The sequence below is a fragment of the Pseudomonas sp. SD17-1 genome (genome assembly GCF_029201585.1).
GTDB lineage: Bacteria > Pseudomonadota > Gammaproteobacteria > Pseudomonadales > Pseudomonadaceae > Aquipseudomonas > Aquipseudomonas palmensis.
The window spans coordinates 5,373,824-5,429,696 of record NZ_CP104044.1; the positions used below are offsets into that span (position 1 = coordinate 5,373,824).

Annotated in this window: 53 protein-coding genes and 2 pseudogenes (2 of these 55 cut by a window edge); 29 read left to right on the top strand and 26 right to left on the bottom strand. The window is 65.9% G+C overall.

What is annotated here, in order from left to right:
* The 7 genes from N0B28_RS24560 to pilM all read right to left on the bottom strand — a co-directional run.
* A protein-coding gene (locus tag N0B28_RS24560) for an AAA family ATPase (protein WP_043859937.1) crosses the window boundary here: on the bottom strand, positions 1-1,149 show its 5' portion. Its footprint begins 447 nt before the window's first position; the window shows 1,149 of its 1,596 coding nt (coding positions 1-1,149); the start codon lies at positions 1,147-1,149; its stop codon lies beyond the left edge, outside the window.
* 16 nt (positions 1,150-1,165) lie between these two features.
* A complete protein-coding gene (gene aroB / locus N0B28_RS24565; RefSeq protein ID WP_043859938.1) occupies positions 1,166-2,263 on the bottom strand; it encodes a 3-dehydroquinate synthase in 1,098 nt (365 codons plus the stop codon).
* Positions 2,264-2,363: 100 nt separating this feature from the next.
* The gene (aroK, locus tag N0B28_RS24570; RefSeq protein ID WP_043859939.1) at positions 2,364-2,882 is read right to left on the bottom strand and encodes a shikimate kinase AroK; all 519 of its coding nucleotides are present in this window, start codon (positions 2,880-2,882) and stop codon (positions 2,364-2,366) included.
* A 4-nt stretch (positions 2,883-2,886) separates the two neighbouring features.
* The gene (gene pilQ, locus N0B28_RS24575) at positions 2,887-4,134 is read right to left on the bottom strand and encodes a type IV pilus secretin PilQ (RefSeq protein WP_235593729.1); all 1,248 of its coding nucleotides are present in this window, start codon (positions 4,132-4,134) and stop codon (positions 2,887-2,889) included.
* A 48-nt stretch (positions 4,135-4,182) separates the two neighbouring features.
* The gene (locus tag N0B28_RS24580) at positions 4,183-5,088 is read right to left on the bottom strand and encodes a pilus assembly protein PilP (RefSeq protein WP_275729366.1); all 906 of its coding nucleotides are present in this window, start codon (positions 5,086-5,088) and stop codon (positions 4,183-4,185) included.
* Complete coding sequence (locus tag N0B28_RS24585) at positions 5,085-5,615, bottom strand: PilN domain-containing protein (protein WP_158255600.1); 531 nt, start codon at positions 5,613-5,615, stop codon at positions 5,085-5,087. Before N0B28_RS24585 ends, N0B28_RS24580 begins: the two co-directional genes overlap by 4 nt.
* The gene (gene pilM / locus N0B28_RS24590) at positions 5,612-6,463 is read right to left on the bottom strand and encodes a pilus assembly protein PilM (protein WP_275729369.1); all 852 of its coding nucleotides are present in this window, start codon (positions 6,461-6,463) and stop codon (positions 5,612-5,614) included. The genes N0B28_RS24585 and pilM overlap by 4 nt, the downstream gene beginning before the upstream one ends.
* Positions 6,464-6,637: 174 nt before the next feature.
* Between pilM and N0B28_RS24595 the strand changes: the two genes are divergently transcribed.
* On the top strand, positions 6,638-9,070 hold the full coding sequence (locus N0B28_RS24595; protein ID WP_173925097.1) for a penicillin-binding protein 1A: 2,433 nt from the start codon (positions 6,638-6,640) through the stop codon (positions 9,068-9,070).
* A 112-nt stretch (positions 9,071-9,182) separates the two neighbouring features.
* On the opposite strand, the gene N0B28_RS24600 is transcribed toward N0B28_RS24595, so the two are convergent.
* From N0B28_RS24600 to rpmE, 3 genes are all read right to left on the bottom strand, one after another.
* Entirely contained in the window at positions 9,183-10,451 is a 1,269-nt protein-coding gene (locus tag N0B28_RS24600) for a malic enzyme-like NAD(P)-binding protein (RefSeq protein WP_043860148.1), read from the bottom strand.
* Positions 10,452-10,634: 183 nt separating this feature from the next.
* Positions 10,635-11,432, bottom strand: a complete 798-nt coding sequence (locus tag N0B28_RS24605; protein ID WP_275729375.1) for a thermonuclease family protein — start codon at positions 11,430-11,432, stop codon at positions 10,635-10,637.
* Positions 11,433-11,464: 32 nt separating this feature from the next.
* Positions 11,465-11,680, bottom strand: coding sequence for a 50S ribosomal protein L31 (rpmE, locus tag N0B28_RS24610; protein WP_043860144.1), 216 nt, complete (start codon positions 11,678-11,680; stop codon positions 11,465-11,467).
* A gap of 166 nt (positions 11,681-11,846) precedes the next feature.
* Between rpmE and N0B28_RS24615 the strand changes: the two genes are divergently transcribed.
* The 3 genes from N0B28_RS24615 (at position 11,847) to N0B28_RS24625 (ending at position 16,674) form a co-directional block, all read left to right on the top strand.
* Positions 11,847-14,066: a primosomal protein N' gene (locus tag N0B28_RS24615; protein WP_078481693.1), complete on the top strand. Its 2,220-nt coding sequence runs from the start codon at positions 11,847-11,849 to the stop codon at positions 14,064-14,066.
* Positions 14,067-14,243: 177 nt separating this feature from the next.
* Complete coding sequence (argS, locus tag N0B28_RS24620) at positions 14,244-15,980, top strand: arginine--tRNA ligase (RefSeq protein ID WP_043860142.1); 1,737 nt, start codon at positions 14,244-14,246, stop codon at positions 15,978-15,980.
* Between the two features lies 1 nt (position 15,981).
* Entirely contained in the window at positions 15,982-16,674 is a 693-nt protein-coding gene (locus N0B28_RS24625) for an SPOR domain-containing protein (protein WP_043860141.1), read from the top strand.
* A gap of 40 nt (positions 16,675-16,714) precedes the next feature.
* On the opposite strand, the gene N0B28_RS24630 is transcribed toward N0B28_RS24625, so the two are convergent.
* The gene (locus N0B28_RS24630; protein WP_043860140.1) at positions 16,715-17,137 is read right to left on the bottom strand and encodes a TM2 domain-containing protein; all 423 of its coding nucleotides are present in this window, start codon (positions 17,135-17,137) and stop codon (positions 16,715-16,717) included.
* A 156-nt stretch (positions 17,138-17,293) separates the two neighbouring features.
* On the opposite strand from N0B28_RS24630, the gene N0B28_RS24635 reads away from it, so the two are divergent.
* Positions 17,294-17,932, top strand: coding sequence for a C40 family peptidase (locus N0B28_RS24635; protein ID WP_043860139.1), 639 nt, complete (start codon positions 17,294-17,296; stop codon positions 17,930-17,932).
* On the opposite strand, the gene N0B28_RS24640 is transcribed toward N0B28_RS24635, so the two are convergent.
* Entirely contained in the window at positions 17,929-18,963 is a 1,035-nt protein-coding gene (locus N0B28_RS24640; RefSeq protein WP_043860138.1) for a type IV pilus twitching motility protein PilT, read from the bottom strand. The genes N0B28_RS24635 and N0B28_RS24640 overlap by 4 nt on opposite strands.
* Before the next feature lie 66 nt (positions 18,964-19,029).
* Between N0B28_RS24640 and N0B28_RS24645 the strand changes: the two genes are divergently transcribed.
* The 9 genes from N0B28_RS24645 (at position 19,030) to N0B28_RS24685 (ending at position 25,635) form a co-directional block, all read left to right on the top strand.
* Positions 19,030-19,716: a YggS family pyridoxal phosphate-dependent enzyme gene (locus N0B28_RS24645; protein WP_054915543.1), complete on the top strand. Its 687-nt coding sequence runs from the start codon at positions 19,030-19,032 to the stop codon at positions 19,714-19,716.
* A 38-nt stretch (positions 19,717-19,754) separates the two neighbouring features.
* Entirely contained in the window at positions 19,755-20,573 is an 819-nt protein-coding gene (proC, locus tag N0B28_RS24650; protein ID WP_043860136.1) for a pyrroline-5-carboxylate reductase, read from the top strand.
* A gap of 10 nt (positions 20,574-20,583) precedes the next feature.
* Positions 20,584-21,174, top strand: coding sequence for a YggT family protein (locus N0B28_RS24655; RefSeq protein ID WP_054915542.1), 591 nt, complete (start codon positions 20,584-20,586; stop codon positions 21,172-21,174).
* 95 nt (positions 21,175-21,269) lie between these two features.
* On the top strand, positions 21,270-22,409 hold the full coding sequence (locus N0B28_RS24660; RefSeq protein ID WP_043860134.1) for a homoserine O-acetyltransferase: 1,140 nt from the start codon (positions 21,270-21,272) through the stop codon (positions 22,407-22,409).
* Positions 22,410-22,416: 7 nt separating this feature from the next.
* Complete coding sequence (metW, locus tag N0B28_RS24665; protein WP_043860133.1) at positions 22,417-23,037, top strand: methionine biosynthesis protein MetW; 621 nt, start codon at positions 22,417-22,419, stop codon at positions 23,035-23,037.
* A gap of 26 nt (positions 23,038-23,063) precedes the next feature.
* On the top strand, positions 23,064-23,498 hold the full coding sequence (locus N0B28_RS24670) for a DUF4426 domain-containing protein (RefSeq protein ID WP_275729379.1): 435 nt from the start codon (positions 23,064-23,066) through the stop codon (positions 23,496-23,498).
* Positions 23,495-24,091: an RdgB/HAM1 family non-canonical purine NTP pyrophosphatase gene (rdgB, locus tag N0B28_RS24675; protein ID WP_043860131.1), complete on the top strand. Its 597-nt coding sequence runs from the start codon at positions 23,495-23,497 to the stop codon at positions 24,089-24,091. Before N0B28_RS24670 ends, rdgB begins: the two co-directional genes overlap by 4 nt.
* Positions 24,088-25,302 (top strand): radical SAM family heme chaperone HemW, encoded by a 1,215-nt coding sequence (gene hemW / locus N0B28_RS24680; protein ID WP_275729383.1) that lies wholly within the window; start codon positions 24,088-24,090, stop codon positions 25,300-25,302. Before rdgB ends, hemW begins: the two co-directional genes overlap by 4 nt.
* A 9-nt stretch (positions 25,303-25,311) precedes the next feature.
* Positions 25,312-25,635, top strand: coding sequence for a DUF3392 family protein (locus N0B28_RS24685; protein ID WP_043860129.1), 324 nt, complete (start codon positions 25,312-25,314; stop codon positions 25,633-25,635).
* Between the two features lie 85 nt (positions 25,636-25,720).
* Here N0B28_RS24685 and trmB read toward each other — a convergent pair whose 3' ends face one another.
* From trmB to N0B28_RS24705, 4 genes are all read right to left on the bottom strand, one after another.
* Positions 25,721-26,443 carry a tRNA (guanosine(46)-N7)-methyltransferase TrmB gene (trmB, locus tag N0B28_RS24690; protein ID WP_043860128.1) on the bottom strand — a complete coding sequence of 241 codons (723 nt, stop codon included), beginning with the start codon at positions 26,441-26,443 and terminating at the stop codon, positions 25,721-25,723.
* A gap of 9 nt (positions 26,444-26,452) precedes the next feature.
* The gene (locus N0B28_RS24695) at positions 26,453-27,247 is read right to left on the bottom strand and encodes a thiazole synthase (RefSeq protein WP_043860127.1); all 795 of its coding nucleotides are present in this window, start codon (positions 27,245-27,247) and stop codon (positions 26,453-26,455) included.
* A 48-nt stretch (positions 27,248-27,295) separates the two neighbouring features.
* A complete protein-coding gene (gene thiS, locus N0B28_RS24700; RefSeq protein WP_043860147.1) occupies positions 27,296-27,496 on the bottom strand; it encodes a sulfur carrier protein ThiS in 201 nt (66 codons plus the stop codon).
* A gap of 101 nt (positions 27,497-27,597) precedes the next feature.
* A complete protein-coding gene (locus tag N0B28_RS24705) occupies positions 27,598-27,969 on the bottom strand; it encodes a DUF423 domain-containing protein (protein ID WP_043860126.1) in 372 nt (123 codons plus the stop codon).
* Positions 27,970-28,003: 34 nt separating this feature from the next.
* Between N0B28_RS24705 and mtgA the strand changes: the two are divergent.
* Positions 28,004-28,761 (top strand): annotated as a pseudogene (mtgA, locus tag N0B28_RS24710) (monofunctional biosynthetic peptidoglycan transglycosylase).
* Between the two features lie 95 nt (positions 28,762-28,856).
* Here mtgA and rpoH read toward each other — a convergent pair.
* From rpoH to ftsY, 4 genes are all read right to left on the bottom strand, one after another.
* Positions 28,857-29,711, bottom strand: coding sequence for an RNA polymerase sigma factor RpoH (rpoH, locus tag N0B28_RS24715; RefSeq protein WP_043860124.1), 855 nt, complete (start codon positions 29,709-29,711; stop codon positions 28,857-28,859).
* A 111-nt stretch (positions 29,712-29,822) separates the two neighbouring features.
* Entirely contained in the window at positions 29,823-30,854 is a 1,032-nt protein-coding gene (gene ftsX, locus N0B28_RS24720) for a permease-like cell division protein FtsX (RefSeq protein WP_043860123.1), read from the bottom strand.
* Positions 30,851-31,522, bottom strand: coding sequence for a cell division ATP-binding protein FtsE (ftsE, locus tag N0B28_RS24725; RefSeq protein ID WP_043860122.1), 672 nt, complete (start codon positions 31,520-31,522; stop codon positions 30,851-30,853). Before ftsE ends, ftsX begins: the two co-directional genes overlap by 4 nt.
* Positions 31,519-33,018 carry a signal recognition particle-docking protein FtsY gene (gene ftsY, locus N0B28_RS24730; protein ID WP_275729391.1) on the bottom strand — a complete coding sequence of 500 codons (1,500 nt, stop codon included), beginning with the start codon at positions 33,016-33,018 and terminating at the stop codon, positions 31,519-31,521. The genes ftsE and ftsY overlap by 4 nt, the downstream gene beginning before the upstream one ends.
* A gap of 229 nt (positions 33,019-33,247) precedes the next feature.
* On the opposite strand from ftsY, the gene N0B28_RS24735 reads away from it, so the two are divergent.
* The 4 genes and pseudogenes from N0B28_RS24735 (at position 33,248) to N0B28_RS24750 (ending at position 37,970) form a co-directional block, all read left to right on the top strand.
* Entirely contained in the window at positions 33,248-34,603 is a 1,356-nt protein-coding gene (locus tag N0B28_RS24735; protein ID WP_043859990.1) for a pitrilysin family protein, read from the top strand.
* A gap of 121 nt (positions 34,604-34,724) precedes the next feature.
* Positions 34,725-36,074 (top strand): annotated as a pseudogene (locus tag N0B28_RS24740) (pitrilysin family protein); the annotation flags it as partial.
* Positions 36,074-36,670: a 16S rRNA (guanine(966)-N(2))-methyltransferase RsmD gene (rsmD, locus tag N0B28_RS24745; protein ID WP_275729396.1), complete on the top strand. Its 597-nt coding sequence runs from the start codon at positions 36,074-36,076 to the stop codon at positions 36,668-36,670. The pseudogene N0B28_RS24740 and the gene rsmD, both read left to right, overlap by 1 nt.
* A 304-nt stretch (positions 36,671-36,974) precedes the next feature.
* Positions 36,975-37,970 (top strand): hydrolase, encoded by a 996-nt coding sequence (locus N0B28_RS24750; protein WP_043859993.1) that lies wholly within the window; start codon positions 36,975-36,977, stop codon positions 37,968-37,970.
* Here the strand turns inward: N0B28_RS24750 and N0B28_RS24755 are convergent, their stop codons facing one another.
* Both N0B28_RS24755 and N0B28_RS24760 read right to left on the bottom strand, forming a co-directional pair.
* Entirely contained in the window at positions 37,971-38,825 is an 855-nt protein-coding gene (locus N0B28_RS24755; RefSeq protein WP_054915562.1) for a sulfurtransferase, read from the bottom strand.
* A gap of 36 nt (positions 38,826-38,861) precedes the next feature.
* The gene (locus N0B28_RS24760; protein ID WP_043859994.1) at positions 38,862-39,527 is read right to left on the bottom strand and encodes a TetR/AcrR family transcriptional regulator; all 666 of its coding nucleotides are present in this window, start codon (positions 39,525-39,527) and stop codon (positions 38,862-38,864) included.
* Positions 39,528-39,651: 124 nt separating this feature from the next.
* Between N0B28_RS24760 and N0B28_RS24765 the strand changes: the two genes are divergently transcribed.
* The 3 genes from N0B28_RS24765 to N0B28_RS24775 all read left to right on the top strand — a co-directional run bounded on the left by N0B28_RS24765 (position 39,652) and on the right by N0B28_RS24775 (position 42,123).
* On the top strand, positions 39,652-41,043 hold the full coding sequence (locus N0B28_RS24765) for a coniferyl aldehyde dehydrogenase (protein ID WP_058541781.1): 1,392 nt from the start codon (positions 39,652-39,654) through the stop codon (positions 41,041-41,043).
* Between the two features lie 239 nt (positions 41,044-41,282).
* Positions 41,283-41,762, top strand: coding sequence for a pantetheine-phosphate adenylyltransferase (coaD, locus tag N0B28_RS24770; protein WP_043859996.1), 480 nt, complete (start codon positions 41,283-41,285; stop codon positions 41,760-41,762).
* Between the two features lie 109 nt (positions 41,763-41,871).
* A complete protein-coding gene (locus N0B28_RS24775) occupies positions 41,872-42,123 on the top strand; it encodes a YfhL family 4Fe-4S dicluster ferredoxin (protein ID WP_011531711.1) in 252 nt (83 codons plus the stop codon).
* A 9-nt stretch (positions 42,124-42,132) separates the two neighbouring features.
* On the opposite strand, the gene mutM is transcribed toward N0B28_RS24775, so the two are convergent.
* Positions 42,133-42,945 carry a bifunctional DNA-formamidopyrimidine glycosylase/DNA-(apurinic or apyrimidinic site) lyase gene (gene mutM, locus N0B28_RS24780; RefSeq protein ID WP_058541780.1) on the bottom strand — a complete coding sequence of 271 codons (813 nt, stop codon included), beginning with the start codon at positions 42,943-42,945 and terminating at the stop codon, positions 42,133-42,135.
* Between the two features lie 3 nt (positions 42,946-42,948).
* Positions 42,949-43,815 (bottom strand): HDOD domain-containing protein, encoded by an 867-nt coding sequence (locus N0B28_RS24785; protein ID WP_043859998.1) that lies wholly within the window; start codon positions 43,813-43,815, stop codon positions 42,949-42,951.
* 137 nt (positions 43,816-43,952) lie between these two features.
* Here N0B28_RS24785 and N0B28_RS24790 point away from each other — a divergent pair, with 137 nt between their 5' ends.
* Both N0B28_RS24790 and N0B28_RS24795 read left to right on the top strand, forming a co-directional pair.
* The gene (locus N0B28_RS24790; protein ID WP_043859999.1) at positions 43,953-44,492 is read left to right on the top strand and encodes a type 1 glutamine amidotransferase domain-containing protein; all 540 of its coding nucleotides are present in this window, start codon (positions 43,953-43,955) and stop codon (positions 44,490-44,492) included.
* Between the two features lie 76 nt (positions 44,493-44,568).
* Positions 44,569-45,765, top strand: a complete 1,197-nt coding sequence (locus N0B28_RS24795) for a class I SAM-dependent rRNA methyltransferase (RefSeq protein ID WP_043860000.1) — start codon at positions 44,569-44,571, stop codon at positions 45,763-45,765.
* A gap of 93 nt (positions 45,766-45,858) precedes the next feature.
* On the opposite strand, the gene N0B28_RS24800 is transcribed toward N0B28_RS24795, so the two are convergent.
* On the bottom strand, positions 45,859-47,532 hold the full coding sequence (locus N0B28_RS24800; protein ID WP_078480711.1) for a DUF4153 domain-containing protein: 1,674 nt from the start codon (positions 47,530-47,532) through the stop codon (positions 45,859-45,861).
* A gap of 235 nt (positions 47,533-47,767) precedes the next feature.
* Here N0B28_RS24800 and N0B28_RS24805 point away from each other — a divergent pair, with 235 nt between their 5' ends.
* The 3 genes from N0B28_RS24805 to N0B28_RS24815 all read left to right on the top strand — a co-directional run bounded on the left by N0B28_RS24805 (position 47,768) and on the right by N0B28_RS24815 (position 52,958).
* Positions 47,768-49,132: an APC family permease gene (locus N0B28_RS24805; protein WP_058541777.1), complete on the top strand. Its 1,365-nt coding sequence runs from the start codon at positions 47,768-47,770 to the stop codon at positions 49,130-49,132.
* Between the two features lie 259 nt (positions 49,133-49,391).
* The gene (gene ilvD / locus N0B28_RS24810; protein WP_043860003.1) at positions 49,392-51,233 is read left to right on the top strand and encodes a dihydroxy-acid dehydratase; all 1,842 of its coding nucleotides are present in this window, start codon (positions 49,392-49,394) and stop codon (positions 51,231-51,233) included.
* Between the two features lie 333 nt (positions 51,234-51,566).
* Positions 51,567-52,958: an L-cystine transporter gene (locus N0B28_RS24815; RefSeq protein WP_058541775.1), complete on the top strand. Its 1,392-nt coding sequence runs from the start codon at positions 51,567-51,569 to the stop codon at positions 52,956-52,958.
* Positions 52,959-53,026: 68 nt separating this feature from the next.
* Here N0B28_RS24815 and N0B28_RS24820 read toward each other — a convergent pair whose 3' ends face one another.
* Positions 53,027-53,545: a dihydrofolate reductase gene (locus N0B28_RS24820; RefSeq protein WP_078480709.1), complete on the bottom strand. Its 519-nt coding sequence runs from the start codon at positions 53,543-53,545 to the stop codon at positions 53,027-53,029.
* Between the two features lie 76 nt (positions 53,546-53,621).
* Here N0B28_RS24820 and N0B28_RS24825 point away from each other — a divergent pair, with 76 nt between their 5' ends.
* Complete coding sequence (locus tag N0B28_RS24825; protein ID WP_210015336.1) at positions 53,622-55,001, top strand: DUF2868 domain-containing protein; 1,380 nt, start codon at positions 53,622-53,624, stop codon at positions 54,999-55,001.
* Positions 54,994-55,873: the 5' portion of a DUF3482 domain-containing protein gene (locus N0B28_RS24830; protein WP_078480707.1), read on the top strand. Its footprint extends 485 nt past the window's final position; 880 of the gene's 1,365 nt are visible here — the first part of the coding sequence; its start codon is at positions 54,994-54,996; its stop codon lies off the right edge, out of view. The genes N0B28_RS24825 and N0B28_RS24830 overlap by 8 nt, the downstream gene beginning before the upstream one ends.

Here is a 55,873-nt window from a genome sequence, read left to right on the forward strand (position 1 = left end):
AGGCGCCGGGCCTGCAGTGACACCGGCGGGCGGTGCAGTGGTGGTAACGGTAGGCGGCTGCAGTGCAGTGTCGCCAGCCGGGCCGGATTCCTCGCCATCACCCATGCCGGCCGCCTCGGCCAGCGGGCCGCGCATCACCGGCTGGGACTGGCCCACCAGTGGCAGCGGCATCGGCTGCGAAGAACCGGCGAACTCGATGGCCGGGCCACCGTTGTTCGACTGGGCATTGCCCGGCTTGCCCTGGCCCAGGGGCAGTTGCGCCTGCTCGGCAGGCGCAGTGGCCGGCGCCTGGTCGCCCTTCTTGGGCATCAGCACGGCTGCCGCCACGGCAACCACTACCACGGCAGACAACGCCAGCACGTGTTTCTTCGGCATATTGAACCCCATTGATGGTCGCTTCACCGGCGAGCGGGTGGCGAGCATGGCTTCGATCATGGTATCGCGGGCCACCTGGTTGATTGCTCCAGGCCAGCCGTCCGAGTTTTCGTGAATCTCGGCGATCTGCTCGCTGGTGAACACCTCGATGCCACGCCCGGCACCTTCCAGACGCTGCTCCAGGTATTCCCGGGTTTCGTCCTCGGTGTAGGGCTGCAACTCGATGACGTGGAAACGCTCCTGCTCGGCATTGAGTTCATCCAGGGCTGCGATCAGTGACGGCTCGCCGAACAGGAACACGTGCGGGCGACCTTCCGGTGTGCCCGCCGCCAGTTCCAGCAAGGCTTGGAGTGCCGACTCGCCAAGTTGTTCCGCATCGTCCACCAGCAAGTAGACTTCCTGACCGGTCAGCGCCAGCTGCACGATCTGGGCGAGGATCTCGGTGACTTGCGCCTTGGCCACATTCAGCGACTGCGCTACCTGGGCCAGCAGGCCGGCTGCATCGCCGGCGCCACGCGCCGAAACCACCACGCTGAGCACCGACTGCTTGTTGGTGCTGGCCACAAGGGCCTGGCGCAGCAGGGTCTTGCCGCTGCCCAGAGGGCCTGTGACCACCAGCAGCAGCTGGCTGTAGCGGGCCAGGTGATGCAACTGGCCCAGCACCGGCTTGCGCTGGGCAGGGAAGAACTTGAAGCCAGGCACCCGCGCAGCGAAGGGGTCATGGTTCAACTGGTAATGGCCGAGAAAGGCCTCGTCGGCATGCAAACTAGTCATCGAACTCTCGTCAACCTCAAAGCTGGGCCACGATTGCGCGGTAATCCGCCGCCAGCGTGGCCTGAAGAATCTCTTGCGGATAGTCGTCGGTCACCACGGCTTCGCCCATATGGCGCAGCAGGACCAGGCGCAGACGACCGTCGAGCACCTTTTTATCGACCGCCATGTGTTCCATGAAGTGGGCCGGGGTCATTTCGGCCGGAGGCACCACCGGCAGGCCGGCGCGCTGGAACAGGCGAATGCCGCGGTCGCGCTGCGCCTGGCTGATCCAGCCCAGGCGCATGGACATTTCCAGGGCCATTACCGTGCCAGCCGCCACGGCTTCACCGTGCAGCCACACACCATAGCCCATGTGGGTTTCGATGGCGTGGCCAAAGGTGTGACCGAGATTGAGCGTGGCACGCACGCCCGACTCGCGCTCGTCAGCCCCCACCACGGCCGCCTTGGCCTCGCAGGAGCGCTGGATGGCGCGGGTCAGTGCAGCCTGGTCGAGCGCACGCAGCGCATCGACATTGTCTTCGAGCCAGCCCAGAAACGGCTCGTCGCAGATCAGGCCGTACTTGATCACCTCGGCCAGGCCCGCCGACAGCTCGCGCGGCGGCAGGCTCTTGAGGCTGGCGGTATCGATCAGCACCGCGTTGGGCTGATAGAAGGCACCGACCATGTTCTTGCCCAGCGGGTGGTTGATGCCGGTCTTGCCGCCCACCGACGAGTCCACCTGGGACAGCAGCGTGGTGGGCACCTGGATGAAGTCCACGCCGCGCTGGTAGCAGGCGGCGGCAAAGCCGGCCATGTCGCCGATCACCCCGCCGCCCAGGGCGATCACGGTGGTGCGACGGTCGTGACGTGCCGTCAGCAGGGCGTCGAAGATCAGTTGCAGGGTTTCCCAGTTCTTGAAGGCCTCGCCATCGGGCAGCACCACCGGCAGTACCGAATAGGCCCCCAGGCTGTGGGTGAGGCGTTGCAGGTAAAGGGGCGCGACAGTCTCGTTGGATACGATGGCGACCTGCTTGCCGGCAATGTGCGGCGCCAGCAGTTCAGGCTGATCCAGCAGGCCTTCGCCGATGTAGATCGGGTAGCTGCGTTCGCCCAGTTCGACCTTAAGTGTCTGCATGTGTCCCCACAAAGAACAAAGGCGCGGCATCGAAGACCCGACCCGCGCAATAACGAAGTGCCCTGCCAGGGCATGACTGGCCGCCGAGGATAGTCAAGCCTTAACGGGGCGGCAACTTCTGCAAGCGCTCCAGAATATCCAGAACCACCATGCGCGGCGGCCGCTCGTCGGTTTCCACCACCAGGTCGGCGATTTCCCGATAAAGCGGGTCGCGCAACTCGAGCAAGGCACGCAGCGTGGCCTCCGGGTTGGCCGTGCGCAGCAGCGGCCGGTTGCGGTCACGGGCCGTACGCCCCACCTGCTGCTCCACCGAGGCGTGCAGGTAGATCACGCGCCCCCCGGCATGCAGCGCCGCACGGTTGGCATCGCGCATCACCGCGCCGCCGCCGGTGGCCAGCACCACACCGTCGGCCTCGCACAGCTCGGCGATCATCGCCTGCTCGCGATCACGAAAGCCGGGCTCGCCTTCCTTGTCGAAGATCCACGGGATGTTGGCGCCCGTGCGCAGCTCAATTTCCTTGTCGGAATCCTTGAACGGCAGGCGCAGCTCTTTGGCCAGCAAGCGACCGATGGTGCTCTTACCGGCACCCATCGGCCCTACAAGTATCAAATTTCGCACAGAATCAACGACTCACAGCAATCGCCCGGTCACTCATGATACGCGGAGTCAGGAAGACCAGCAGCTCGGATTTTTTCTCTTGGATGACAGCGCGACGAAACAGCCGCCCAACATACGGCACATCGCCGAAAAATGGCACCTTGTCGACAACATTACTTTGCACGGTGGCATACACCCCGCCGATCACGATGGTCTCGCCATCCCCCACCTGAACCTTGGCATTCACCTCGTTCTTGCGGATCGGCGGCACGCTGTTGAGGGCATTGAGGTAGTCCGGCTCGTCCTTGGTGACCTTGACCGTCATGATCACCCGGTTGTCGGCCGTGATCTGCGGGGTCACCTCCAGCGACAGCGAGGCCTCGCGAAAGGTGGTGGACGTAGTGCCGTTGGCGCCCGACTCCTGATACGGCACCTCGGTACCCTTGAGAATGCGCGCGGTTTCCTTGTCGGCGGTGACCACCTTGGGCTGGGAGATGATTTCGCCATTGCCGGTCTTTTCCATCGCGCTGAGCTCCAGGTCGAGCAGCACACTGTCGCGCACCAACCCCAGGCCGATACCCGAGGTGGCCCGTTCCACCCCCAGGTCGACGAACGGCAGCCCGTCGGCGGCCAACCCGCCTGCGCGCAGGCCGCCGCCCAGTTGCACCGCCCCGCCCCAGCGCACCCCCAGGCTTTTTTCGTAATCGACATTGGCCTCGACGATGCGCGCCTCGATCATCACCTGGCGAACCGGTACATCAAGCTGCGCGAGCAGCCGCCGCAGGTCGGCCAGGCGTGCCGACGGCTGGCTGGCAATGATGGTGTTGGTGCGCTCGTCGACCGTGATCGCGCCGGGGTCGTCGTCCTCGACCATGGCCTGGAACAGCTGCACGATGTCCCCGGCCCGCGCATGGCTGACCGTGAGCAGTTCGCGCACCAGCGTTGGCGGGGCCTGCGCCGCACGGGCCTGGGTATCGTGCCCGGCCAGTTCGGCCAAAGGCGCCACCAGCAGCACGTTGCCCTCCTGACGCCGACCCAGGCCCTTGCTGCGCAGCACCAGGTCCAGTGCCTGTTCCCAGGGCACCTCGTGCAGGCGCAGGGTCACCTTGCCCTGCACTGCATCACTGGCCACCAGGTTGACCCCGGTGAAGTCGGCCAGCACCTTGAGCACCGAACGCACCTCGACATCCTGGAAACTCAACGACAGCGGCTCGCCGCCATACCCTGCCCCCTCGGCCCCAAGGCCTGCACCTGCTACCGGCAGCGCCACCATCAATACCGCACACAGGCTGAACATCCTGTTCATCCACGACCTCCCTGGTCAGTTGACGACGTGTCGAGCCACCCCATTGGCTTCGATCATCTGCGAGCGCTCCACCCAGCCGGCGCCCTCGACCCATACCTGCTCCTCGAGCTCGACCTGCTGCGCATCGATGCGCACCACCCGCCCCTTGTCCGGCCCCAGCCGGTCACCTTCGCGCAACGGGTACAACGCCCCCGCAACACGGATCAACGCCACCCCGCCTCGACGGTCGGCCAGGTGCCCAACCAGTTCCATCTGTTCCAGCGGCACGTGTTCCAGCGCAAATTCGAGCGCTGCGGGCGGCGGCGCGGCAAAGGGATCGCGCGCCTCCGCCAGCACCGGCGCCGGCTGCGCCACGGGGTCGACCGGCAGGCCGGACGCATAGGCCTTGAGGTGCATCTGCAGACGCAGCTGCCCACGCCCCGCCAGCGGCGCCAGGTGAAGGTCATGCAGGGTCACGCGCTCAGGCAGTGTGGCCAGGGCGTCGACAAAACCGGCCAGCGCGGCGAAGTCGCCCACCACCTGCAGGTGCACCGGCATTTCGGCATGCAGGGCCTGCGGCTGCGCCGGCAACACTTTCACCTGCTCGAACACCAGGCCCCGCCCGGCCCGGGCGACAGCCTGCAGCAGGCCGGGCATGCCGCCCGCTGGCAGCAGCCGGGCCTGGGCCTCCCGCAGGCGTTGCTCCAGGCCGAGCAAGCGGGCCTGCTGCTCGTCCAGCCGGGCGACCTGGTCTGCCTGCGCTTGCCAGGCCTGCTGCAACTCGGCTCCACGCGCCAGCGCCCGCTCAAGCGAAGCGTTCGCCCCGCGCAGGTGCAGCCCATAACCGCTACCGAGCGCCAGCAGCAGGCAAGCCGCCAGCAACAGCGCCTTGTACCGCCGAGGCCACGCTGCCATCAGGTACCAGTCGAGAGCCGGGCTCATGGCTGCACCTGCGCACGGAGGTGGAACACCTCGCCGGCGGCCGTGGCTTTGATCTCCTGCAACTGCACCTCGCCCAGGCCAGGGGCCTGATCCAGATTGCGCAGCAGTTGAGTGACCGACGCCCGCCCCTGTGCCACCCCCTCCAGGCGCAGCGCGCTGCCCTCGAGCGCCAGTGCAGTCAGTTGCAGCCCTTGTGGCACCCGCGTGGCCAGCGGTGCAAGCACCTGACCACCTGGGGACGCGGCGCGCAGCACGGCATCCAGCCCCTGGATGCGCTCCTGCAGCGCATCGCCCCGGGCGGTCAGGTCGGCCAGTTCCGCCAGCGGGCCCTCAAGCCGTGCGATGGCATCGCGCAGGGCCGCATTGGCCTGCCCCTGCTGCGCCAGGCGATAGGCGCCATGCCGGTCCAGCAGCACCACGATGGCGACCCCCAGCAGCAGAGCCACCAGCATCAACCCCTGCAACTGCCGCACACTGCGCTGGCGTTGCCAGGCCCGCCACGGCAGCAGGTTGATATCGCGCCTCACGGGGCACGCCTCATCGCCAGCCCATAGGCCAGCGCCAGCGCGGGTTCGGCGGCATCGAACACCGTGGTTTCGATACCCAGCCGACGCTGCACTTCCAGCGCCCGGGCCGAATCGGCAGCCGCCCCGGTCAGCACCAGCCGCGCCGGTGCAGGGCCCTCCAGGGCCTGCAACCAGCGTTCGATGCAGGCAGCCAACGCCTGCGGCACATCGGCCGCTGCACCCACGTCGGCACGCCATGCCTGGTGCTGTGCATGCAGCGCCCAGTGCCCTGGCTCGACCCGCACCACGGCGACCGCGTCATCGTCCGCCCCGACCGCGCGCAACAACGCCAGACTGTCGGTCTCGACCACTCGCGCACGCAGGCCTGCCAGCTCCAGTGCCGCCTCCAGCCCATCGAGCCAGCCCTGATGACAGGCATACACCCCCACCGCCTCGTAGCACGGGTCGTGCGCGACCGAGCCGCGGCACTCGAAATCGAAGGCCGCCTCGTCCAGGGCAAAGGGTATGAAAGGTTCGGCCTCATGGCACAGGCGGGCAAACAGGGCATCCTCTGCCAGCCCCGCCGGCACCTGCACGGTCTTGCTCAGCACGGCCGTGGCCGGAATCGCCAGCGCCGCCTCGCGCAAGGTGGCACCGCTGCGGGCCAGGGCATCGCCCAGCACCTGCGCCAACTGTGCCGGGTCGGCCACCCGGCCGTCCTGCAGCACGCCCGCCGCCAGCGTCTGCACGGCCTGCGCACGCACCTCGAAGGCCCCTGCCACCTGCCGCAGCTGCAGCAATCGCACCGCGCAACATGAAATATCGATACCCAGCAGTGAACCGGCATCCTTGCCGAAACGTCCAAACATTGGCTTTTCCTGGCATCCGCCTGCTTCGACCGGCCCCCAGACAGGGCACCGGTCAGCCCGTGCACCGCGCAACCCACGCGGCACAGTGAAAATTGCTTATAATGCCCAGCGTTTTTTCTCGTCGATCAGCCCTGCGCTCAATCCATATTTCAAACTGGACACCCCAAAGCCTTGATACGCCTGCTGAAGTTCTTCTGGTGGTCTTTCGTCGCAGTCATCTGTGCCGTCGTGCTCGGTCTGAGCGGCGCGTTTCTGTATCTTAGCCCCAGCCTGCCCTCGGTAGAGGCCCTGAGAAGCATCCAGTTGCAGATCCCTTTGCGGGTATACAGCAGCGATGGAAAGCTGATTGCCGAGTTCGGCGAGATGCGGCGTTCTCCCATCCGTTTCGCCGACATTCCCCCGCATTTCATCCAGGCTTTGCTGTCCGCCGAAGACGACAACTTCGCCAATCACTATGGGGTCGACCCCAGCAGCCTGATGCGCGCTGCAACACAATTGCTCAAGTCCGGGCACATCCAGACCGGCGGCAGCACCATCACCATGCAGGTGGCGAAGAACTTCTTCCTCAGCAGCGAACGCAGCTTCTCGCGCAAGACCAACGAGATCCTGCTGGCCCTGCAGATCGAGCGCGAGCTGACCAAGGACGAGATCCTCGAGCTGTACGTGAACAAGATCTACCTGGGCAACCGTGCCTACGGCATCGAAGCCGCAGCGCAGGTGTACTACGGCAAGTCGATCCGTGACGTGAGCCTGGCGCAGATGGCGATGATCGCCGGCCTGCCCAAGGCACCGTCGCGCTTCAACCCGCTGGCCAACCCGACGCGCGCCAAGGAACGCCGCGACTGGATCCTGGGGCGCATGTACAAGCTGGGCAAGATCGACGAAGCCAGCTACCAGGCCGCCCTGGCCGAACCGATCAACGCCAGCTACCACGTGCCGACGCCCGAGGTGAATGCCCCGTACATCGCCGAGATGGCCCGCGCCGAGATGGTCGGCCGCTACGGCAGCGACGCCTACACCGAAGGTTTCCGCGTGACCACCACGGTGCCGAGCGACCTGCAGGAAATGGCCAACAGCGCCGTGCTCGATGGCCTCAGTGCCTACGACCACCGCCACGGCTACCGCGGCCCCGAGTCGCGCCTGCCGGGCAAGACCCAGGCCGCCTGGCTGCAGGAGCTGACCAAGCTGCGCCCACTGGGCGGGCTGGAACCGGCCATCGTCACCCAGGTCGACAAGACCGGCCTGCAGGTGCTGACCAAGTCGGGCCAGACCGAGACCGTGGCCTGGGACACCATGAAATGGGCCCGCCCATTCCTCAACACCAATAGCCAGGGCCGCGCCCCGCAGCAGCCGGGCGATGTGGCCCAGGTCGGCGACGTGATCCGCGTGCAACGCACCGGCGAAGGCGAACTGAAGTTCAGCCAGGTGCCGGGCGCCCAGAGCGCACTGGTGACCCTGGACCCGAACAACGGCGCCATCCGCGCTCTGGTGGGCGGCTTCTCGTTCGAGCAGAGCAACTACAACCGCGCCATGCAGGCCAAGCGCCAGCCGGGCTCGAGCTTCAAGCCGTTCGTCTACAGCGCGGCGCTGGACAACGGCTACACCGCCGCCAGCCTGGTCAACGACGCCCCTATCGTGTTCGTCGACGAGTACCTGGACAAGGTGTGGCGACCCAAGAACGACACCAACACCTTCCTTGGCCCGATCCGCATGCGCGAGGCGCTGTACAAGTCGCGCAACCTGGTATCGATCCGCCTGCTGCAGGCCATGGGCGTGGACAAGACCATCGACTACATCGCCCGTTTCGGCTTCAACAAGCAGGACCTGCCGCGCAACCTGTCGCTGGCGCTGGGCACCGCGACCCTCACACCGATGGAGATCGCCACCGGCTGGAGCGCGTTTGCCAACGGCGGCTACAAGATCACCCCGTACCTGATCGACCGCATCGAAAGCCGCAATGGCGAGACGCTGTTCACCGCCAACCCGCCCAGCGTGCCCCGGGGGCATCAGGACGAGGCCGGGATTGGCGCCGCCGAAACGCCGATCGTCACCGATGCGGCACTGGGCGCCGACGTGAGTGCGGTGGCGCCGCAGGTGCCGGCGGTGGCCGAGCAGATCATCGACGGACGTACCAGCTACATCCTCACCAGCATGCTGCAGGACGTGATCAAGCGTGGCACCGGGCGACGTGCCCTGGCGCTGGGGCGCACCGACCTGGCGGGCAAGACCGGTACCACCAACGAGTCCAAGGATGCGTGGTTCTCCGGCTACAACGCCGACTACGTGACCACCGTATGGAGCGGCTTCGACCAGCCCGAGACCCTGGGCCGTCGCGAGTATGGCGGTACCGTGGCGCTGCCGATCTGGATGAGCTTCATGGGCGCCGCGCTCAAGGACAAGCCGATGCACACGCTGCCGCAGCCTGAAGGCATCCTCAGCCTGCGGGTGGACCCGGTGAGCGGCCGTGCGGCCACGCCGAGCACGCCTGATGCGTACTTCGAGCTGTTCAAGGCCGAAGACACCCCGCCGTCGGTCAACGAGCTGGGTGGCAGTGCGCCAGGCAGCCCGCTGCCGGCGGACGAGTCGGCGCCGATCGATCTGTTCTGATGGGGTAACCCGGGGGCTGCCCTGCAGCCCATTCGCCAGCACAATTACCAGCCCCAAACAAAAAGCCCCGACTCTCGCGAGCCGGGGCTTTTTGCTACAACGCTACAACGGCTCAGCCGTTGAACACGTCATCCACGCTCTTGAGCGGGTAGTTCTTCGGATACGGCAGGGTCGCCACACCGCTTTCGATCGCAGCCTTGGCCACGGCATCGGAAACCACGGTGATCAGGCGTGCGTCCATCGGCTTCGGAATGATGTACTCACGACCGAATTCCAGCGCGTCGACGCCGTAGGCAGCGCAGACTTCCTTGGGCACCGGCAGCTTGGCCAGGTCTTTCAGGGCGTTGGCGGCAGCGATCTTCATCTCTTCGTTGATGCGCTTGGCGCGAACGTCCAGGGCACCACGGAAGATGAACGGGAAGCCCAGTACGTTGTTGACCTGGTTCGGGTAGTCGGAACGACCGGTGGCCATGATCACGTCGCTGCGGGTGGCGTGGGCCAGCTCCGGCGAGATTTCCGGGTCCGGGTTCGAGCAGGCGAACACGATCGGGTTCGGTGCCATCGACTTGAGGCCTTCAGGGCTCAGCAGGTTCGGACCGGACAGGCCGACGAACACGTCAGCGCCCTCCAGGGCATCGGCCAGGCTGCGCTTGTCGGTAGCGTGGGCGAACACCGCCTTGTACTGGTTCAGGTCGTCACGGCCAGCGTGGATCACGCCGGTACGGTCGACCATGAAGATGTTTTCGATCTTCGCGCCCATGCTCACCAGCAGCTTCATGCAGGAGATGGCCGCAGCACCGGCGCCCAGGCAGACGATCTTGGCATCGGCGAGGGTCTTGCCCGCGATTTCCAGGGCGTTGATCATGCCGGCCGCGGTCACGATCGCGGTGCCGTGCTGGTCATCGTGGAACACCGGAATGTCGCACTGCTCGATCAGCGCGCGCTCGATCTCGAAGCACTCGGGTGCCTTGATGTCTTCCAGGTTGATGCCACCGAAGGTGATCGAGATGCGCTTGACGGTGTCGATGAAGGCCTGCGGGCTTTCGGCATCGACTTCGATGTCGAACACGTCGATACCGGCGAAACGCTTGAACAGAACACCCTTGCCTTCCATCACCGGCTTGGACGCCAGTGGGCCCAGGTTGCCCAGGCCGAGGATGGCGGTGCCGTCGGAAATGACTGCTACCAGGTTGCCCTTGCCGGTGTACTGGTAGGCCAGCTCCGGGTCACGGGCGATTTCACGTACTGGCTCGGCAACACCCGGGCTGTAAGCCAGCGCCAGGTCGCGAGCAGTCGCGGTCGGTTTGGTGAGCTCTACGCTCAGTTTCCCCGGACGAGGCTGAGCATGGTATTCGAGAGCGGCAGTTTTCAAATCTGACATGATGGGCATTCCGCTTTTACTGTTCTGACGGACCGCCGAGGATACGCAAAGAGCAATGGGCCGACAAGACTGCCCGGTCACTTGTGTCAAGGCCTTTAGCCTACGACTTTAAGCCAAGAGCCGCAGCCCGCAAGGCTTTCAGTGTGTACAATCCATTTTTAAAATGTTCACAATTTATTATCTTTATTGTCTTTCCAGCATCGTCGGGTCGGTGAGTGGCAGCATCCAGCGCGCCTGACCCGGCTTGAGCCCGCCCTTGCGGGAACGATCCAGCACCCAACCGCGGGCTTCGACGCGCCGGCCTTCGAGGCCGTCGGTGAAATCAGGCGCAAAGTTGCGCGACAACCTGGCCGGCACCTGAAGCACCAGCGAATGGCCCAACTCGATCCAGATGGCGCCACCGCTGTGCTCGACCGACTGAACCTGGCCAGCGACCAGCGCAAAACCGGCCTGGCGCAGGTGCCCCGGCGCGATCACCGGCGGCTGGCCCCACAGCCCCGCGCGGGCGCTGCGGGCGGCCTGTTCAGCCTGTTGATGGCAGTCGCGCAGGGCGATGTTGGGCGCTACCGCGATGCGATAACCCAGACCCTCGCCCAGCAGTTGTTCTTCCAGATTGTGACCAGAGCGGTCGAACACATGGGCCAGGGTGCGCTTGTATTTGTCGCGCGGCTCTGTACCCGGCAGCAGCTCGACCCGCCCGCCACTGGCCTTGACCAGGGCCTGCAAACGCTGGCGCGCGGCCACCGCATAGGGCTCGCTGGGCCGCCCCTTGCGCCCGATCTCGGGAGCATTGATGCCGATCAGGCGCACATTGCGCCCATCCTTCAGACGCAAGGTATCGCCGTCGATCACCTGGCGTACCGCAACGCTCTGCACCTCGCGCTGCGCGTCGGCCGGCAGCGTACACAGCGCCTGCGCCGGTAACTGCCAGATCGCGGCCACAAAAAAGGCGCCCACCAGGGACGCCTTCTTCAACAGCATTGCCAAGCCCATGGGGCCAGCTTCGCGCCGTCTTACTTCTTGGCACCGAACATGCCGAAACGGTCGGCGAACTTCTGTACGCGGCCGCCGGTGTCCAGCACTTTCTGCTTACCGGTGTAGAACGGGTGGCACTCGTTGCAGACGTCGGTGGCCAGTGGGGCGCACAGGGTCGAACGGGTCTGGAACACATTGCCGCAGCTGCAGGTGACTGCGACTGCTTCATAATTCGGATGAATTTCTGGTTTCATGGTCACTTCCTCGACTGCGTGCCGCCACCCAACACCATTGTTGAATACCGCACGTAATTAGGCGGCGAATAATACCAGAGCATGCCATCAGCGCAAGTTGTCGCTTGTACCGACTGTCGTCTGCTAGGCTCGGCGGCTACCGAATTGCCCTTCAGAGACCCTGCGCGTGTCCGACGTCATCCTTCGCCTTGCCTTGCCCTCGCCCCTGCGGCGGTTGTTCGACTACAGGGCCCCGGCGAGCATGGCGCACACCGCATTCACCCCCGGCATGCGCCTGCGCGTGCCGTTCGGGCGCCGCGAGATGATCGGCATCCTGGTGGAGGTGTGCGAGCACAGCGAGGTGCCCGCCGACAAACTCAAGCCCGCCATCGCCCTGCTTGACCCGGTATCGCCGATACCGCCAGCCCTGTTCAAGCTGTGCGTGTGGACCGCGCAGTACTATCAGCACAGCCTGGGCGACACCCTGAGCTGGGCGCTGCCGGTGCTGCTGCGCCAGGGCGAGCCGGCCGAAGCGCACCAGGAACGCTTCTGGCAGGTGGCCCCGGGGGCGCGCCACGACGACCCGCGCATCGCCCGCGCACCGCGCCAGCGCGATGCCCTGGCCACCCTCGCGCAGCATCCGCACGGCGTGGCCCACGGCCTGCTGAGCAAGCTCAAACTGAGCAAGGACAGCCTCGACCTGCTGCTGGCCAAGGAGCTGGTGCAGGTGGAGGTACGCCGGCATGCCCCGCCGGCGCGCCACGAACACTGGCTGGCACAGCCCGAACTGCCGCTCAACGATGAACAGAAGGCGGCGTTTCATGCGGTGCAGGCCGGGTTCGGCAGCTTCCATGCCTTTCTGTTGGCCGGGGTCACCGGCAGCGGCAAGACCGAGGTCTACCTGCAACTGATCCGCGAGACCCTGGAGGCCGGCAAGCAGGCGCTGATCCTGATTCCGGAGATCAACCTCGGGCCGCAGACCCTGGCGCGCTTCGAGCAGCGTTTCAATGCGCGCATTGCCCTGCTGCATTCGGCAGTCAACGACCGCGAACGCCTCAAAGCCTGGCTGGCGGCCCGTGATGGCGAGGCCGACATCATCATCGGTACCCGCTCGGCGCTGTTCACGCCCATGAAGAACCCAGGCCTGATCATCATCGACGAGGAGCACGACGGCTCCTACAAGCAGCAGGAAGGCCTGCGCTATCACGCCCGCGACCTGGCCCTGGTGCGCGCGCACCAGGAGCACATCCCGATCCTGCTGGGCTCGGCCACGCCATCGCTGGAAAGCCTGCACAACGCCTACTCCGGTCGTTACGGCCTGCTGCGCATGAACCACCGCGCCGGTGGCGCCAAGGCGCCGCGCTTCCTGCGCCTGGACGTCAAGAGCCGGCCGCTGGACAGCGGCATCAGCGGGCCGATGCAACAGGCCATCGGCCAGACCCTGGCCGCCGGCCAGCAGGTGCTGGTGTTCCTCAACCGTCGCGGCTTTGCCCCCACGCTGCTGTGCCACGACTGCGGCTGGCTGTCGGAATGCCCGCGCTGCGATGCGCGCATGACCGTGCATCAGCGCTCCGGCGAACTGCGCTGCCACCACTGCGGCTATGACGAGCGCGTACCGCGCCAGTGCCCGCAGTGCAACCATGTGGACCTGCGCCCGGTAGGCGCAGGCACCGAGCGCGCCGAAGAGCGCCTGAGCATTCTGTTTCCGGATGTCCCGGTGCTGCGCGTGGACCGCGACAGCACCTCGCGCAAGGACGCGATGAACCAGCTGTTCGCCACAGTGCAGCGCGGCGAGCCGTGCATCCTGGTCGGCACCCAGATGCTGGCCAAGGGGCACCACTTTCCGCGGGTCACCCTGGTGGCGATCCTGGATGCCGATGGCGGGCTGTTCTCCGGGGATTTTCGCGCCAGCGAGCGCATGGCCCAACTGATCGTGCAGGTGGCAGGGCGTGCCGGGCGTGCAGAGGAGCCAGGCAAGGTGATCATCCAGACGCACCTGGCCGATCATCCTCTATTGGTACAGCTTACCGAGCAGGGCTATTTCGCGTTTGCCGAACAGGCCCTGAGCGAGCGCCGCGCCGCCGGCCTGCCGCCCTTCGCGCACCTGGCGCTGCTGCGCGCCGAGGCGCACAAGCCGGGGCAGGCCGAGAGCTTTCTCGACGAGGCCTGCAGCGCCGCCGAGCAGTTGCTGGCAGAGCACGACCTGCACGGCATCGAGCTGCTGGGCCCGGTGCCGGCGCCGATGGAGCGACGGGCGGGACGTTTTCGTGCGCAATTGTTGTTGCAGGCCAATGCAAGGGCATCCTTGCATCGTCTGATGAGCGCCTGGCTGTTAGTGTTGGAGCAGATGCCGAGCGGGCGACAGGTGCGCTGGTCGCTGGATGTGGACCCGGTCGACCTGTACTGACCGCTTCGCCGGCAACGCCGGCTCCTACAGGTTTGATGAGCCCTGGCCCTCTGCAGAGCCTGCATTGTTGGCCAAAGGGCCCTAAAGGTTGGCAACCTCGCCCCGGCAACGGATAATACCCAGTTTTTCCACCTGCGCATCCAGGCGCCGCCGCGCTTGCGGTCGAAAGAGAAGCCCATGAAAGACACCATTCGCCAGCTGATCCAGCAAGCCCTCACCCAACTCGTCAACGACGGTGTGCTGCCTGACGGGCTGACGCCGGCGATCCAGGTGGAAAACGCCCGGGACAAGACCCACGGCGATTTCGCCAGCAACATCGCGATGATGCTGGCCAAGCCCGCCGGCCTCAAGCCGCGCGACCTGGCCGAGAAACTCATCGCCGCCCTGCCCGCCGACCCGCAGGTCAGCAAGGTGGAGATCGCAGGCCCGGGCTTCCTCAACTTCTTCCAGAACACCCAGGCCCTGGCCTCGCGCCTGGATGCCGCACTGGCCGACGCCAGGCTCGGCGTGCACAAGGCCGGCGCCACGCAGAAGGTCGTGATCGACATGTCGGCGCCCAACCTGGCCAAGGAAATGCACGTCGGCCACCTGCGCTCGACCATCATCGGCGACGCCGTGGCCCGTGTGCTGGAGTTTCTCGGTGACGATGTGGTACGCCAGAACCACGTGGGCGACTGGGGCACCCAGTTCGGCATGCTGATGGCGTACCTGGAAGAGAACCCGATCACCAGCGAAGAGCTGTCGGACCTGGAGAACTTCTACCGCGCCGCCAAGAAGCGGTTCGACGAGTCCAGCGAGTTCGCCGACCGCGCCCGTGGCCTGGTGGTCAAGCTGCAGGCCGGCGACCCCGAGTGCCTGAAGCTGTGGACCCGCTTCAAGGACATCTCGCTGTCGCACTGCCAGAAGACCTACGAGCTGCTCAACGTCAAGCTGACCATGGCCGACGTGATGGGCGAAAGCGCCTACAACGACGACCTGGCCAATGTGGTCGAAGACCTCAAGGCCAAGGGCATGCTGGTGGAAAGCAACGGCGCCCAGTGCGTGTTCCTCGACGAGTTCAAGAACGCCGAGGGCGAGCCGCTGCCGGTGATCATCGTCAAGGCCGACGGCGGCTACCTGTACGCCACCACCGACCTGGCCGCCGTGCGCTACCGCAGCGGCGTGCTCAAGGCCGACCGCGCCCTGTACTTCGTCGACCAGCGCCAGGCCCTGCACTTCCAGCAGGTGTTCGCGGTGGCCCGCAAGGCCGGCTTCGTGACCCACCCGATGGACATGGAGCACATGGGCTTCGGCACCATGAACGGCGCCGACGGCCGCCCGTTCAAGACCCGCGACGGCGGCACCGTGAAGCTGATCGACCTGCTCAACGAAGCCAAGGAGCGTGCCTACGCCCTGGTCAAGGAGAAAAACCCGCAGCTGCCTGAAGAAGAACTGCGCGCCATCGCCAAGGTGGTGGGCATCGGCGCGGTCAAGTACGCCGACCTGTCCAAGCACCGTACCAGCGACTACAGCTTCAACTTCGAGCTGATGCTCAACTTCGAAGGCAACACCGCGCCGTACCTGCTGTACGCCTACACCCGCGTGGCCGGCGTGTTCCGCAAGCTGGGCAAGGGCTTCGACCAGGTCGAAGGCGAGATCCGCTTGCAGGCACCGCAGGAACAGGACCTGGCCGCGCGCCTGGCGCAGTTCGGCGAAATCCTGAACAACGTCGCCGAAAAAGGTACCCCGCACGTACTGTGCAGCTACCTCTACGACGTGGCCGGCCTGTTCTCCAGCTTCTACGAGAACTGCCCGATCCTCGCCGCAGAAACACCCGAACAGCAGCAGAGCCGCCTGCGCCTGGCCGCCCTGACCGGTCGCACCCTCAAGCAGGGCCTGGAACTGCTTGGCCTGGAAACCCTGGAGCGCATGTAAGTTGGCTGCCAAGAAAAAACCTGCTCCCAAGCGCGGCGCCAGCCGCTATCAGGCCCCGGCCAAGCAACCGATACCGGGCTGGATGTGGCTGGCCATCGGCCTCACGGTCGGTGCGTTCATCGTGTTCCTGATGAAACTCGAGCCCAGCCGCGACGAGGTCAAGCGCACCAAGCCTGAAGCCCAGCAGAAGGCCGAGAAGATCGCCGAGGCGAACAAGACCGCGCCGAGCCCGCAGCAGCCGGTCAAGCCCAAGTACGACTTCTACACACTGCTGCCCGAGTCGGAAGTGATCGTGCCGCCCGAAGCCGTGCCGGAGAAAACCCCGCCGGTACCGGCGCAGCCACCGGTGACCCCGGCCGAGGCGGCCAAGATCGACACCGCCCGCGCCCAGGCCGCGCTGCTGGGGCAGACCCCGCCACCGGCACCGCCGGTGATCAAGCCGGCCGCTACCACGCAGTTCTACCTGCAGGCGGGCTCGTTCCGCAAAGAGGCCGATGCCGACAAGGTGCGTGCGCAGATCATCCTGCTCGGCCAGGCGGTGAAGGTAGAGTCCGGTACGGTGAAGGAAGAGACCTGGTACCGCGTGCTGGTCGGCCCGTTCAGCAATCGCGAACAGCTGACCGTGGCGCAGAAGCAACTGGCCGGCAGCGGCTTCAACAACCTGCTGCTGCAACAGCGCCAGATACGCCAGTAACCCCGATGTTCGGCGGCCCGCAGCAGCGGGCCGCCTGCTTTCAGGCCCGCGCCTGCACGTTCTTGAGCGATACCTGGGTGTTCAGCGTCCAGAAGTCGTACAGCACCCCCAGCAGAAACAGCCCGCCGGTAAAGGCATAGATCACGCCGCTGATCCACTTGCCCTGGTACATGCGGTGCACGCCGAATATCCCCAGGAAGGTCAGCAGGATCCAGGCCAGGCTGTAGTCCAGCGGGCCGGCGTGAAAGCGCAGGTCGGCCTCGCTGTCCATCTTCGGGATCAGGAACAGGTCGATCAGCCAGCCGATACCGAGCAGGCCCAGGGTGCAGAACCAGATGGTGCCGGTCACCGGCCTGCCGTAGTAGAAACGGTGCGACCCGGTAAAACCGAAGATCCACAGCAGGTAGCCGAGGACCTTGCTGTGGGTGTCCTGGGGCTGCGCCTGTTGCTGATAACTGTTCATTCATAGCCTCCACGGTTTAGAGAGAAATTTTCTAAGAAAAAATGTGACTTTTACGTGCTCAGCCGACGTATGGCGCCTCTGCAATCGACCAACGGACCAGAATTCGATCAAAAAGCTGTTATAAAGTTGCGCGCTTAACCAACAAGAGCCCTGCCCATGCGACCTTTTTTCAAGACATGGCTGACTGTTTGCCTTTTATTGCCACTGGCCGCCCACGCCACCAACCGTGAGCAACGTCTTCCCAACGGCTTCAACGTGCACACCACCAGCACTGCAGCCGTACGCTCGACCAAGGGCGCCCACGCCAAGGTCACCTCGTCCGCCGCCTCTTCCAAGGTCGCCAAGACCACCCGCCAGGTCGCCTCGATGCCGGCCAAGCAGAGCAGCGATGTGCTCAGCCGCGCGGTGAACGTGCTGGGCACTCCGTACCGCTGGGGCGGCAGCAGCCCGAGCAAGGGCTTCGACTGCAGCGGGCTGGTCAAGTACGCCTTCAACGACATCGACGAGGTCGACCTGCCGCGTACCTCCAACGCCATGGCCAGCGGCCACGGCGTGAAAGTCGACCGCAAGGATCTCAAGCCCGGCGACCTGCTGTTCTTCAACATCAAGAGTCGCCGCGTCAACCACGTGGCCATCTACCTGGGCAACGACCGCTTCATCCACGCGCCACGGCGCGGCAAGCGGGTCAGCATCGATACCCTGAACAAGCCCTACTGGCAGAGCCACTACGTGGTCGCCAAGCGCGTACTGCCCAAGGAGCAGCCGCAAACCCAGCTGCGCCTGGCCAAACGCTAGACCTGATCGGGCGAACGCGCGTTCGCCCTGGCCGTTTCCAGGCTGACGACTCCCCGCCTCACCAGGCCCTGCAGGCTGCTGTCCAGGGTCTGCATGCCTAACGCCGCGCCGGTCTGCATGGCCGAATACAGCTGCGCCACCTTCCCCTCGCGAATCAGGTTGCGCACCGCCGGCGTGGCCAGCAGGACCTCGTGCGCGGCCACTCGCCCGCCCTGCACCCTGGGCACCAGCACCTGGGCCACCACCGCCTGCAAGGCGTCGGCGAGCATCGTGCGCACCAGGGCCTTCTCCTGCGCGGCAAACACGTCCACCAGCCGGTCGATGGCCTTGGCCGCCGAGGCGGTGTGCAGGGTCGCCAGCACCAGGTGGCCGGTTTCGGCGGCGGTCAGGGCCAGGCGGATCGTCTCCAGGTCGCGCAGCTCGCCAAGCATGATCACGTCCGGGTCCTGGCGCAGCGCAGCCCGCAGCGCCTGGGCGAACCCCTGGCTGTGACGCCCCATCTCACGCTGGCTGAGCTGGCTGCGCAGCGGGCTGTGGATAAATTCGAGCGGGTCTTCCAGGGTCAGGATATGCACGGCGCGCTCGCGGTTGAGGTGATCGACCAGCGCCGCCAGGGTGGACGACTTGCCTGAGCCGGTGGGGCCGGTCACCAGCACCAGCCCGGCCGGCGACTCGGCAATGCGACGAAACACCTCCGGCAACTGCAGGCTCGCCAGCGTCGGCACCTGGTCGGGTATCAGGCGCAGTACCGCCGCCGGCCCGCGCACCTGCACGAAGGCGTTGACCCGAAAGCGCCCCAGCCCGGGCACGGCCACGGCAAAGTCCAGGTCCTGCAGCCTGGCGAAGTCCTCCTGCTGCTGTGGGCTCATGAGCTGCGCCAGCAGGGCATGCAGGTTGTCGCTGCTCAACGCCGCCGGCCCCAGCGGCTGCATCTGCCCGTCACGGCGGATCATCGGCGCACTGCCGGCCGCCAGGTGCAGATCGGAGGCGCCTTCCCTGAGCGCCAGGGCCATCAGCCCGGTCATGTCCATAACACTCCCCAAACATCGCCAAGCAGGTAGAATGCCGCAGACCCGAACAGCCGCTGGCGTTGATCCATGTCCACCATAGCAGACAACCTTTCCACGCTTGCCGACCGCATCCGCAGCGCTGCACAGGCCGCCGGGCGTGACCCCGGGCAGGTCCGCCTGCTGGCCGTGAGCAAGACCAAGCCGGCTGCCGCGATACGCGAAGTGTATGCGGCCGGTGTGCGCGACGTGGGCGAAAACTACTTGCAGGAAGCCCTGGCCAAGCAGCTCGAATTGACCGACCTGCCCTTGACCTGGCACTTCATCGGCCCCATTCAATCGAACAAGACGCGAGCAATCGCCGAGCACTTCGACTGGGTACATTCGGTGGACCGACTGAAAATCGCACAACGCCTCAGCGAACAACGCCCTGCCGGGCTGCCCGCACTGAATGTGTGCGTGCAGGTCAACGTCAGCGGCGAGGCCAGCAAATCGGGCTGCAACCCCGACGAGCTGCCGGCGCTGGCCCAGGCCATCGCGGCGCTGCCGCACCTGAAGCTGCGCGGCCTGATGGCTATTCCCGAACCCACCGACGACCCGGCCGCCCAGGCGGCGGCATTCGCCCGTGTACGCCAATTGCAGGACAGCCTGAACCTGGGCCTGGACACCCTGTCGATGGGCATGAGCCACGACCTGGAAGCAGCGATTGCCCAGGGCGCGACCTGGGTGCGCATCGGCACCGCCCTGTTCGGTGCCCGCGACTACGGCCAGGCCTGACCCATGCATCGTTCACCTTCTTCAACCAAGGACCTGACATGAGCAAGACTCGAATTGCCTTCATCGGCGCCGGCAACATGGCCGCCAGCCTGATCGGCGGCTTGCGCGCCCAGGGTGTGGACGCCGCGCAGATCCGCGCCAGCGACCCGGGTGCCGAGACGCGCGCCAGGGTGCACGCCGAACACGGCATCCAGCTGTTCGAAGACAACGCCCAGGCCGTCGATGGCGCCGACGTGGTGCTGATCGCGGTCAAGCCGCAAGCCATGAAGGCGGTGTGCCAGGCGCTCAAGCCAAGCCTCAAGCCCAACCAGCTGGTGGTGTCGATTGCCGCCGGCATCACCTGCGCCAGCCTGCGCAACTGGCTGGGCGAGCAACCGCTGGTACGCTGCATGCCCAACACCCCGGCGCTGCTGCGCCAGGGCGTCAGCGGTCTGTACGCCACCGAGCAGGTATCGGCCGAACAACGCGCCGAAGCCGAGCAACTGCTCTCGGCAGTGGGCGTGGCCCTGTGGGTCGACAGCGAACAGCAACTGGATGCAGTGACCGCGGTCTCCGGTAGCGGCCCGGCGTATTTCTTCCTGCTGATCGAGGCGATGACCGCAGCCGGCGAAAAACTCGGCCTGCCCCGCGACGTCGCCTCCCGGCTGACCCTGCAAACCGCCCTGGGCGCGGCGCACATGGCCGTGGCCAGCGATGTCGAGGCCAGCGAACTGCGCCGGCGCGTCACCTCCCCCAATGGCACCACCGAGGCGGCGATCAAGTCGTTCCAGGCCAACGGGTTCGAGGCGCTGGTAGAAAAAGCACTGGGCGCCGCGGCGCACCGCTCGGCCGAAATGGCCGAACAACTGGGCAACTAAGGAGCTCTGCATGAATGCACTTTCGGGCGCCGCGATCTTCGTGGTGCAAACACTGGTCAGCCTGTACCTGGTCATCGTGCTGCTGCGCTTCGTGCTGCAGCTGGTCAAGGCCAACTTCTACAACCCGCTCAGCCAGTTCGCGGTGCGCGCCACCCAGCCGCTGCTCAAGCCGATCCGGCGCGTCATCCCCAGCGTGTTCGGGCTGGACACCTCATCGCTGATCCTGTCGATCGTGATCCAGGCGCTGCTGATGGCGTTCGTGCTGATGGTCACCTACGGCACCTTCGGCGACATCCCGCACCTGCTGATGTGGGCCGTCATCGGCGTCACCTCGCTGTTCCTGAAGATCTTCTGGGTCGCGATGATCGTGATGGTGATCGTGTCGTGGATCGCCCCCGGCAGCCACAACCCCGCCGCCGAGCTGGCCTACCAGATCAGCGAGCCGGTGCTGGCACCGTTTCGCAAGCTGGTGCCCAACCTCGGAGGCCTGGATATTTCGCCGATCTTCGCCTTCCTGGCGATCCAGGTGATCCAGTCGTTCGTGATGCCGCCGCTGGCCGCCTACGCCGGAATGCCGCAGGAACTGTTCCGCATGATCTGACCCGCACCACCCCCGGCCGCAAGCCGCGCCATGTTGCTTGCCGCTGGGGGTGGCGGTCTTTAGACTTACGCCTCATTCAAGCGTGAGCAGGGTCGATGTCCACTGTCTTTCCCGAAGATTCGGTCGGTCTGGTAGTACCGCAACTGGCGCGATTCGATGAGCCCCTGGCCCTGGCCTGCGGTCGCTCGCTGGCCAGCTACGAGCTGGTCTTTGAAACCTACGGTACCCTCAACAGCGCGGCCAGCAATGCCGTGCTGATCTGCCATGCCCTGTCCGGGCATCACCATGCCGCCGGCTACCACAGCCCCGACGACCGCAAGCCGGGCTGGTGGGACAGCTGCATCGGGCCGGGCAAGCCGATCGATACCAACCGCTTCTTCGTGGTCAGCCTGAACAATCTCGGCGGCTGCAACGGCAGCACCGGCCCCAGCAGCGTCAACCCGGCCACCGGCCAGCCCTACGGCGCCGACTTCCCGGTACTCACCGTGGAAGACTGGGTGCACAGCCAGGCGCGCCTGGCCGATCGCCTGGGCATCGGCCAGTGGGCCGCCGTGGTGGGCGGCAGCCTGGGCGGCATGCAGGCGCTGCAATGGACCATCACCTACCCCGACCGCGTGCGCCACTGCCTGGACATCGCCTCGGCACCCAAGCTGTCGGCGCAGAACATCGCCTTCAACGAAGTGGCGCGCCAGGCCATCCTCACCGACCCCGAGTTCCACGGCGGCTCGTTCCAGGCCGAAGGCGTGATCCCCAAGCGCGGGCTGATGCTGGCGCGCATGGTCGGGCACATCACCTACCTGTCGGATGACTCGATGGGCGAGAAATTCGGCCGCGAGCTCAAGAGCGACAAGCTCAACTACGACTTTCACAGCGTCGAGTTCCAGGTCGAAAGCTACCTGCGCTACCAGGGCGAGGAGTTCTCCGGGCGTTTCGATGCCAACACCTACCTGCTGATGACCAAGGCGCTGGACTACTTCGACCCCGCCGCCAGCCACGGCGGCGACCTGGCCGCGACCCTGGCCCACGTCACCGCCGACTACTGCGTGATGTCGTTCACCACCGACTGGCGTTTCTCGCCGGCGCGCTCGCGGGAGATCGTCGATGCGCTGATCGCCGCGCGCAAGAACGTGTGCTACCTGGATATCGACTCGCCGTATGGCCACGATGCCTTCCTGATCCCGACCCCGCGCTACATCACGGGATTCACGAACTACATGAACCGCATCGTCTGCTGAGGACCCCATGAGAGCCGACCTGGAAATCATCCAAGACTGGATCCCCGCCGGCAGCCGGGTACTCGACCTCGGTTGCGGTACTGGCGAGCTGCTCGCCTCGCTGCGTGACACCAAGCAGGTGGCTGGCTACGGCCTGGAAATCGACCCCGACAACATCGCCCAGTGCGTGGCCAAGGGCGTCAACGTCATCGAGCAGGACCTGGACAAAGGCCTGGGCAACTTCGCCAGCAACAGCTTCGACGTGGTGGTCATGACCCAGGCCCTGCAGGCCGTGGAGTACCCCGACCGGATCCTCGACGAAATGCTGCGCGTGGGCCGCCAGTGCATCATCACCTTCCCCAACTTCGGCCACTGGCGCTGCCGCTGGTACCTGGCGACCAAGGGTCGCATGCCAGTGTCGGACTTCATGCCGTATACCTGGTACAACACGCCGAACATCCACTTCTGTACCTTCGAGGATTTCGAGGCGCTGTGCAGCGAACGTCGCGCCCAGGTGCTCGACCGCCTGGCGGTCGACCATATGCACCGGCATGGGTGGGCGAGCAAGCTATGGCCTAATCTTCTAGGGGAGATCGGCATTTACCGTGTCAGCAGCCCGGGCCTGCAGGAACACAAGGTCGCGGTTTGAACAACCCACACTGGAGGAGACAGATCATGGGTCGCTTGTTGAGCTTTTTACTGGTTGCCTGCCTGAGCACCACGGCGCTTGCTGCCGATGCGATCAAGGGCGAGCGCAAGGAAGTCTTCGGTGATACCACGGTGCACTACAGCACCTTCATCTCCACCTTCCTGCAGCCGGACATCGCCAAGACGGCGCAACTGGTGCGCAGCAAGAACCAGGGCGTGATCAACGTGTCGGTGATCAAGGCCGGCAAGCCGCAGGTGACCCAGGTCAGCGGCAGCGTCAAGGACCTGAGCAGCCGCACGGTACCACTCAGCTTCAAGCAGATCACCGAACAGGGCGCGATCTACTACATCGCCCAGTTCCCGGTGGAGCAGCAGGAAAACCGCACCTTCACGATCAATGTTGCAATTGGTGGCAAGACCGAGACCATCAGTTTCAACCAAGAGCTCTTCCCAGGCGAATGATGAACATCCAGCAACTCGTATTGGCCAGCCACAACGCCGGCAAACTCAAGGAACTGCAGGCCATGCTCGGTGACACCGTGCAACTGCGTTCGATTGGCGAATTCAGCAGCGTCGAGCCGGAGGAAACCGGCCTGTCGTTCGTCGAGAACGCCATCCTCAAGGCGCGCAATGCCGCACGTATCTCCGGGCTGCCGGCCCTGGCCGACGACTCGGGCCTGGCGGTGGACTTTCTCGGTGGTGCGCCGGGCATCTACTCGGCGCGCTACGCCGATGGCCAGGGCGACGCGGCGAACAACGCCAAGTTGCTCGAGGTACTCAAGGACGTGCCGGACGCCGAGCGCGGCGCGCAGTTCGTGTGCGTGCTGGCGCTGGTACGCCATGCCGACGACCCGCTGCCGATCCTGTGCGAGGGCCTGTGGCATGGGCGCATCCTGCACCAGGCCAGCGGTGCCCACGGCTTTGGCTACGACCCGCTGTTCTGGGTACCGGAGCGCGACTGCTCCAGCGCCGAGCTGAGCCCCGCCGACAAGAACCAGATCAGCCACCGCGCCCGCGCCATGAGCCTGCTGCGTCAGCGCCTGGGCCTGCAATGACCGACCGCACGCCGGCACAGCCACTGCATCTGGGCGAGGCTGGCTTCAGCTCCAACGCACCACGGGCGGCACTCGCGCAGCTGCCGCCGCTGTCGCTGTACATCCATATCCCGTGGTGCGTGCGCAAATGCCCGTACTGCGACTTCAACTCCCATGCCGCCACCCCGCAGCTGCCGGAAGAGGCCTACGTCGACGCCCTGCTCGCCGACCTCGACCAGGAGCTGGGCGCGGTGTACGGGCGACCGATCAGCTCGATCTTCTTTGGCGGCGGTACCCCGAGCCTGTTCAGTGCCCGTGCGCTGGGCCGCCTGCTGGCGGGCGTGGAGCAACGCATCCCGTTCGCCGCCGACATCGAGATCACCCTGGAGGCCAACCCCGGGACCTTCGAGCAGGAGAAGTTCAAGGCCTACCGGCAACTGGGCATCAATCGCCTGTCGATCGGCGTGCAGAGCTTCCAGCAGGCCAAGCTCCAGGCGCTGGGGCGCATCCACAACGGTGACGAGGCGGTTCGTGCGGCCGGCATGGCGCGTGCGGCGGGGTTCGACAACTTCAACCTGGACCTGATGCACGGCCTGCCCGACCAGTCGCTGGACGATGCGCTGGGCGACCTGCGCCAGGCCATCGCGCTCAACCCTGCCCACCTGTCGTGGTACCAGTTGACCCTGGAGCCGAACACGGTGTTCTGGAACCAGCCGCCGCTGCTGCCCGAGGACGACATCCTGTGGGATATCCAGGAGGCCGGGCAGGCGCTGATGGCCGAGCACGGCTACCGCCAGTACGAAGTGTCGGCCTACGCCCAGCCAGGGCGCCCGGCGCGGCACAACCTCAACTACTGGAGCTTTGGCGACTTCATCGGCATCGGCGCCGGTGCCCACGGCAAGCTCAGCCACCCGGACGGGCGCATCGTGCGCACCTGGAAGACCCGGCTGCCCAAGGACTACCTGAACCCGGCCAAGGCGTTCAAGGCGGGCGACAAGCTGCTGGCGGTGGGCGAACTGCCGTTCGAGTTCCTGATGAACGCCCTGCGCCTGACCGAGGGCGTGGAGGCCGCGCTGTTCGCGCAGCGTACCGGCCTGCCGCTGGAACAACTGGCGGCGGCGCGCCGTGAAGCCGAACAAAAGGGCCTTTTGCAGGTCGAACCGACGCGGCTGGTGGCGACACCGCGGGGCCAGCTGTTTCTCAACGACCTGCTGCAGTATTTCTTGACCTAAGGATAGCGAATGGACCTGGTACTCGACCTGCTCTCGACCGTCTCCCGCTGGAGCCGCAGTAACCTGTCGGAGATCTCTCTGGCGCTTGTAGGCTGTTTGCTGGTGTTGTTCGGCACCGATATCAAGGGCTGGGTCGAACAGCGCCTGGGCGGGCTGGCAGGTGCGTTGCGCGTGCCGTTCATGGCCCTGCTGGTGCTGATCGGCAGTGGTGCGGCGTTGATCTATGCCACGCCGTGGGTGGTACGCGGGCTGAGCCAGTTCAACAACTATGCACTGGCGCCGGTGCTGCTGGTGGTGCTGGTGTTGCTTGGCGTGGTCGCAGACCGCCGCTAGAAGCTTCGCCAGCAAGGCTGGCTCCTACAGGATCTCGCTGAATCTGTAGGAGCCGGCCTTGCCGGCGAACGGCCGTGATGCGGTCTTAAGCCAGCTTCTCGAACTTCAGATCCCACACCCCATGCCCCAGGCGCTCGCCACGGCGTTCGAACTTGGTGATCGGACGCTCGGCAGGGCGAGGTACGCACTTGCCGTCTTCGGCCAGGTTCCTGTACCCCGGCGCGACATTCATCACTTCCAGCATGTACTCGGCGTACGGTTCCCAGTCGGTCGCCATGTGGAACACGCCGCCCACTTTCAGCTTGCTGCGCACCAGCTCGGCAAATTCCGGCTGCACGATGCGACGCTTGTGGTGACGGCTCTTGTGCCACGGGTCCGGGAAGAACAGCATCAGGCGGTCCAGGCTGTTGTCGGCCACGCACTTGTTCAGCACTTCGATGGCATCGCAGTCATACACCCGCAGGTTCTGCAGGCCCTGGGTCAGCACGCCATTGAGCAGCGCGCCCACGCCCGGGCGGTGCACTTCGACACCGATGAAGTCCTGTTCGGGCGCGGCGGCGGCCATCTCCAGCAGGGAATGGCCCATGCCGAAGCCGATCTCCAGGGTGCGCGGCGCCGAACGGCCGAACACCTGGTCGTAATCCACCGGGCTGTCGGCCAGTGGCAGCACGAACAGCGGCGCGCCCTGGTCCAGGCCGCGCTGCTGGCCTTCGGTCATGCGCCCGGCACGCATCACGAAACTCTTGATGCGGCGGTGTTGGCGTTCTTCGCCTTCGGCGGTGATCGGCGATTCTTGCGATTCAGTCATCAGGGGCTCTTACTTGATCAGACCATCCAGCGGCGACGAGGCGCTGGCATAGAGTTTTTTCGGCATGCGGCCGGCCAGGTAGGCCAGGCGGCCTGCCACGATGGCGTGCTTCATGGCTTCGGCCATCATCACCGGTTGTTCGGCATGGGCGATGGCGGAGTTCATCAGCACTGCCTCGCAGCCCATTTCCATGGCGATGGTGGCGTCCGACGCGGTACCCACACCGGCATCGACCAGCACCGGCACTTTCGATTCCTCGAGAATGATGCGCAGGTTGTACGGGTTGCAGATGCCCAGGCCCGTACCGATCAGGCCTGCCAGCGGCATGACCGCGATGCAGCCGATTTCGGCCAGCTGACGCGCGATGATCGGGTCGTCGCTGGTGTAGACCATCACGTCGAAACCGTCCTTGACCAGCACCTCGGCGGCCTTGATGGTTTCGATCACGTTGGGGAACAGCGTCTTCTGGTCGGCCAGCACTTCGAGCTTGACCAGGTTGTGCCCGTCGAGCAGTTCGCGGGCCAGGCGGCAGGTGCGCACGGCCTCGACCGCGTCGTAGCAGCCGGCGGTGTTCGGCAGGATGGTGTAGCGGTCCGGTGGCAGCACGTCGAGCAGGTTCGGCTCGCCCGGGTTCTGGCCCAGGTTGGTGCGGCGCACGGCGACGGTGACGATTTCGGCACCCGAGGCCTCGATGGCCAGGCGGGTTTCTTCCATGTCGCGGTACTTGCCGGTACCGACCAGCAGGCGCGACTGGAAGGTACGACCGGCCAGCGTGAAGGGCTTGTCGCTACGAACATTGCTCATCGGTAATCCTCTTGAAGGTTGAGGGACTTGCAGGTGAAGCGCGTGGGTCTAGCCGCCGCCGATGGCGTGAACCACCTCGACCTGGTCGCCTTCGCGCAGGGCGGTGGCGTCGTGCTGGCTGCGCGGCACGATGTCCAGGTTCAGCTCCACCGCCACCCGGCGACCTGCGAGGTCGAGCCGGGTCAGCAGGGCCGCGACGCTTTCGCCGTCGGGCAATTCGAAAGGTTCACCGTTCAGTTGAATGCGCATGCGCACGGCCGCCATTGTTTTTAGGGGCCCGCATTCTAGCCCCTATCCGGGGCTGAACCCAAGGCCAAGCGGCGCCATTCGTCTCGATCCGGACCCGCGGGTCAACCCAGGCGCCAGGCCGCCAGGCCCAGGCACAGCCAGCCGCCGAGGAAGGCCAGGCCGCCAAAAGGGGTGATGATGCCGAGCTTGCCGATGCCACTCAGGGTCAACAGGTACAGGCTACCGGAAAACAGCACGATGCCCAGGCAGAACAGACCACCGGCCCAGGCCGTGAGTCGCCCGGGCAGGTGCGCCCAGAGCACTGCCACGCCCAGCAGGGCCAGGGCGTGCACCAGCTGGTAGGTGACGCCGGTATGGAAGATCGCCAGGTACTCCTGGCTCAGGCGGCCCTTGAGGCCATGGGCGGCGAAGGCACCGAGGGCCACACCGGTAAAGCCGAAAAAGGCGGCGAGCAACAGAAAGCTGCGAAGCATGCGCAAGACTCCTTGGGGGCACAGGGTCTGTATAATGGCCCGCTCATTCGGTTCGGCCAAGCCATCTCTATGCTTTCATCCCTGATCCGCCGCCTCACCCGCGCCCTGCTCTGGTTCGCCGTTGCCAGCGTGTTGCTGGTGCTGCTGTTTCGCTGGGTACCGCCGCCGGGCACCATGCTGATGGTCGAGCGCAAGGTGGAATCGTGGGTCGACGGCCAGCCCATCGACCTGCAACGCGACTGGCGCCCATGGGGCGAGATCTCCGATGAACTGAAGGTGGCGGTGATTGCCGGCGAGGACCAGAAGTTCGCCGGGCACTGGGGTTTCGACTTCAATGCCATCCAGGCCGCACTGGCACACAACGAGCGTGGTGGCACGCTTCGCGGCGCCAGCACGCTGAGTCAGCAGGTGGCCAAGAACCAGTTCCTGTGGGCAGGCCGCAGTTGGCTGCGCAAAGGGCTGGAGGCATGGTTTACCGCACTGATCGAGCTGCTGTGGTCCAAGGAGCGCATTCTGGAGGTGTACCTCAACAGCGCCGAGTGGGATGACGGCGTGTTCGGCGCCCAGGCAGCGGCCCGCCATCACTTCGGTACCGATGCGAGCAAGCTGACGCGCCAGCAGGCCAGCCTGTTGGCGGCGGTACTGCCCAGCCCGCGCAACTGGAGCGCAAGCCGGCCCAGCAGCTATGTGGCGCGACGGGCGGCGTGGATTCGTCAGCAGATGAGCCAGCTGGGCGGCAGCGGCTACCTGGTGCAACTGGATGAGCCGCGCAAGGCGCCCTGGGCCAACTGAAACAAAGAGGGCCCCTTCGCCGGCAAGGCCGGCTCCTACAGGGATTGTTGTAGGAGCCGGCCTTGCCGGTGAAGGGGCCCTCAGGGTCCCGCAGATCAGGCAGCGATCAGGGCTTTCACCTTGTTCATCGCATTCTTCTCCAACTGCCGGATACGCTCGGCCGACACGCTGTACTTGGCCGCCAGGTCATGCAGCGTGGCCTTCTCTTCGGCCAGCCAGCGCTGGTACAGGATGTCGCGGCTACGGTCGTCCAGGCCTTGCAGCGCCTCGTGCAGGTTGTTCGAGGAGCTGTCGCTCCAGTCCGCATCCTCCAGCTGACGCGCCGGGTCGTAACGGTGGTCTTCGAGGTAGTTGGCCGGCGACTGGAACGCGCTGTCGTCGTCCGCCTCGCTGGCCGGGTCGAAGGCCATGTCCTGACCGGTCAGGCGGCTTTCCATCTCGCGCACTTCACGCGGCTCCACCCCCAGGCTTTCGGCCACACGATGCACTTCATCGTTGTTCAGCCAGGCCAGACGCTTCTTCTGGCTGCGCAGGTTGAAGAACAGCTTGCGCTGCGCCTTGGTGGTCGCGACCTTGACGATGCGCCAGTTGCGCAGGATGAATTCGTGAATTTCGGCCTTGATCCAGTGCACGGCAAAGGACACCAGGCGCACACCCATCTCGGGGTTGAAACGCTTGACCGCTTTCATCAGGCCAACGTTGCCTTCCTGAATCAGGTCGGCCTGGGCCAGCCCGTAGCCCGAATAGCTACGCGCGATATGTACGACAAAACGCAGGTGGGCGAGCACCATCTGCCGAGCCGCCCCCAGATCCTGCTCATAGTAGAGACTCTCGGCCAGTTCACGCTCCTGCTCGGGCGTCAGCAATGGAATGCTGTTGACCGTGTGCACATAGGCCTCCAGGTTCGCACCCGGGACCAAGGCATAGGCAGGTTGCAACGAAGTGGTCATACGAAAAAACCTCCGACTCACTGAATTGTGCCATCAGGCACTGCCACCATTGACCGGGAACCGCGAAACAAGTTCCCGAAATACACGATAGTCAATGACGGCTGGAAGACACTATCGCGGTGCAAGCTCACGCAGATGCCGAGCGACCGCAATCCAAGCACCGATATACCCTAACAGCACCGCCCCAAGCAAGAGCGACAGACCATCGGCAGGCGGCACCCCGGCCAGCGAGAAATCGCTGCCGTACAGACCCGACAGCCCGACGACCGCGTCATCCAGCCAGTTGAGGCCGAACGCCAGTACCCCCCAGGACAGTACGCCTGCCCCCAGGCCATACAGCGCGCCCATGTACAGGAACGGCCGGCGCACGTAGGCATCGGTACCGCCCACCAGCTTGATGACCTCGATTTCGGTACGGCGGTTCTCGATATGCAGGCGAATGGTGTTGCCGATGACCAGCAGCAGCGCCGACACCAGCAGCACGGTCAGGCCGAATACAAAGCGATCACCCAGCTTGAGGATCGCCGCCAGCCGCTCCACCCACACCAGGTCGAGCTGGGCCAGCTCCACCTTGGGCAGTTCGGCCAGGCGTTGGCGCAGGGCCTCCAGCGCTGGCTTGTCGACTTCGGCCGGGGTCACCACGACCACGCCAGGCAAGGGGTTCTCCGGCAGCTCGCGCAAGGCCTCGCCCAGCCCGGACTGCTGCTGGAACTCGTCGAGGGCCTGTTCACGGCTGACATACTCGGCATCGGCCACCCCCGGCATGCCCTTGATCTGGGTACGCAGGGCTTCGCCTTCGCTCACGCTGGCGTCAAGTTTGAGGTACAGCGAAATCTGCGCTGCACGCTGCCACGAGCCGCCAAGGCGCTCGACATTGCTCAGCAGCAGCGACAGCCCCATCGGCAGGCTCAGGGCCACGGCCATCACCAGGCAGGTGAAGAAGCTGCCGATCGGCTGCTTGCCCAGGCGACGCAGGCTGTCGAGCAGGCTGGAGCGATGGCTTTCCAGCCAGGCGTGCAGCAGCGTGCTGAAATCCGGGCCGTCATCGTCATCATCACGGCGCTTTTTCTGTTTCTGAGGGCTTGGCTCGGCTGCCGCAGGGGCCACCCGCTCGGACACCTTGGGACTACGTGTTGCACTCATTGCCCGGCCTCCCCATCGCCGATCAAGCGGCCGCGCTGCAGGGTCAGCATGCGATGGCGCATGCGCGCGATCAGCGCCAGGTCGTGGCTGGCGATCAGCACGCTGGTGCCCAGGCGGTTGATATCTTCGAAAACACCCATGATCTCGGCCGCCAGGCGCGGGTCGAGGTTGCCGGTGGGTTCATCCGCCAGCAACAGGGCCGGACGGTGCACGATGGCACGCGCAATACCCACCCGTTGCTGCTGGCCGGTGGACAGGTCGCCGGGGAACAGCTGGGCCTTGTCCGACAGGGCCACACGCTCCAGCGCCGCGTCCACACGCTTGGCCACCTCGACCTTGGACAGGCCCAGGATCTGCAGCGGCAGGGCGACGTTGTTGAACACGGTACGGTCGAACAGCAGCTGGTGGTTCTGGAACACCACGCCGATCTGGCGACGCAGGAACGGGATCTGCGCGTTGCTGATCTGACCCAGGTCCTGGCCGGCCAGCAGCAGCTTGCCGCTGGTCGGGCGCTCCATGGCCAGCAGCAGGCGCAGCAAGGTGCTCTTGCCCGCGCCGGAATGGCCGGTGACGAACAGGAACTCGCCCCGACGCACCCGAAAACTCAATTCATGCAGGCCAACGTGACCGTTAGGGTAACGCTTGGCGACCTGTTCGAATCGGATCATGAAGGCTCCCGCTCGGCAAACAAGGCTTGTACGAAGGGCTCGGCTTCGAAGGTGCGCAGGTCATCGATGCCTTCGCCCACACCAATGTAGCGGATCGGCAGGCCGAACTGCTTGGCCAGGGCGAAGATCACCCCGCCCTTGGCTGTGCCGTCGAGCTTGGTCAGCGCCAGGCCGGTGAGCTCCACGCTCTGGTTGAAGTGCTTGGCCTGGTTGATGGCGTTCTGCCCGGTGCCGGCGTCCAGCACCAGCAGCACCTCGTGCGGCGCGTCGGCGTCCAGCTTGCCGATCACGCGGCGAACCTTCTTCAGCTCTTCCATCAGGTTGTCTTTGGTGTGCAGGCGACCGGCGGTGTCGGCGATCAGCACGTCGATGTTGCGCGCCTTGGCCGCCTGCACCGCGTCGAAGATCACCGAAGCGGAGTCGGCGCCGGTGTGCTGGGCGATCACCGGGATCTGGTTGCGCTCGCCCCATACCTGCAGCTGCTCCACCGCGGCAGCACGGAAGGTGTCGCCGGCGGCCAGCATGACCTTCTTGCCTTCGAGCTGGAGCTTTTTCGCCAGCTTGCCGATGGTGGTGGTCTTGCCGGCGCCGTTGACGCCGACCACCAGGATCACGAACGGCTTGTTCGCGGCATGCACCTTCAGCGGCTGTTCGACCGGCTTGAGCAGGTCGGTCAGCTCGCCCTGCAGCGACTTGTACAGGGCATCGGCATCGGCCAGCTGCTTGCGTGCGACCTTCTGGGTGAGGCTCTGCACGATCACCGAGGTAGCCTCGACGCCGACGTCGGCGGTCAGCAGGCGGGTCTCGATCTCTTCGAGCAGGTCGTCGTCGATGACCTTCTTGCCCAGGAACAGGCTGGCCATGCCCTCGCCAATGCTGGCGCTGGTCTTGGACAGGCCCTGCTTGAGGCGGGCGAAGAAGCCGGCCTTGGTGGTGGTTTCAGGCACCGACGGGGCGGCCTCGGGAACAGGCAGGGCGACCTCGGTGGCCGCAACAGGTGCGGGCGGCACCACTGCAGGCGGCTCGACCACCGGCTCGGGTGCGTTGTACTGCGGTACAGGCTCGACCACCGGCTCGGGCGCGCTGTACTGCGGTACAGGCTCGATCACCGGCTCGGGCGCGGCGTACTGCGGCGCAGGCGCTACCACAGGCTCGGGCGCAGCGTACTGCGGGGCAGGCTCGGGGGCTGGGCGCTCGGGAATCGGCGGGGGGACGTGGGGCTCGAGGTCGGCCACCAGCGCCACCGGCTCTTCGGGCACCGGCAGCACCAGGCTGCTGGGGTGATCCTCGACGGCGACGGGCGCGCTCGCGACCGGGGCGGGCTCGACGGCTACCGGCTCAGGCAAAGTCGGGGCGATAGGCTCCAGCGCCTCTGGCACTGGGGTTTCGGGCTGTTCGACAACAGGTTGCTGGGGCTTTTTGCGCAGCCAGCCGAACAGGCCTTTCTTTTCACCGGCCGCAGCCGGGGTCTTTTTGTCGTCGTTGGAACCAAACATGGAAGACGGCTATCTCAGGGTAGCGATGCGCCAGTGTGGCGCCTCAAAATTCTTCTAACGCAGAACAGACTATGGTCAAGCCGACTGGTTCATGCGCAACATTTTGTCGGGACGCCTGCAACGCTTGATCTCGACAGGCATGGTCGTCAGGCAACCGGATCAGTATCCTAGCACCTCCTAGCCCGCCGACGCTAAGGCCATGCGGGCAGCCCTACAGGTTGAATCATCAATGAATGCTCTAGCCCGCCGCGCCGCCGGCCTGCTGCTCAGCACAATTGTCATGCCCCTGGTGGCGGTTGCCGCCGACGTCCAGCCCACCCATGAATTCACCCTCGACAACGGCCTCAAGGTCATCGTGCGTGAAGACCATCGCGCCCCGGTGGTGGTATCGCAGGTCTGGTACAAGGTCGGCTCCAGCTACGAGACCCCGGGTCAGACCGGCTTGTCCCATGCCCTGGAACACATGATGTTCAAGGGCAGCAACAAGCTGGGGCCTGGCGAAGCCTCACGCATCCTGCGTGACCTGGGCGCCGAAGAGAACGCCTTCACCAGCGACGACTACACCGCCTACTACCAGGTGCTGGCCCGCGACCGCCTGGGCGTGGCCCTGGAACTGGAAGCCGATCGCATGGGCAGCCTGCGCCTGCCGCCCGAAGAGTTCAGCCGCGAAATCGAGGTCATCAAGGAAGAGCGTCGCCTGCGCGTCGACGATCAGCCCAACTCCAAGGCCATGGAGCTGTTCAGCGCCATGGCCCACCCGGCCAGCGGCTACCACACCCCGACCATCGGCTGGATGGCCGACCTCGAACGCATGAAGGTCGAAGAGCTGCGCCACTGGTACGAAGCCTGGTACGTGCCCAACAACGCCACCCTGGTGGTGGTCGGCGACGTCACCGCCGACGAGGTCAAGGGCCTGGCCCAGCGTTACTTCGGTGCCATCCCCAAGCGCGCCACACCCCCTGCCAAACTGCCGCTGGAACTGGCCGAGCCGGGCCTGCGCCAGCTCACCGTGCATGTGCGCACCCAACTGCCGAGCCTGATCTACGGCTTCAACGTGCCGGGCCTGGCCACCGCCAAGGACCCGCGCAGCGTGCACGCCCTGCGCCTGATCGCGGCCCTGCTCGACGGCGGCTACAGCGCGCGCATGGCCACCCGCCTGGAACGCGGCCAGGAACTGGTGGCCGGCGCGTCGGCCAGCTACAACCCGTTCACCCGTGGCGACAGCCTGTTCGTGCTCTCCGCGGTGCCCAACACGCAGAAGAAAAAGACCCTGGCCGAGGTCGAAAGCGGCGTCTGGAAGCTGCTCGACGAGCTGAAAACCACCCCGCCAACCGCTGAAGAGCTGGAGCGCGTGCGCGCCCAGGTGATTGCCGGGCTGGTCTACGACCGCGACTCGATCAGCAGCCAGGCCACCACCATCGGCCAACTGGAGACCGTCGGGCTGTCGTGGAAGCTCATCGACAAGGAGCTCGACGAGCTCAAGAGCGTGACCCCGGCCGACATCCAGAGTGCCGCCCGCACCTATTTCACCCGCGAACGCCTGAGCGTTGCGCATGTATTGCCCGAGGAGCAGGCGCATGACTGAGCACACCACCCCACGCCACACCCCGAAGGGCCGCGGCGTATTCGGCGCGTTGCTGCTGAGCGCCGTGTGCCTGGCCGGCCCCGCCCATGCCGACACCACGGCCACCAAGCCCGGCGTCAACCTGCAATCGCTGGCCGAGCTGGACGGCAAGGCACCGAGCCGACGCAACCTCGACATCAAGACCTGGAACACCGCCGAAGGCGCCAAGGTGCTGTTCGTCGAAGCCCACGAACTGCCGATGTTCGACCTGCGCCTGACCTTCGCCGCCGGCAGCAGCCAGGACGGTAACCTGCCGGGCCTGGCCACCCTGACCAACGCCATGCTCAACGAAGGCGTGGCGGGCAAGGACGTCGGCGCCATCGCCGCCGGCTTCGAAGGCCTGGGCGCGGATTTCGGCAACGGTGCCTACCGCGACATGGCGGTGGCCTCGCTGCGCAGCCTGAGCGCCAAGGACAAGCGCGAGCCGGCCCTGAAGCTGTTCGCCGAAGTGGTGGGCAAGCCGACCTTCCCTGAAGACGCGCTCAAGCGCATCAAGAACCAGATGCTCGCCGGCTTCGAGTACCAGAAGCAGAACCCCGGCAAGCTGGCCAGCATCGAGCTGTTCGAGAAGCTCTACGGCAAGCATCCCTACGGGCACCCCAGTGATGGCGACGCCAGGAGCATCCCGCCGATCACCCTGGACCAGCTGCGCGCTTTCCATGCCAAGGCCTATGCCGCCGGCAACGTGGTGATCGCACTGGTCGGCGACCTCAGCCGCACTGAAGCCGAGGCGATTGCCGCGCAGGTCTCCGCCGCGCTGCCCAAGGGCCCGGCGCTGCCCAAGCTGGCACAACCGAGCGAACCCAAGCCGGGCGTCAACCACATCGACTTCCCGTCCAAGCAGACCCACCTGATGCTGGCCCAGCTGGGCATCGACCGCGCCGACCCGGACTACGCGGCCCTGTCGCTGGGCAACTCGATCCTCGGCGGCGGCGCCTTCGGCACCCGCCTGATGAGCGAAGTGCGCGAAAAGCGCGGCCTGACCTACGGCGTGTACTCGGTGTTCAGCCCGATGCAGGTGCGTGGCCCGTTCATGATCAACCTGCAGACCCGTGCCGAACTCAGCGAAGGCACGCTCAAGCTGGTACAGGACATCCTGCGCGACTACCTCAAGACCGGCCCCACCCAGCAGGAGCTGGACGATGCCAAGCGCGAACTGGCCGGCAGCTTCCCGCTGTCCACCGCCAGCAATGCGAGCATCGTCGGCCAACTGGGGGCCATCGGCTTCTATGACCTGCCGCTGAATTTCCTCGAGGACTTCATGCAGAAGTCCCAGAGCCTCACCGTCGAGCAGGTGCGTGCTGCCCTCAACAAGCACCTGGCCGCCGACAAGATGGTCATCGTGACCGCCGGGCCGAAGGTGGCGCAACAGCCGCTGCCACCGCCCACTGACAAACCCGCCGAGCAGCCGCTTGGCGTACCGGAGCATTAATGGCCAGTCCATCCGCCAAATCCAAGGCCGCCGCCCACGGCGGCCAGGGCCAGTTGCGCATCATCGCCGGCGAGTGGCGCAGCCGCCGCCTGAGCTTTCCTGACGCACCGGGCCTGCGCCCTACCCCCGACCGGGTGCGCGAAACCCTGTTCAACTGGCTGACCGCGCACATCGAGGGCGCCCGCGTGCTGGATGCCTTTGCCGGCAGCGGCGCGCTGCTTCTCGAAGCGCTGTCGCGCGGCGCGGCCTCGGCCGTGGCGCTGGACAGCAACCGCGCCGCCATCGAGAACCTCAAGGACAACCTGGAGCTGCTGCGCTGCCCCACCGGGCAGGTGATCCAGACCGACGTGGTGCGCTACCTGCAAGGCGAGCCCAAGGCCCCGTTCGACGTGGTGTTCCTCGACCCGCCCTTCCACCAGGACCTGCTGCCGGCCACCTGTGCGCTGCTCGAAGAGCGCCACTGGCTGGCCGAGCACGCGTGGATCTACACCGAAAGCGAAACCGCGCCGTCGACCCTGCAACTGCCGGGCAACTGGCGCCTGCACCGGGAAAAGAAGGCCGGTCAGGTGCACTATGCCTTGTGGGAGCGCGGCTGAACGTCGCCCCGCCTCCAGCAAACTGCAGCCGCCGCCTGAGGTGCTTTGCCTGATCGTGCTCCGGCGCCCCCCAGGCACGGCACCGATCACCAACCGGCTTGTGCGTGCCGCCTGCACCACCGCCGGGCTGCTGACCCTCAGCAGCCCGGCACTCGCCCAGCACACCCTTCCACGACCTCAGCCTCGCCAACCCACAGCCCTTGCCCGAAGTGACACCTGCTGAATATGCTTTGGCGGCAGCAGACCTGCGCTTGCGCACATACACTGATCACAGGGTCTGCCGCCCGCTCAAGAGACCTCGACGATGTCCAGCGCCACCCCACCCCCGTTCAAGCCAGCCACCGGCCTGCGCAACCCCCATGTGCAGACGCTCTGGGGCCCGCTCTGGCGCAAGTCGCCACCGCTGGCACATCGGCGCGAGCGCCTGTGGCTGGCCGACGGCGATTTCCTCGACCTGGACTGGCACGGCCCGCTTGCCACCACCACGCCACTGGTGGTGGTACTGCACGGCCTGACCGGCTCGTCGACCTCCCATTACGTCATCGGCCTGCAGCGCGCCCTGGCGGCGCAAGGCTGGGCCAGCGTGGCGGTCAACTGGCGCGGATGCTCGGGCGAGCCGAACCTGTTGCCGCGCAGCTACCACTCCGGCGCCAGCGAAGACCTGGCCGAAGTCATCGCCCACCTGCGCACCCAGCGCCCGCAGGCACCGCTGTACGCGGTGGGTTATTCGCTGGGTGGCAACGTGCTGCTCAAGCACCTGGGGGAAGCGGGTACGGCCAGCCAGTTGCAGGCGGCCGTGGCGGTGTCGGTGCCGTTTCGCCTGGACCAGTGCGCCGACCGCATCGGCCTGGGGTTTTCACGGGTGTACCAGGCGCACTTCATGCGCGCCATGCTGGGCTACGTGAAGGACAAGCAGCGCCACTTCCAGCACCACGGTCACCATGAGGGCCTGGCAACCCTGGACCGCCTCGGCCCGCTGGAAAACCTGCGCACCTTCTGGGATTTCGACGGCCGTGTGACCGCACCGCTGAACGGCTTCAGCGACGCCCACGACTACTACCAGCGCTCGTCGAGCCGCTACTACCTGGGTGAAAACCGTACGCCCACGCTGATCATCCATGCCCAGGACGATCCGTTCGTGTTCAGCCACAGCCTGCCAGGGGCCGCCGAACTGGCCAGCCAGACCACCCTGGAGCTACACCGACATGGCGGTCACGTGGGCTTTGTCGACGGCAGCCTGCGCCAGCCCGGCTACTATCTGGAGCGGCGCATTCCACAGTGGCTGGCCAGCGGAGCCTGATCAGTCGCCCTTGGCCACCGGACGCTGCGGGTCGGTGATCCACTCGCTCCACGAACCGGCGTACAGCCGCGCCAGCGGATAACCGGCCAAGGCCAGGGCGAACAGGTTATGGCAGGCCGTCACCCCCGAGCCGCAATATGCCACCAGCGCCTGCGGCTGGCGCGTACCGAGCAAGGCGGCAAAGCGCTGCTTGAGCTGCTGGGGCGACAGAAAACGACCATCGGGCCCCAGGTTGTCGGTGAAGGCCGCGCAATGCGCACCGGGGATATGCCCGGCCACCGGGTCGATGGGCTCCACCTCGCCGCGAAAACGCGGCAGCGCACGGGCGTCGAGCAGGGTCAGGTCGGGCGTGCCCAGGCCATTGGCCAACTCGGCGGCGTCCAGCACCAGGCTCGCATCGGGCTGCCCGCTGAAGTTGCCTTCACGCTTGTCACAGGCATCCAGGCTCAGCGGCAACCCGGCCGCGTGCCAGGCCTTGAGCCCGCCATCGAGGATCGCCACCCCGTCGCGCTTGCCCAGCCATGCCAGCAACCACCAGGCCCGCGCGGCAAAGGCCCCGGGGCCATCGTCGTAGAGCACCACGTCGCTGTCGTTGTCGATGCCCCAGCTGCGCAGCCGTTGGATCAGTTGCTGCGGGTCGGGCAAGGGGTGGCGACCGGTCACGCCCTTGACCACCGGCCCGCTCAGGTCACGCTCCAGGTCGGCGAAGTGCGCGCCGGCGATATGCCCTTCGGCATAGCTGCGCTGGCCATAGTCGACGTCTTCCAGGGCAAAGCGACAATCGAGAATCACCAGCTTCGGAGCGCCCAGGCGCTCTGCCAGTTGCTGGGGTGCGATCAGTTGCGCGAGTGGCATGTCGGTCTCCATATCGATTCAAAGGGGGTGGGCGGCCTACTGTTCCAGTGCCTGGTCCAGCGGCACGTAGAATTCCTTGCACAGCGCATCCACTGCAGGGCGCGCGCTGGCGGTGACGAAACCGAGCTCCAGCACCAGCACCTGGTACACGCCGCGCTTGATCGCCTCTTCGCTCAGGTGCGCGGAGTGCTCGCGGGTGGTGCACAGAAAGCGCACCCAGGAGGTCAGCACGATCCAGGCATTGAGGGTCAGCGATTCGATCTGCACGGTGTCCATGGCCACGATGTCGGCCTCGACGAAACCTCGGTAGATGGCCTGGCCCTGCAGCAGGCAGCGCTGCGAAAAACGTCGGTAGCGCGCAGCCAGGGTCGGGTCGTGGCCGAGCAGGTGTTCGAGGTCGCGGTGCAGGAAGCGGTAGTTCCACATCGCCGACAGCAGCGCCTCGAGGTAGAAGCGCTTGTCCTCGACGGTGGCGGCGCGCCCCTGGGGCGGGCGCAGAAAGCCTTCCACCAGCGCCTCGTACTGGGTGAACAGCACGGCGATGATCGCCTGCTTGTTGGCGAAGTGGTAATAGAGGTTGCCAGGCGAGATTTCCATGTGCGCAGCAATGTGGTTGGTGCTGACACTGCGTTCACCCTGCTGGTTGAACAGCTCGAGGCTGTTCTGCACGATGAGCTCGCGGGTCTTGATGCGCGGTGCCATGGTCAGCTCCAAAGGCATGAGCTTGAAGGAATAGGCTTATCTTACGGCGTATCCGCCACGGGATGTACCACCTGCACAACCGGCGTATATGCTCCAGGCACACTTGCCCTGCCACGGAGCCCGCATGCCCCTCCAGACCCTGTTCGAACAGCAGCGCCGGGCCTTTGCCGGGCTGCCCATGGCGCCGGCGGCGCAGCGCCTGCAGTGGCTTGCCAGCCTGCGCCGGCTGCTGCTGGCGAACCAGTCGGCCCTGGTCGCGGCGATCGACCGCGACTTTGCCGGGCGCAGCGCCGACGAGACCCTGCTGGCCGAACTGATGCCCAGCGTGCAGGGCATTCGCCACGCCGAGCGCCACCTCAAGGGCTGGATGAAGCCGGTGCGGCGCACGGTGGGCCTGGCGTTCCAGCCGGCCAGCGCGCGGGTGCTGTACCAGCCGCTGGGCGTGGTGGGCATCATCGTGCCATGGAACTACCCGCTGTTTCTGGCCATCGGCCCGCTCACCGCGGCGCTGGCAGCGGGCAACCGGGTGATGCTCAAGCTCAGCGAAGCCACCCCGGCCACCGCGGCGCTGCTTCAGCGCCTGCTGGGCGAAGTGTTTCCCGACGACCTGGTCAGCGTGGTGCTGGGCGATGCTGGCGTGGGCGAGGCCTTCTCGCGCCTGCCGTTCGATCACCTGCTGTTCACCGGCGCCACCAGCATCGGCCGCCAGGTGATGGCGGCGGCAGCCACCAACCTGACCCCGGTGACCCTGGAGCTGGGCGGCAAGTCGCCAGCCATCGTGTCGGCCAGTGTACCGCTGGCCCAGGCGGCCGAGCGCATCGCCTTCGGCAAGACCCTCAACGCCGGGCAGACCTGCGTTGCCCCGGACTACGCGCTGGTCCCGCGCGAGCGCCTGGAGGGCTTCGTGCAGGCCTATCGCGAGGCAGTGCTGCGGTTTTATCCACAGGTGCGAAACAACCCGGACTACAGCGCGATCATCAATGTGCGCCACCTGGCGCGCCTGGAAGGCTATTTGCGCGATGCCCGCGACAAGGGCGCCAGCGTGCTCGACCTGTACCCCGGCGAAGCCCGCGAAGGTCGGCGCCTGCCGCCGCAGGTGCTGCTGCAGGTCGATGACAGCATGCAGGTGATGCAGGACGAGATCTTCGGCCCGCTGCTGCCGGTGGTGCCCTATGACAGCCTGGCCGAGGCGCTGGCCTATGTGAACCAGCGCCCGCGCCCGCTGGCGCTGTACTACTTCGGCCACGACCGTGCCGAGCAGCGGCGGGTGCTGGAGCAGACCCATTCCGGCGGCGTGTGCCTGAACGACACCCTGCTGCACGTGGCCCAGGACGACCTGCCGTTTGGCGGGGTCGGGCCGTCGGGGATGGGCAACTACCATGGGCACGAGGGCTTCAAGACCTTCAGTCATGCCCGGGCGGTGTTCGCCAAGTCGCGGGTGAATGCGGCGCGGCTGATCTATCCGCCGTATGGGAAGGCGCTGCAGCGGTGGGTCTATCGTCTGTTCATTCGCTGACGTTGCAGCGACTCCATCGCGGGTCAGGCCCGCTCCCACAAAGAGATGCATAGCCTGGGGGAGCGGGCCTGACCCGCGATGGGGTCGATACTTTCAAGGCACCAGACACTCGGCCTGCAGCGGGTGACAAGCATTATCACGCCTGTCTATAGTGCCTTGAGCCGGCGATGGCGACTTGGCCGACCGCAGCTGCTGCGATACCATCCGACTCCCAAACGCACTCCTGCCAGGACGACGCGATGAACCGAGTGTTGTACCCAGGTACATTCGACCCTATTACCAAAGGCCATGGCGATCTGGTCGAGCGGGCCTCCCGGCTGTTCGACGAGGTGATCATCGCGGTCGCCGCCAGCCCCAAGAAGAACCCGCTGTTCCCCCTGGAACAACGGGTAGAGCTGGCGCGTGAGGTCACCAAGCACCTGCCCAACGTGCAGGTCATCGGCTTCTCCACGCTGCTGGCGCATTTCGCCAAGGAGCAGCAGGCCAATGTATTCCTGCGCGGCCTGCGCGCGGTTTCGGACTTCGAGTACGAGTTCCAGCTGGCGAACATGAACCGGCAACTGGCGCCCGACGTCGAAAGCCTGTTCCTGACGCCGTCCGAGCGCTATTCGTTCATATCCTCGACCCTGGTGCGCGAAATCGCGGCGCTGGGCGGCGATATCACCAAGTTCGTGCACCCGGTAGTGGCTGACGCCCTCACCGAGCGCTTCAAGAAGTAGCCGCGCCCGCATCGAAAACCGCGCCCGCGTGCACTGCGGGCGTTAATGCGGCACAATTGTGCCCATTGGTTTTCATATGCCCGGGCCTGACGCCCCGGCCGGAGTCCCCATGTCCCTGATCATCACCGACGATTGCATCAATTGCGACGTCTGCGAACCCGAGTGCCCGAACGCCGCCATCTCCCAGGGCGAAGAGATCTACGTGATCGACCCCAACCTGTGCACCCAGTGCGTTGGCCATTACGACGAACCGCAGTGCCAGCAGGTCTGCCCGGTCGACTGCATCCCGCTGGATGAAGCGCACCCGGAAACCGAAGACGAGCTGATGGCCAAGTACCGCAGGATCACCGGCAAGGCCTGATACAGGCCGCTAGGTCTGGCAGCGCGGGCAGAACACGCTGGCGCGCTGGCCCAGGGTCACGTTGCGCAGCACCGTGCCGCACACCTTGCACGGTTCTTCCCCGCGCCCGTACACGAACAGTTCCTGCTGGAAGTAGCCCGGCTGGCCGTCGCCGCCGATGAAGTCGCGCAGGGTGGTGCCGCCACGCTCGATGGCGGCGGCCAGGATGCGCTTGATCTCGATGGCCAGGCGCAGGTAGCGCGCCCGCGAAATGCCCCCGGCCGGGCGCCGCGGGTCGATGCCCGCCGCGAACAGCGCCTCGGTCGCATAGATGTTGCCCACCCCCACCACCACCGCGTTGTCCATGATGAACGGCTTGACCGCCATCGAGCGCCCGCGCGACAGCTGGAACAGCCGCTCGCCATCGAACAGGTCGGTCAGCGGCTCCGGGCCCAGGCGCAGCAGCAGCTCGTGCTGCAACGGGTCGGGGGCCCAGAGCATCGCGCCAAACCGGCGCGGGTCGGTGTAGCGCAGCGCCAGCCCCGACTCCAGCTCGATGTCCACATGCTCGTGCTTGGCCGCCGGCAGGCCGATCTCCACCAGCCGCAGGTTGCCCGACATGCCCAGGTGGCTGATCAGCGTGCCCACCTCGGCGTTGAGCAGCAGGTACTTGGCACGCCGTTCCACCGACACGAAGCGCTGCCCCGACAGGCGTACGTCGAGGTCTTCGGGTATCGGCCAGCGCAGGCGCCGTTCACGCACCACCACACGGCTGACACGCTGCCCTTCAAGGTACGGCGCAATGCCGCGGCGGGTGGTCTCGACTTCAGGTAGCTCGGGCATGGGTCAGTGCGCACCCATTTCGCGGATGGTCTGCTTGAGGTTCTCGAAGTCGTACTCCGACAGGCCCACGTAGTCGAGCACCAGGTGCCCGACGGTGTTCCATTCGTGGTCCACGCTCTGGTTGCCCAGCACCCGGTACGAGCTGCAGATGTGCTCGGCCATCTTCAGAATGGCCAGCAGGTTCTTGAGCTGGGTGTTGCGCGCCGAGTCGTCGCTGAACACCGCCAGGGCATTGTGGTGGTTGGCGATGGCGGCACTCACGTGCTCGGGCAGGCGCCACGACTTGGCCGTGTAGTAGCCGACCACGGCGTGGTTGGTGTTGAACGTGCGGTTCTCGGTGTCGACCACGCGCTTGTCGGGGCCGGCCTCGGCGTAGGCCTGCTCCAGGGTATGCATGTAGTCGGGGAAGCGCTTGTGCATCAGCGGCACGCCGCAATCGTGGAACAGCCCCAGGGCATAGGCTTCGTCCACCGCCTGCGAGCCGATGCGCTTGGCCAGGGTCAGGCAGGTCATGGCCACGTCCTGGGCGGTATCCCAGAAGCGGTTGAGGGTGACGATGGTGTCGTCGCTCATCTCGCCCTTGATCGACTGCGCGTTGATCAGGTTGATGATCGAGCGGCTGCCCAGCAGGTTCACCGCGCGCTGGATCGAGGCGATCTTGTTGGTCAGCCCGTAGTACGGCGAATTGACCAGCTTGAGCAGTGCGCCGGAAAGGCCCGGGTCCTGGGAGATCAGCTTGGCGATGGTCTCCAGGTCCGGGTCGGGCATGTACTGCTCGAACTGCAGGTCGACCATGATCTGCGGCTGGGGCGGTACGCTGATGCCCTGCAGGGCTTGCTGGATCTGTTCGGCGGTAAGTTCCTGGGACATAGATACACACTCGGGGCTGAAGGGCGATTCTAACCCTGCAGGCGGGCCGGGAAACACCCGTTGATGGATTCAGAAGGAACTTTGCCTGCCCCAGGGCTGCCTGCTTACTACAGGTTCAACTCAACAGGAGCACGCAGATGACGACCCAACTGAACGGCAAGCGCGTGGCCATGCTGGTCACCGACGGCTTCGAGCAGGTAGAACTCACCGGGCCCAAGCAGGCCCTCGAGCAAAGCGGCGTGCGCGTCGACATCCTCTCGGCCAAACCGGGCACGGTCAAGGGCTGGAACCATGACAAACCCGCCGACGACTTCACTGTGGACAACACCTTCGACAAGGCCGACGTCGCGGTCTACGACGCCATCGTGCTGCCCGGCGGCGTGCAGAACTCCGACACCATACGCATCGACCCCGGCGCCCAGAAGCTGGTCAAGGCCCACGACGCCAGCGGCAAGCCCCTGGCGGTGATCTGCCATGGCGCCTGGCTGCTGGTGTCGAGCCAGTTGGTCAAGGGCCGCAAGATGACCAGCTACAAGACCGTGCGCGACGACATCACCAATGCCGGCGGGCAGTGGCAGGATCAGGCCGTGGTCATCGACCGCAACCTGATCAGCAGCCGCCAGCCCGACGATATTCCCGCCTTCAACACCCAGCTGCTGCGCGCTTTGGGCGCCTGATCGGCTATTTGTCGCCGGCCGAGCCGCGTGCCCGGCCGACGCGCTATACTCCCGCTCTTTTTTCCGGAGCGACGTCATGTCCCTGCCCAGCCTTCGCCTCAAAGCCAACGCCGACCGCCGCCTGCGCGCCGGCCATCTGTGGGTGTACAGCAACGAAATCGACGTCGCCGCGACCCCGCTGCATGGCTTCAAGGCCGGCGACCAGGCGGTGCTCGAAGGTGCCGGCGGCAAGCCGCTGGGCATCGTCGCCATGAGCCCCAACAACCTGATCTGCGCGCGCCTGCTGTCGCGCGACGCCAAGCTGGCCCTGGACAAGTCGCTGCTGGTGCACCGCATCAACGTGGCCCTGTCGCTGCGCGAGCGCCTGTTCGACAAGCCGTTCTACCGCCTGGTGTACGGCGACTCGGACCTGCTGCCGGGCCTTGTGGTCGACCGTTTCGGCGACATCCTGGTGGTACAGCTGGCCTCGGCCACCATGGAACAGCACAAGGACGACGTGATCGCCGCCCTGGTGCAGGTGCTCAAACCCACCGGCATCCTGTTCAAGAACGACTCGGCGGCGCGTGATGCCGAAGGCCTGAACCGCTACGTCGAAACCGTGTTCGGCCTGGTGCCGGAGTGGGTGGCGCTGGAAGAGAACGGCGTGAAATTCGAAGCGCCGGTGATGGAAGGCCAGAAGACCGGCTGGTTCTACGACCACCGCATGAACCGCGCACGCCTGGCACCCTACGTCAAAGGCAAGCGCGTGCTCGACCTGTTCAGCTACATCGGTGGCTGGGGCGTGCAGGCCGGTGCGTTCGGCGCCAGCGAAGTGTTCTGTGTGGATGCCTCGGGCTTTGCCCTGGATGGCGTGGAGCGCAATGCGGCGCTCAACGGCATTGCCGAGAAGGTCACCTGCGTGGAAGGCGATGTGTTCGAGGCGCTGCGCGAGCTCAAGGCCGCTGAAGAGCGTTTCGACGTGATCGTGGCCGACCCGCCCGCGTTCATCAAGCGCAAGAAGGACCTGAAGAACGGCGAAGGCGCCTACCGCCGCCTGAACGAGCAGGCCATGCGCCTGCTGAGCAAGGACGGCATTCTGGTCAGCGCCTCGTGCTCGATGCACCTACCCGAAGACGACCTGCAGAACATCCTGCTGACCAGCGCCCGCCACCTGGACCGCAACATGCAGCTGCTCGAACGCGGCGGCCAGGGCCCGGACCACCCGGTGCACCCGGCGATCCCGGAAACGCGCTACATCAAGAGCATCACCTGCCGGCTGCTGCCCAACAGCTGATCGCGCTGAATGAAAATCCCGGCTAGGTGCCGGGATTTTTTTTGCCTGTAACGGCCTTTCGCCGGCAAGGCCGGCTCCTGCAGGCAGGTGCACTCAATCGCGCTGCGGGTAAGGCATCATTCCCAGTTCTCGCCCGTCGATCACCAGGGTCTTGTAGCGCGGTTTCGCCAGCTTGAGCGCGCCCGCCCGAATCTGCTCGATCAGTGCGCGCCCCGTGCCGATCCCGTCCACCCGCGCATAATCACGCCAGAAGCCCTCGTGACGCGCATATACGAACGCCGACGTCGAGTACTCGTGCTTGGGCACCACCAGCACTTCGTTGACCCCATCGTCATCCAGGTCCACCTGCCAGGCAGCACACCCCGAACTGCCGCATTGGCTCTCGATCAGGGTCAGGTTGAGCATCTGCGCACTGTCCTCCGGCGCAGGCCCGATCCATTCCAGCTTGGGTCCGTACTCACGCGGCGACATGCTCACCGGTTCGGCCTCCAGCAGTCGATCGGCCAGCAGCTCGCGGCTTGGCGCATCCAGGATCTGCCCCTCCTTGACCAGGCGCGACAACCGCTCGAACTGCTCGATCCCCGGCTTGCCGAGCCGGTAGCGCAATGCGCGCGCATCGAACGCATCCGCCGAGGTGCGCCCGCTCAACAGCCGCTCCATCTGGTTGGCGGCGCTGTAGGTCAACGGGTTGAGCACCGGCGTGAACACCAGCATCAGCACCACGAAACTCAGCAGCGCGATCAACGGGTTGCTGCGCCGCAAGCTGCCCAGCCACACCGCCTGGCGCGGCCGAATGGCCCACAGCGCGGCCAGGCTGTGCACCAGCGCGATGCCGATCAGCAGCATCGCCAGAAAGCGCTGCGGGGTCAGGCCGTACTGGTCGATGCGCAGCCAGCTCGAGTAGCACGCCAGCGCCATCAGCAGCGGCAGGCACACAAGGCTGGCGTTCACCAGCAGCTTCAGGGGCCTGGCATAACCGGCATCGTGCTCGCCGTCCTGGAACACGCCGTTGAGCAGAAACAGCGTACTGCCCACCAGGCACAGCAGGATGCTGGTGGAGTAACCGGTGTTGAAGATCGGCGCGACCCCGGTTACCGCCAGCGCCAGAGTGAACACCACCGCAATCAGCGAACACAGCGGCAGCAGGTAGCGGCACACGGTGAGCAGCACATTGCGCAGCAGGCCGATGGCCTTGTCGTTCTGGCGCCCCATGCGGATGCCCAGCGAGAAGAAGATCGGCAGGCACACGCAGATGAATTCGAGCGAGGCGAAGATATCGCTGAGCACCGGCGCGCCCAGAATCGTGAACAGCCGCCCGCACAGCCACAGCAGCATCCAGAACGCCAGGGTCACCAGCAGCGCCAGCAGCACGATGAAGGCATTGTTCCAGGCGTGCTGGTACAGGTCCTGATAGCGCAGGCGATTGCCGTCGCGGGTCGGCCAACTGAGGATGAACGCCGCGCCGATATAGGCCAGCACCAGCGAGGCCGGCATCCAGCGCATCCATAGCCAGCCGTCGGCCGATTGCGCATACAGCCAGGCTGACACGCTGGCCATCAGCAACGCCAGGCCGGCCACCAGCAGCCAGGTGCCGCGCTGGCGCACCGCGCCGCCCAGCAGTTGCAGATTGATGCCGCCCACCAGGGCCAGCGTGGCGCAGAACACCGCGAGCACAGGGTTGCGGTAATGGATGAAGGTGAGCAGCAGCGCCCCCTGTACCAGGGCGATGGCGAGGTAATACAGCACGGAGCGGTTGAGCACGGGCATTCCAAGTCCTTTTGCGAGGGGTGATGCACAAGGCGCGCAGTCTAGGGCCAGGCGACCCCGCACGGCTAGAGCACGTCGACTTCATTGCAGCGCCGCACAGGCCCCATGCAGCCATGCACATATATCGATAAAAATCCAGGCCAATAATCCATAAGGGCAAATTTTTCATTGATCCAGGCGACATAAGCAGATAAAAATCGACTCAATCAAAATAAAAACAATGCAGGTTCGACCCATGTCCTCTATCGACCGCTCTCATCCTGGCACTTCAGATACCGCTCGACTGCGCCGCGTGCTGGGGCTGCCCGCCCTGGTGTTCTTCGGCCTGGTGTACATGGTGCCGCTGACCATCTTCACCACCTACGGCATCGTCACCGAACTCACCGGTGGCCGCACCGCAGGCGCCTACCTGGTGACCCTGCTGGCCATGCTGTTCACCGCGACGTCCTACAGCTTCATGGTCAAACGCTTCCCGGTGGCGGGCTCGGCCTACTCCTATACCCACCTGGCGTTCGGCCCCAACATCGGCTTTCTGGCCGGTTGGTCGCTGCTGCTCGACTACCTGTTCATCCCGATGATCAACTACCTGCTGATCGGGCTGTTCCTCAACATCGCCTTCCCGGCCCTGCCGGTGTGGGGCATCATCGTCGCCGCCATCGCCCTGGTGACCGTGCTCAACGTGATCGGCATCCATTCGGTGGCCAAGGCCAGCAACCTGATCGTGGGCGCGCAGATCATCTTCATCGGCGTGTTCGCCGCACTGTCGATCAAGAGCCTGCACGGCGCGCCCATCGACCTGCTGTCGCCCCTGCTCGGTGACGGCACCCGGCCCGGGTTCAGCCACCTGATGACCGGGGCAGCGGTACTGTGCCTGTCCTTCCTGGGCTTCGACGCGGTATCGACCCTTGCCGAGGAAACCCGCGACCCGCAACGCGATGTGCCGCGCGCCATCCTGCTCACCACCCTGGGCGCCGGGCTGCTGTTCACCGTGCTGGCCTACATCAGCCAGCTGGTACTGCCGGGCAGCCACTTCGCCAACGTCGATGCGGCAGCCAATGAAGTGATGTTCAAGGCCGGCGGGCAGTTCCTCGCCAACTTCTTCACCGCGGCCTTCGTGGCCGGCAGCCTGGGTTCGGCACTGGCCTCACAGGCTGCGGTGTCGCGCATCCTGTACACCATGGGCCGCGACCAGGTGCTGCCACGGCGCTGGTTCGGGCGCCTTTCGCCACGCTTCGGCACCCCGGTGTTCGCCACCCTGGTGGTATCGGTGTTCTCCCTGCTGGCACTGGTGATCGACCTGACCACCCTGGCCTCGCTGATCAGCTTTGGCGCGCTGGTGGCGTTCTCGGCGGTGAACATGGCGGTGGTGCGCACGCACCTGGTCGATCAAGCCTGCCACCGCAACCTCTCGGGGCTGCTGCGTTACGGCGTGGTGCCGCTGGTGGGCATGAGCCTCACACTGTGGCTGTGGACCAGCCTGTCGGCACTGACCCTGACCATCGGCATGACCTGGTTCACCCTCGGCCTGGTGTACCTGGGCGTGCTGACCGGCGGCTTTCGCAAGCGCGTGAAGCTGGTGCACTTCTCCGAGGCCGGCTGAACGCCATGGCGGTTGGGCGGCCCGCGCGCAGCGAAAACGCCCAACCGCCCAATGCGCCATTCCTTCCCGCCGCCAGCGGTGTAGAATCGGCCTATTCATCGCCAGTCATCCCCGGCGGGTTTATGAGCTCTGGTCGAGCCCTCGGCGATCCCGTGGTGTTTTCGGCCTCATCCGTACCAGCGGCCACCTGCCTTCGGTGCAAAGGACAAGAGAAGCTCACTCCCCTTTTTGTTACCTGATTAGCCGCCAGGAGTGCTTCATGCCTGATTACCGCTCGAAAACGTCCACCCACGGTCGCAACATGGCCGGCGCACGCGCCCTGTGGCGCGCTACCGGCATGAAAGATGCCGACTTCAAGAAGCCGATCATCGCCATCGCCAACTCCTTCACCCAGTTCGTCCCGGGCCACGTGCACCTGAAGGACCTGGGCCAGCTGGTGGCCCGCGAGATCGAGCGCGCCGGTGGCGTGGCCAAGGAATTCAACACCATCGCCGTGGATGACGGCATCGCCATGGGCCACGACGGCATGCTGTACTCGCTGCCCAGTCGCGAGATCATCGCCGACTCGGTCGAGTACATGGTCAACGCCCACTGCGCCGACGCCATCGTGTGCATCTCCAACTGCGACAAGATCACCCCCGGCATGCTGATGGCCGCCCTGCGCCTGAACATCCCGGTGATCTTCGTGTCCGGCGGCCCGATGGAAGCCGGCAAGACCAAGCTGGCCAGCCACGGCCTGGACCTGGTCGACGCCATGGTGATCGCCGCCGACAGCTCGGCCAGTGACGAAAAGGTCGCCGAATACGAGCGCAGCGCCTGCCCTACCTGCGGTTCGTGCTCCGGCATGTTCACCGCCAACTCCATGAACTGCCTGACCGAAGCCCTGGGCCTGGCCCTGCCGGGCAACGGTTCGACCCTGGCCACCCACAGCGACCGCGAAGAGCTGTTCCTCAAGGCCGGCCGCACCATCGTCGAACTGTGCCAGCGCTACTACGGCGAGAACGACGAGTCGGTACTCCCGCGCAACATCGCCAACTTCAAGGCGTTCGAGAACGCCATGATGCTCGACATCGCCATGGGCGGCTCGACCAACACCATCCTGCACCTGCTGGCCGCCGCCCAGGAAGCCGAGATCGACTTCGACCTGCGCGACATCGACCGGTTGTCGCGCAGCGTGCCGCAGCTGTGCAAGGTGGCGCCGAACATCCAGAAGTACCACATGGAAGACGTGCACCGCGCCGGCGGCATCTTCAGCATCCTCGGTTCGCTGGCCCGTGGCGGCCTGCTGCACACCGACCTGCCGACCGTGCACAGCCGCAGCATGGAAGAAGCCATCGCCAAGTGGGACATCACCCAGACCGACGACGAAGCGGTGCACCACTTCTTCAAGGCCGGCCCGGCCGGCATCCCGACCCAGACCGCGTTCAGCCAGTCGACCCGTTGGGAAACCCTGGATGACGACCGCGAGAACGGCTGCATCCGCAGCTTCGAGCACGCCTACTCCAAGGAAGGCGGCCTGGCCGTGCTGTACGGCAACATCGCGCTGGATGGCTGCGTGGTGAAGACCGCAGGCGTCGACGAGTCGATCCATGTGTTCGAAGGCAACGCCAAGATCTTCGAAAGCCAGGACAGCGCGGTACGCGGCATTCTGGCCGACGAAGTGCAGGCCGGCGACATCGTGATCATCCGCTACGAGGGACCAAAAGGCGGCCCGGGCATGCAGGAGATGCTGTACCCGACGTCGTACCTGAAGTCCAAGGGCCTGGGCAAAGCCTGTGCGCTGCTGACCGACGGGCGCTTCTCGGGCGGCACCTCGGGCCTGTCCATCGGTCATGCTTCGCCGGAAGCGGCAGCAGGCGGCGCGATTGGCCTGGTGCGCGACGGCGACAAGGTGCTGATCGACATTCCCAACCGTTCGATCAACCTGCTGGTCAGCGATGAAGAGCTGGCGGCGCGGCGTGTCGAGCAGGACAAGAAGGGCTGGAAGCCGGTCGAGCAGCGTCCGCGCAAGGTGACCACCGCACTCAAGGCCTACGCCCTGCTCGCCACCAGTGCCGACAAGGGCGCGGTGCGCAACAAGGCCATGCTGGACGGTCTGTAAGGTCTGGCAAAATAAAGAACCGGCGCCCAGGCGCCGGTTTTTTTTGCCTGCGGTGCGGTGTTCGCCGGCAACGCCGGCTCCTACAGACGCCGTGGCCCCCGTAGGAGCCGGCGTTGCCGGCGAAGAGGCCGGTACAGAGGGCGGCAACATCTGCCCCTTATACCCCAGCCCCGCATCTGTTTTCGTCCGTCTTTGCTTGCCGAGGAATATGGTTATTCCAAAACCATCTATCTAAATTCCATTTAGATCTAATTTCGTTGTTTTTCAGGCTGTTAGCATTTCTGTTCGCAATCGCGCACAGACGCGACGCCCCGCCCTTTGTCTGGAGCTTCAATGAACCTGCCGCTGTTTCTCAACCTGCTGGTGTTCGCAGCCTTGCTGCTGGGCCTGGCGCAAACCAGCAAGACCTCCTGGAGCCTGGCCAAGAAAGTGCTGGTCGGCCTGATCGTCGGCGTGCTGTTCGGCAGTGCCCTGCATGCCATCTACGGTGCCGGCAGCCCGGTCCTGAAAAGCACCATCAGTTGGCTCGACCTGGTCGGCAACGGCTATGTGGGCCTGCTGCAGATGATCGTCATGCCGCTGATCTTCGTCTCGATCCTCAGCGCCGTGGCACGCCTGCACAACGCCTCGTCGCTGGGCAAGATCAGTTTCCTGACCATCGGCACCCTGCTGTTCACCACGGCCATCGCCGCGTTGATCGGCATCGGCCTGACCAACCTGTTCGGCCTCAGCGCCGAAGGCCTGGTGGCCGGCGTGCAGGAAACCGCGCGCATGCAGACCATCCAGAGTGACTACGCGGGCAAGGTCGCCGACCTCAACATCCCGCAACTGCTGCTGTCGTTCATCCCCACCAACCCGGTGGGCGACCTGGCCCGGGCCAAGCCGACCTCGATCATCAGCGTGGTGATCTTCGCCGCGTTCCTCGGTGTGGCCGCCTTGCAACTGCTCAAGGACGACGCCGACAAGGGCAACCGTGCGCTGGTGGCCATCGACACCCTGCAGGCCTGGGTGATGCGCCTGGTACGCCTGGTGATGAAGCTCACCCCATATGGCGTGCTGGCGCTGATGACCAAGGTGGTGGCCAGCTCGAACCTGGACGACATTCTCAAGCTGGGCAGTTTCGTGGTGGTGTCGTACATCGGCCTGGGCCTGATGTTCGTGGTGCACGGTGTGCTGCTGGGCCTGGGCGGGGTCAACCCGCTGCGGTTTTTCCGCAAGGTATGGCCGGTGCTGACCTTTGCCTTCACCAGCCGCTCCAGTGCGGCGAGCATTCCGCTGAGCATCGAGGCGCAGACCCGTCGCCTGGGCATCCCTCAGGCGATTGCCAGCTTTGCCGCCTCGTTCGGCGCGACCATCGGCCAGAACGGTTGCGCAGGCCTGTACCCGGCGATGCTGGCGGTGATGGTGGCCCCGGCGGTGGGCATCGACCCGCTCGACCCGCTGTGGATCGCCACGCTGGTGGCCATCGTGACCCTGAGTTCGGCCGGGGTGGCCGGGGTGGGCGGCGGTGCGACCTTCGCCGCGCTGATCGTGCTGCCGGCGATGGGCCTGCCGGTGGAGCTGGTGGCGCTGCTGATCTCGGTCGAGCCGCTGATCGACATGGGCCGCACGGCACTGAACGTGAGTGGTGCGATGGTGGCCGGTACCCTGACCAGCCAGGCCATGGGGCAGACCGACAAGGTGCTGCTGGAGGCCGATGAGCATGCGCAGTTGACGCATAGCTGAAGACCCCTTCGCCAGCAAGGCCGGCTCCTACAGCAATCGTGTAGGAGCCGGCCTTGCCGGCGAATGCATCAACGCCGCTCCCACACCTCGAAGTGATAAGCCGGCTTGTCCCCTTCAGCCGCATTGGCCTGGGTCGATTTCATCGCCCACTGCTGCGCATCCACCTCGGGGAACCACGCATCCCCCACCGGGCTGAGCTCGACCCGCGTCAGGTACAGCCGATCCGCCAGCCCGCGTTCCAGCGCCTGCCCGTACAGCTGCGCACCGCCGATCAGCATCAGCTCGCTCACACCGTGCTCCAGCGCCCACTGCTCGGCCCGCACGATGGCCTCATCCAGCGAACCGAACACCTCGGCGCCCTCCAGCACCAGGCCCGGCTGACGGCTGACCACCAGGTTCAGACGCCCCGGCAAGGGGCGCCCCAGCGAATCCCAGGTCTTGCGACCCATGATGATCGGCTTGCCCAACGTGGTGGCCTTGAAATACTTGAAATCCCCCGGCAAATGCCAGGGCATGCTGTTGTCGATGCCGATGACGCGGTTCTCGGCGAGGGCCGCGATCAGGCTGAGAGGCAGTGATGTTTTCATGCCCGCGAGGATAGCAAAGCCCGCTGGCCGATGCGTGGGTTATGCTTTGGGCAGTTTTGATCAATGGAAGCTGGGTGTGACTGGACTGACTGACCTGGACAAACGCTGGCTCACCGAAGCCGTGCGCCTGCGTGAAGAACATGCCGGCGCGCTGGAAGACCAGGAAGCCAACCGCCGTGCGCGCCAGCAAGGCGGCGACCTGGCTGCACGCATCGAACACCGCGCCCTGTGGCTGGCCGAACGCGACGGCCTGCGCGCCGCGCTGGGGCGCTGGAAAGCCGGGGCGCGCCTGGCGCTGCTGGCCCTGCTGCTGCTCGCCGTGCTCAGCGGCGCCGGCCTGGCCTTCGCCGGGCTGGGCGACGGCCAGCGCCCGGTCAACGTGTTCTGGGCGCTGGGCAGCCTGCTGGGGCTTAACCTGCTGATGCTGCTGAGCTGGGCTCTGGGCTTTGCCCTGGCCGGCGACCATGGCGCCAGCCTGGGGCGGCTGTGGCTATGGCTGAGCGAAAAGTTCGCCCGCGATGCCAAGGCCGCGCATCTGGCCCCAGCCCTGCTGGTACTGCTGCAACGCCAGCGCCTCAACCGCTGGCTGCTCGGCCTGCTGGTGCACGGCCTGTGGCTGCTGGCGCTGGCCAGCGCCCTGGTGGTGATGCTGATGCTGCTGGCCACCCGGCGTTATGGCTTTGTGTGGGAAACCACCATCCTCGACCCCGACACCTTTGTCGGCCTGACCCAGGCCCTCGGCACCCTGCCCGCGCTGCTGGGCTTCAGCGTGCCGGACGCGGCCATGATCCGCGCCAGCGGCGCCAGCCAACCGGCGCTGGAGCTGGCACGCCAGTCGTGGGCCGGCTGGATGCTCGGCGTGCTGGTGGTGTACGGCCTGCTGCCGCGGCTGGTGCTCGCGGCCCTGTGCCTGTGGCGCTGGCACAGCGGGCGCCGGCGCCTGGGCCTGGACCTCAACCTGCCCGGCTACAGCGCCCTGCGCGACGTGCTGATGCCCAGCAGCGAACGCCTGGGGGTCAACGACCCTGCCCCGCAGGCCTTGCCCGAAATCACCCGCAGCGAAGGCGACGCACCGGCCGAGGGCGCCTTGCTGGTGGGCCTGGAGCTCGACGACCAGCACCCCTGGCCGCCCGCTCTGCCAGCCTCGGTGACCAACGCCGGTATCCTCGACAGCCGCGAATCACGCAACAGGCTGCTCGAACAGCTGAGCCGCTTCCCGCCCGCGCGCCTGGCCATCGCCTGCGACCCGCGCCGCTCGCCCGACCGGGGCAGCCTGGCGCTGCTGGCCGAGCTTGCGCGCAGCGCCGGGGCCACGCGCATCTGGCTGTTGCAGGCACCACCCGGCCAGGCACTGGACGCCGACCGCCTGGGCGACTGGCACCAGGCGCTGGAGCAACTGGGCCTGGCGTACGCCGACAGTGCCCCCCTCAACTGGCTGGAGCATGGCCATGACTAAGCCGTTGAAACTGGCCGTGGTCGGCCACACCAACGTCGGCAAGACCTCGCTGCTGCGCACGCTCACCCGCGACGTGGGTTTCGGCGAAGTCTCGCACCGCCCCAGCACCACCCGGCATGTGGAAGGCGCACGGCTGTCGGTGGAGGGCGAGCCGCTGCTGGAGCTGTACGACACCCCGGGCCTGGAGGATGCCATCGCGCTGCTCGATTACCTGGAGCGTCTCGATCGGCCTGGTGAGCGGCTGGACGGCCCGGCGCGGGTCGAGCGTTTTCTGCAAGGCAACGAGGCGCGCCAGCGCTTCGAGCAGGAGGCCAAGGTGCTGCGCCAGTTGCTGGCCAGTGATGCCGGGCTGTACGTGATCGACGCCCGCGAGCCGGTGCTGGCCAAGTACCGCGATGAACTGGAAGTGCTGGCCGGTTGCGGCAAACCGCTGCTGCCGGTGCTCAACTTCGTGGCCAGCAACGAGCATCGCGAGCCGGACTGGCGCGAGGCCCTGGCACGCCTGGGGCTGCACGCACTGGTGCGCTTCGACAGCGTGGCCCCGCCGCAGGATGGCGAGCAGCGCCTGTACGAAAGCCTGGCCTTGCTGCTGGAGAATGCGCGCCCGGCCTTGCAGCGCCTTATCGATGACCAGCAGGCCCAGCGTGTAGCACGCCAGCACAGCGCCAAGCGCCTGATTGCCGAACTGCTGCTCGATTGCGCAGCGTGCCGGCGTAGCGTGATCGCCAGGCCGGAGGCCGAGGCAGCGGCGATCAGCGAGCTGCATCAGGTGATTCGCCAGCGTGAACAACGCTGCGTCGAGGCGCTGCTCAAGCTGTATGCGTTTCGCAAGGACGACGCCCACACCGGCGAGCTACCGCTGCTGGACGGGC

Excerpts from the sequence above, each read along its gene's own strand:
- aroB (WP_043859938.1), bottom strand. The coding sequence starts at position 2,263 with ATGCAGACACTTAAGGTCGAACTGGGCGAACGCAGCTACCCGATCTAC.
- pilQ (WP_235593729.1), bottom strand. The coding sequence starts at position 4,134 with ATGGTGGCGCTGCCGGTAGCAGGTGCAGGCCTTGGGGCCGAGGGGGCA.
- N0B28_RS24580 (WP_275729366.1), bottom strand. The coding sequence starts at position 5,088 with ATGAGCCCGGCTCTCGACTGGTACCTGATGGCAGCGTGGCCTCGGCGG.
- pilM (WP_275729369.1), bottom strand. The coding sequence starts at position 6,463 with ATGTTTGGACGTTTCGGCAAGGATGCCGGTTCACTGCTGGGTATCGAT.
- N0B28_RS24600 (WP_043860148.1), bottom strand. The coding sequence starts at position 10,451 with ATGTCAGATTTGAAAACTGCCGCTCTCGAATACCATGCTCAGCCTCGT.
- N0B28_RS24605 (WP_275729375.1), bottom strand. The coding sequence starts at position 11,432 with ATGCTGTTGAAGAAGGCGTCCCTGGTGGGCGCCTTTTTTGTGGCCGCG.
- rpmE (WP_043860144.1), bottom strand. The coding sequence starts at position 11,680 with ATGAAACCAGAAATTCATCCGAATTATGAAGCAGTCGCAGTCACCTGC.
- argS (WP_043860142.1), top strand. The coding sequence starts at position 14,244 with ATGAAAGACACCATTCGCCAGCTGATCCAGCAAGCCCTCACCCAACTC.
- N0B28_RS24630 (WP_043860140.1), bottom strand. The coding sequence starts at position 17,137 with ATGAACAGTTATCAGCAACAGGCGCAGCCCCAGGACACCCACAGCAAG.
- N0B28_RS24635 (WP_043860139.1), top strand. The coding sequence starts at position 17,294 with ATGCGACCTTTTTTCAAGACATGGCTGACTGTTTGCCTTTTATTGCCA.
- N0B28_RS24640 (WP_043860138.1), bottom strand. The coding sequence starts at position 18,963 with ATGGACATGACCGGGCTGATGGCCCTGGCGCTCAGGGAAGGCGCCTCC.
- N0B28_RS24645 (WP_054915543.1), top strand. The coding sequence starts at position 19,030 with ATGTCCACCATAGCAGACAACCTTTCCACGCTTGCCGACCGCATCCGC.
- proC (WP_043860136.1), top strand. The coding sequence starts at position 19,755 with ATGAGCAAGACTCGAATTGCCTTCATCGGCGCCGGCAACATGGCCGCC.
- N0B28_RS24655 (WP_054915542.1), top strand. The coding sequence starts at position 20,584 with ATGAATGCACTTTCGGGCGCCGCGATCTTCGTGGTGCAAACACTGGTC.
- N0B28_RS24660 (WP_043860134.1), top strand. The coding sequence starts at position 21,270 with ATGTCCACTGTCTTTCCCGAAGATTCGGTCGGTCTGGTAGTACCGCAA.
- metW (WP_043860133.1), top strand. The coding sequence starts at position 22,417 with ATGAGAGCCGACCTGGAAATCATCCAAGACTGGATCCCCGCCGGCAGC.
- N0B28_RS24670 (WP_275729379.1), top strand. The coding sequence starts at position 23,064 with ATGGGTCGCTTGTTGAGCTTTTTACTGGTTGCCTGCCTGAGCACCACG.
- rdgB (WP_043860131.1), top strand. The coding sequence starts at position 23,495 with ATGATGAACATCCAGCAACTCGTATTGGCCAGCCACAACGCCGGCAAA.
- hemW (WP_275729383.1), top strand. The coding sequence starts at position 24,088 with ATGACCGACCGCACGCCGGCACAGCCACTGCATCTGGGCGAGGCTGGC.
- N0B28_RS24685 (WP_043860129.1), top strand. The coding sequence starts at position 25,312 with ATGGACCTGGTACTCGACCTGCTCTCGACCGTCTCCCGCTGGAGCCGC.
- trmB (WP_043860128.1), bottom strand. The coding sequence starts at position 26,443 with ATGACTGAATCGCAAGAATCGCCGATCACCGCCGAAGGCGAAGAACGC.
- N0B28_RS24695 (WP_043860127.1), bottom strand. The coding sequence starts at position 27,247 with ATGAGCAATGTTCGTAGCGACAAGCCCTTCACGCTGGCCGGTCGTACC.
- thiS (WP_043860147.1), bottom strand. The coding sequence starts at position 27,496 with ATGCGCATTCAACTGAACGGTGAACCTTTCGAATTGCCCGACGGCGAA.
- N0B28_RS24705 (WP_043860126.1), bottom strand. The coding sequence starts at position 27,969 with ATGCTTCGCAGCTTTCTGTTGCTCGCCGCCTTTTTCGGCTTTACCGGT.
- rpoH (WP_043860124.1), bottom strand. The coding sequence starts at position 29,711 with ATGACCACTTCGTTGCAACCTGCCTATGCCTTGGTCCCGGGTGCGAAC.
- ftsX (WP_043860123.1), bottom strand. The coding sequence starts at position 30,854 with ATGAGTGCAACACGTAGTCCCAAGGTGTCCGAGCGGGTGGCCCCTGCG.
- ftsE (WP_043860122.1), bottom strand. The coding sequence starts at position 31,522 with ATGATCCGATTCGAACAGGTCGCCAAGCGTTACCCTAACGGTCACGTT.
- ftsY (WP_275729391.1), bottom strand. The coding sequence starts at position 33,018 with ATGTTTGGTTCCAACGACGACAAAAAGACCCCGGCTGCGGCCGGTGAA.
- N0B28_RS24735 (WP_043859990.1), top strand. The coding sequence starts at position 33,248 with ATGAATGCTCTAGCCCGCCGCGCCGCCGGCCTGCTGCTCAGCACAATT.
- rsmD (WP_275729396.1), top strand. The coding sequence starts at position 36,074 with ATGGCCAGTCCATCCGCCAAATCCAAGGCCGCCGCCCACGGCGGCCAG.
- N0B28_RS24750 (WP_043859993.1), top strand. The coding sequence starts at position 36,975 with ATGTCCAGCGCCACCCCACCCCCGTTCAAGCCAGCCACCGGCCTGCGC.
- N0B28_RS24755 (WP_054915562.1), bottom strand. The coding sequence starts at position 38,825 with ATGCCACTCGCGCAACTGATCGCACCCCAGCAACTGGCAGAGCGCCTG.
- N0B28_RS24760 (WP_043859994.1), bottom strand. The coding sequence starts at position 39,527 with ATGGCACCGCGCATCAAGACCCGCGAGCTCATCGTGCAGAACAGCCTC.
- N0B28_RS24765 (WP_058541781.1), top strand. The coding sequence starts at position 39,652 with ATGCCCCTCCAGACCCTGTTCGAACAGCAGCGCCGGGCCTTTGCCGGG.
- coaD (WP_043859996.1), top strand. The coding sequence starts at position 41,283 with ATGAACCGAGTGTTGTACCCAGGTACATTCGACCCTATTACCAAAGGC.
- N0B28_RS24775 (WP_011531711.1), top strand. The coding sequence starts at position 41,872 with ATGTCCCTGATCATCACCGACGATTGCATCAATTGCGACGTCTGCGAA.
- mutM (WP_058541780.1), bottom strand. The coding sequence starts at position 42,945 with ATGCCCGAGCTACCTGAAGTCGAGACCACCCGCCGCGGCATTGCGCCG.
- N0B28_RS24785 (WP_043859998.1), bottom strand. The coding sequence starts at position 43,815 with ATGTCCCAGGAACTTACCGCCGAACAGATCCAGCAAGCCCTGCAGGGC.
- N0B28_RS24790 (WP_043859999.1), top strand. The coding sequence starts at position 43,953 with ATGACGACCCAACTGAACGGCAAGCGCGTGGCCATGCTGGTCACCGAC.
- N0B28_RS24795 (WP_043860000.1), top strand. The coding sequence starts at position 44,569 with ATGTCCCTGCCCAGCCTTCGCCTCAAAGCCAACGCCGACCGCCGCCTG.
- N0B28_RS24800 (WP_078480711.1), bottom strand. The coding sequence starts at position 47,532 with ATGCCCGTGCTCAACCGCTCCGTGCTGTATTACCTCGCCATCGCCCTG.
- N0B28_RS24805 (WP_058541777.1), top strand. The coding sequence starts at position 47,768 with ATGTCCTCTATCGACCGCTCTCATCCTGGCACTTCAGATACCGCTCGA.
- ilvD (WP_043860003.1), top strand. The coding sequence starts at position 49,392 with ATGCCTGATTACCGCTCGAAAACGTCCACCCACGGTCGCAACATGGCC.
- N0B28_RS24815 (WP_058541775.1), top strand. The coding sequence starts at position 51,567 with ATGAACCTGCCGCTGTTTCTCAACCTGCTGGTGTTCGCAGCCTTGCTG.
- N0B28_RS24820 (WP_078480709.1), bottom strand. The coding sequence starts at position 53,545 with ATGAAAACATCACTGCCTCTCAGCCTGATCGCGGCCCTCGCCGAGAAC.